We start from the raw sequence: 57,671 nt of genomic DNA, 5'->3' as shown, positions 1-57,671 counted from the left end.
CGTGCCGGGCTGCAGGTGCCTTCGGTGGCGGTGAACCTGTCGCCGACCGACTTCCACGACCTGGAACTGCCGCTGCGGATCGAGCAGGTGCTGCGGCGCGAAGCGCTGGCACCGGATGACCTGAAGGTGGAGATCACCGAGGACGTGCTGCTGGACAACGACCCCAGCACCCTGCGCACGCTGCATGCGGTGCACGCGCTGGGCGTGCGCCTGTCGATGGACGATTTCGGCACCGGCTACTCCAGCCTGAGCTACCTGCGCCTGCTGCCGATCAGCGAACTCAAGCTGGACCGCAGCTTCGTTCGCGGCATCGAGAACGACGAGGTGGCCAGCGCGCTGACCCGCGCCATCGCCCATATCGGCCAGAGCCTGCGGCTGACGGTGGTCGCCGAAGGCGTGGAAAGCGTCGAACAGCTGCGCCTGCTCGGCGAGCAGGGCTACGGCATCGCCCAGGGCTACCACTTCACCCCGGCACTGCCCGCATACGAGCTTGAAACGTGGATCCGCGAGCGCCTGGCGGACCCCGCGTTGGCGCACGCATAGGCCCGGCGGCGGGTCAGGCGGGTACCACCGCCAGGGTCAGGCGCGAAATGCACACCGGCTTGCCGGCCTCGTTCTCGATGCGGATTTCCCAGACCTGGGTGGTGCGCCCGACGTGCAGCGCGCGCGCGGTGCCGGTGACCACGCCGGTGCGGACCGCGCGCAGGTGGTTGGCATTGATCTCCAGCCCCACGCAGACCTGGCTGGCGGTATCCACGCACAGGTTGCCGGCGCTGCTGCCCAGGGTCTCGGCCAGCACCACCGAGGCACCGCCGTGGAGCAGGCCGTAGGGCTGGCGGGTGCGTTCGTCCACCGGCATGGTCGCCTGCAGCCAGTCCTCGCCGGCGCCGGTGAAGACGATGCCGAGGTGGTCGATCAGGGTGCCGCGGCTGAGGCGGTTGAGTTCATCCAGCGAAACGGGGGCGCGGAAAGCCATGGCGATGACCGGTGTGGGGTGCATGCCAGTCTACGGTGCCACGCCGGTGCCGGGCTCACCCGGACAGGTCGTCCTGCGCCGGCGGATGGCGCAGCCGGCCGTCGACCACGCGCGCGGTGGCGGTGAGCGCGTGCGCCGTTGCGTGGCCGGCATCGAGGATCTGCCGCACCCCGATGCCGCGCACGCCGGGCAGGTCCGCGATCAGCCGGCGGTGGCAGCGCCACCACGGTGCTTCGGCGCACGTCAGCGCGGTGCGGCGGCGCGCGGCAAGTTCCAGCAAACGCGCCCGTCCATCGGCGAACTCGGCGCTGTCCAGGCGATCGGCATGGCCCTGCAAGGCGGCATTGCGCCAGCGGCCGTTGGAAGAGCCGGGTTGCGCACGGCGCCGCCCGCCCAACTGCGGCAACCACAGGTACTCCCCGCCCGCCGCCGGCAGGGTGCGCGCCAGGGTCCGGCCGGCGAACCACGGATGGCGCCGCGAACCCGGGAAACGACGTACATCGGCCACGGCCTGGATACCGCAACCGGTCAGCAGCGCGAGGAAATCGTCCCCCGCAGCGGGTGGCGTGGCCGAGGGTCCAGAGCGTGACGGCGTCTTCCATGTCGGCCGGTCTTCTCCGGTGCCGTGCCGCGGTGCATGGCGACGTGGTCGCTGCGGTCACTGCGGTTCTCGCACTGCCGGTCGTCTTCGCTGCAACGGCGCACGTGGCCCCTGTACGCCGTGTCGCGGGCATGCGCCCGGATGACAGCGCCGGCGAGGTGGCCGGCTTCGGAAGCCCGGCACACGTGGTCGCCGAGCTTGAAGGCGTGGCCCATGGCCGTCCCCGGTGCAGGCACGGGGACGGCCATTGCGACCGAAGCCGCGTCCGTGCGCCGTGTGCGCGCTACAGGATCGGCACCAGCCCGGCGCCGAACGCGGTCAGCATCCGCACCAGCAGCCATTTGGGGCCGACGTCGACCTCGGGGAAGTCGCCCACCGGCACGTAGCAGCGGCGGAAATCCGGGGCGTGCCGGGACAGCGGCAGCGGGCATTCCGGTCCCGGCTGGAATGCGTAGTTGGTGGCATAGCGCCACGGCCAGACATCGAGGATCGGCAGCGCCTCGGAAGCCTTGCCCAGGCTGTAGTTCAGCCCCGACAGCACCGGCGCCTTCTCGCGCGGCGCCACGACCCAGGCATTGTCCGGGGAAATGTCGCGCAGGATGCTCTGCGCCAGTTTCTCGGCGAACACCGGGTCGTCGATGATCACTGCGCCCTCGGTGTTGTAGTTCTCGCTGCGCGGGTCGAAGTTGTGGGTGCCGACCACGCCGATGCGGCGGTCCACCACCAGCGACTTGGCATGCAGGCCCATGCGCGCGCCGCGGCGGGTGACCGGCAGCGGGCGGTTGGCCGCCTTGCTGCCGAGGAACGAGGGCCGGGTCTCGGTGCGCAGCACTTCGCGTTCGACTTCGCTGCCGTCGGCGCCGGCACGCCGCCCGGAGCCGCTGCCGCGCACATTGCTGCCGGCCGCGCTCGCCCCGATCAGGCGGCGCGGCGGTGGCGGCACCTGCGTGTCGTCCAGCGCCGCGGACAGCAGGTTGTCCGGGGACACCGGCGCATCCAGCGGGAATGGCTTGTACTCGTGGATGTCGAAGCCCAGCACGCGCAGGTTGCGGCGCTTGTACTTGTAGGCCATCGCATAGACGATCGGGTTGTCGGTCGCCGCCAGGCTGTTGGTGGATACCACCACGCGCGGCGGTTGCGGACGCGCGCGCAGGTCCTTGAACAGCTGCTGCGCCGGCTTGGACAGGACCAGGTACGGGGTCTGCAGCAGCACCTCGGACCGCGCGCCGGAGATCAGCGTGTCCAGCCGCGGTTCGCTGGCGTTGGGCAGCGGGTCGCTGCGGTGCTTGCGCGGCAGGTCGGCGACATAGGCCACCGCGCGCACCGGCAGCGCGGTATCGACGAACGCCTCGGCGACGAACGCCGGGTCGGCGGCCTCGGCCGCGGCGCGCGCCACCCGCTCCGGGCGCCGGAAATGCGCCGCGGGCATTGCCGGCACGCCGTTCCGCAGCAGGGTGCGGCCGACATCGTTGAGGCGCTCGGCCGGCACGCTGCGGTGCGCGTCCCAGAACGCCTGGAAGTTGCCGGCCATCTCGCGCGCCTCGGGCCCGGCCACCACCACGTCGCGGTCGCGGAAGTTGTACTCGCGGTCCCAGTCGTAATAGTCGTCCTGGTAGTTGCGGCCACCGACCACGCCGACCACCCCGTCCACCACCAGCAGCTTGTTGTGCATGCGCTGGTTGAAGCGACGGAAGCAGCACAGCACGCTGCCGGCGTAGTCGAAGTAATTGAGCTTGGCCTTGCCGAACGTGGGGTTGTAGATGCGCAGCTCGAAGTTGGCATGCGCGCCGGACAGCGCGGCGAGCATCTCCACGTCGGAGATCGCCGAGAGCTGGTCGATCAGCACCCGCACCCTGACCCCGCGGCGGGCGGCGTCCAGCAGCGCGTCGATGATCATGCGCGCGCTGTCGTCGGTATCGAAGATATAGGTCTGCAGGTCGATGCTGCGGCTGGCGCTGTGGATCAGGTTCAGCCGCGCCACCAGCGACAGCTCGCCCTCGTCGAGGATCGTGGCGTAGTGCCGCGGCGCGCCGGCGGCGGCGGAGTCGGCCATGGCCTGGGCGCCAAGCGCGCGCAGCGGCGACTGCAGCGCGCAGCGGTCGGCGCGGGCGCAGTCCAGGGCGGTGGGACGGGCAGACACGGCGATGCCCTGCGCGCGGTCACGCTGCTGCGCGGACAGCGACGCGCAGCCGCCGGCCAGCAGCGCAGCGCCGAGCAGCAGCAGGCGCAGCAGCAGGTTCACGGCTGGGGGGCGCCCACCAGGCGCGTACGCAATATGAAGGTCACACGATCACTCAGGGCGAACTGCCAGCTGTCCATGCCGTAACGACCGCGCTGGACGGTACCCCGGCTTACCAGGTCGCAATCATAGCCCGGCCTTGCGCATTCAGGTTCTTCCAGGCGCAGCACCTCGCGCCGGCTGATGCCGCGGATGGTCAGCCGCCCCTGCACATTGCCACCGCGCTCGACGATATCCGGTTCGTAGGGATCGGACTCGAACTCGACCAGCGGGTGCCGTTGCGCGTCGAAGAACTCCTCGCCGCGCATCCAGCCGGTGTATCGCGGTTTGTCGGGAATCTCGACGTACTGGGTGAACATGCGCAGGCGCACCTGGTGGCGGCCGTCGGGCAGCACCGTGATCCAGCCGTCGAAGCGCGGGAACTGGCCCTCGATCCGCTGCCCGAAGCGGGTGCGGATCTCGAAACCGAAGCGCGAATGGGCGGTATCGAACTGCAGCGGCTGCGCCGCGGCCGCCGTGCCCGTCGCCGCCAGCCAGCTCAGCAGCAGTCCGCAACGCACCCACCGCATGCGTTCAGTCCCTGTCCACGGCCCAGGGACGGCGCGCGGCCACGCAGGCGCGCCCGGCCGGCTCGCGGCTCATGCCGGCGGGCAGGCGCCGCGCCCGGGCAGGGGCGGCGCGCCGGCACTGGCGACGGAACCGGATCATCGGCTCAGGGCCACCAGAAGGCCGCCAGGCGGGCGATGCCCGGTTCGATGGCCGCGGCCATCGGCAACGACAGCACCGCGACCGAAGCGGTGGGCATGCCGCGGTAGTCGCCGGACTGGCCACTGTGCATCAGCGCCACCAGCCGTTCCATGCCCGGGTTGTGGCCGACCAGCAGCAGGCGCTCGACCTCCCGGTGCTCGTCCACCAGCGCGGCCAGGGTGCCGGGGGTGGCGTCGTAGATCCGTTCTTCCAGGCGCTGTTCGACATAGCCGGTCAGCGACAGTACCGCCTCCAGCGTCTCGCGGGCGCGCCGCGCCGGCGAGCACAGCACCCGGTCCGGCACCAGCCGCTGCTCCAGCAGCCAGCGACCGGCCGCCTCGGCCTCGGCCAGGCCATGCGGGGAAAGCGGACGGTCGATATCGGCCAGGCCATTGTCGGCCGGCTCGGCATGGGCATGTCGCAGCAGGATCAGTTCACGCATGAGGGTTCATTAGCTCCGGGTCAGACCTTGTTCAACCATTTCAGAAGCGGCTCCCAGTCCTGCTGGTGTTCGCGGACCTGGGCGGAGTGGTAGTCGAACAGGCTGCGGCCCAGGCCGACCATGACCACGTAGCTCTGGCTGTCGCGCAGCTGCGCGACCACCTCGTAGGGCCATTGCGCCAGCATCTGCCGCGCCTGCTGCGAGGTCTGCGTCCACGGCTTGGTGCGGTTGAGCACCAGGCCCACCGGCAGCGCGCGCGAGTGCACGCGCTTGACCCTGGCCAGACTGTTCAGGAAACCGACGATGGCCTCGATGTCCAGCGCCGACGGCAACACCGGCACCACCACCGCATCGGCCACGTCCAGGAAATGCTCGAGATCGTCCGCAAGCGCGCCGGCCGGGGCATCGATGATCACCTCTTCGGCGCCATCGGGGATGTGCTTCTCCCAGGACTTCCTGCGGTGGACATCCACCGGCAGCACGGCACTGTCCAGGCCGGCGCGGCGCTCCGCCCAGCGCGTGCTCGACCCCTGCGGGTCGGCATCGGCGATCACCGTCGCCCTGCCCTGCAGCGCCGCATGCGCGGCCAGGTGCGTGGCGATGGTGCTCTTGCCCACACCGCCCTTGGAACCGGCCACCAGGATCGTCTTCATGCACGCCTCGTTTTGCGCGGGACTGCCCGCAGCGTACACCGGTGCGCGACGGCCGCGGTAGTCGGCGCGTGAGGACACCCCTGCCGGGACGGGGTGCTTTGCTATCGTGGCGGCCCACACCGGAGCCACCATGAGCGAACTGCAGGACCTGACCGCGCTGATCCGCGCCAATACCCCGCTGATCGTCATCGAGACCGCCGACGAGGCCCGCGTGGTGGACCTGTTCCGGCAGGCGCTGATGCACGTGTGGCGTGCGCTGTACCGCTGGTCGATCACCGAAGGCCTGCGCCGCATCGACATGGATCGCGAAGACGACGCCGTCGGGCCGCCCGACGCCAGCTCGGCGCTGCGGATGATCCAGGAGGCGGAGCAGCGCGGCATCTACCTGCTGCTCGATTTCCACCCCTACCTGGGCTACGCCAGCCACCAGCGCCTGCTGCGCGACATCGTGCAGCGCCGGCACAGCCAGCCGCACGTACTGGTGCTGGTCGGCACCAAGGTCGAACTGCCGGCCGAACTGGAGGCGCTGGCCACCCGCTTCAATCCGCGCCTGCCCGACGCCAACGCGCTGCTGAAGATGCTGCGCGAGGAAGCGGCCGCCTACGCCGGCGACAACGGCGGCCGCCGCGTGGAGGTGGACCAGGACGCGGTGCGGCAGATCCTGCGCAACCTGCAGGGCCTGAGCCTGCCCGACGCGCGCCGCATCGCCCGCCAGCTGATCTATGCCGACGGCGCGCTGCGTGCCGACGACCTGCCGCAACTGGCCAGGCTGAAGTTCGAACTGCTCAACCGCAGCGGCCACCTGCACTACGAATACGACAGCGCGCGCTTCGGCGAGGTGGCCGGTGCCACGCGGCTCAAGCGCTGGATCGAACAGCGCAGGGCGGTGTTCGTCGCCGGCGATGCGCCGCCCGGGCTGGACCCGCCGCGCGGCATGCTGCTGCTCGGCGTGCAGGGCTGCGGCAAGTCGATGCTGGCCAAGGCCACCGCCGCGGGCTTCGGCGTGCCGCTGCTGCGGCTGGACTTCGCCACGCTGTACAACAAGTACCACGGCGAAACCGAGAAGAACCTGCGCGACGCGCTGGCCTCGGCCGAACAGCTGGCGCCGTGCGTGCTGTGGATCGACGAGGTCGAGAAGGGCCTGGCCAGCAGCGGCGAGGACGGCGGCGTCTCGCGCCGGGTGCTGGGCTACCTGCTGACCTGGATGGCCGAGCGCAAGGCGCCGGTGTTCATCGTCGCCACCGCCAACCAGGTGCACGAGCTGCCGGCCGAACTGCTGCGCAAGGGCCGCTTCGACGAGATCTTCTTCGTCGACCTGCCCACGCCCGACACCCGCGTGGAGCTGCTGCGCCTGCACCTGGACAAACGTGGACTGGACGCCGAGGGCTTCGCCCTGCCCGCCCTGGCCGCCGCCGCCGATGGCTTTTCCGGCGCCGAGATCGAACAGGCGGTGGTCGCCGGCCTGTACGCCGCGCATGCCGAGCGCAGGCCGCTGGACACCGACCTGCTGATGGCCGAGATCCGCAGCACGCGGCCGCTGTCGGTGCTGATGGCCGAGCAGGTGCAAGCACTGCGTGACTGGGCGCGCGGGCGCACGGTACCGGCCGGGTGAAGCGGGCCGCGCCCGGCGCGGCACCTGCAGCGCACAGGCGACGGAACCCCGGTTGATGCGGATCCGCCGGCGCGGCGGATCCGCGCTCCCGTCACGGGACCCGCGGGGGCTGCCAACCGGCCGGCGGCTGCACGGGAATGCCGTTCACGGCAAGCAACTGCCGCATCGCGCCCAGCTCGCCGGATTCCACCGTCCAGCGCAGGTAGGCATGCGTGTCCACTCCCGGCACGACGTCGGAATCGGCGCCCAGCAGCCCCGAAGCCTCCGTGGTGATCCATGCCAGTTCCCGCCTGCGCTCCTGCCAGCGCGCACGCTCGGCGGCATCCCTCGCAGCGGCCAGCAGCTTGCTGGTCGCAAAGCTGTTGGCGAGCAGCGAAGCGCTGTCAGCCATCACCGTCAGCAGGTGCCGGCAACCCTCGTCGAGCACGGCATCGGCGGCACCGGCCCGGCAGCGCCGGTGGAGATCGGCCAGCGCCGTCATCGACAACCCCGCCGACAGCCCGTACACCACCTCCAGGCGCCGCAGGTCCGGGTCTGCGGATGGGCCATCATCCGGCGCGGGCAGACGCACGCCGCGGGTCATGCGGTCGAACAGGGCAACGCCTTCGGCGTACTCGTCCACGAAGCGCGTGGCGTTGGCGACCCGCTCCCACGCAAGCGCCATGGTGGCGGGACTTCCGCGGACCATCTCCATGCGCCACAGCAGCAACTGCGAGACCGCGTCGTCCGCTTCGCGCGTACGCAGGGTCTGGATGGCAGCCGGGATATCGCAGCGGCCGGTGGCGATGCAGCGGCTCACCGCCGCCCGCGCGATCACCGGCTGGTCGCTGCCGGTGCGGATCGCACGCTCCAGCCACTCGTCGCTCGGCGCAGGCTCGCCGGCAGCGCGCGGCGGCGTCGATGGCTCCTGCGAAAACGCCAGGCGCGAGGCCACCAGCAGTTCCAGCGGCCGGCCGCTGGCCGCCAGTTCCTGCGCACGCCGCCACAGCGGCCCATGGAAATCCCCGGCCGGTACCGGCCCGGGGGCGGTCGATCCAGCGACCGTGGCGGACGCCAACAGGGCGGCCAATACGACAAATCCCCCGCAGACCTTCATCACCGGCTCCTTCCTGGTTTGAATACGGCGGCCGACAGCACCCGGGCCGACCCGGGGCAGGCGCGCGGCCGGACTTCACCGACCGGCATGCCGCGGATGCGACAGGCCGCCTGCTGCATCCATGGCAGCGGCATCGCCCCGGCCCCCCATCGGCCAGCGGCATGCGCCATGCACGCCGCAACGGCCGGCGGAACGCGCCCCGGCCGCCAGGGCAACAGTGAATTCAGGGCCAGGCCGGCGGATTGGCAGCCCAGGCCCGCTGCACTTCGGCCAGGCGCGCGCGCTCCTCGTCCGTCCATGCCGGCAGCAACTGGGCGAAGCGCGCCGGGTCGTTCCAGAGCTGCGGCTCGGTCCGCACCGCCGCCGCGTACCACTGCACGGCTTCGTCGCGGCGGCCCAGCGTCCACAGCGCCAGGGCCAGCGTTGGCGGCACCCATGCGACGTTGCCGCGGGTGGCCTGCGCAGCGGCGCTCCATTGCTGCAGCGCCGCTTCGGCATCGCCGTGCCGATACAGGCTCCAGCCCTGGTTCCAGCGGATGCCGCGGGCCTGCGACGAGCTCTCCGAAACGGCGGCCAATGCCTCCTGGTAGAGCTTCTCGCCGAGCTCCACCCGGTTCTCGGCATAGGCGACGCCGGCCAGCTGGATCGTGGCTTCCACGCCCTTGCGGCCGCGTTCGCGCAGCTTCATCAGCTGGTCGACCAGGCCCGGCTGCTCCGGTGGCAGCGCGTGCACCGGCCGGGCGGCGACGTCGTCATCGAAGTAGAACTCGGCGATCTTCGGCATTCCTTCTGCCCACGCCGTCGAACAGAACAGGCCGGCCAGCAGCATCAGGCCACCGGCCACGCCCCTTATCACCTGCATGTTGCAATCCCCATCATTCATGTTCCAGCAAGGTCCGATCCTAACCGCTCGGCGGACGCTCCGCGACCCCGGCCCCGGGATCCGGGGCGGCTGCGGGCGCCCCGGCGTGCCCGCGGCAGGTCTCCGGCAGGGCGGCAAAACCCGCGCTGGTACAATCGCCGGCCGCGTGCGCGCCGCCCTGGCGCGGCAGCCGACGCCAGCCGTTCCTGCAATGGGCCAGCCATGACCAGTACCGCCGAACTCACCTCCCCCGCCTCCGCCAACACGCCGCTGATCGGCGTGCGCGACCGCGATTACACGCTCGAGCACAAGTACACCCGCACCGACGGGCGCATCTACCTGAGCGGCGTGCAGGCACTGGTGCGGCTGCCGCTGATGCAGCAGCAGCGCGACACCGCGGCCGGGCTGAACACCGGCGGCTTCGTCAGCGGCTACCGTGGCTCGCCGCTGGGCGGCTTCGACCTGGAGCTGTGGCGCGCCCGCCGGCACCTGGAGGCGGCGAAGGTGAAGTTCGTGCCCGGGCTCAACGAGGATCTCGGCGCCACCATGGTCTGGGGCACCCAGCAGGCCAACCTGTTCCCCGGCGCCAACGTCGATGGCGTGTTCGGCATGTGGTACGGCAAGGGCCCGGGCGTGGACCGGTGCGGCGACGTGTTCAAGCACGCCAACGCCGCCGGCACGTCCCGGCACGGCGGCGTGCTGGCCCTGGCCGCCGACGACCATGCCTGCCGCAGCTCGACCCTGCCGCACGGCAGCGAGGACGAATTCGTCAGCGCGATGATGCCGGTGCTGAACCCGGCCGGCGTGCAGGACATCCTCGACCTGGGCCTGGTCGGCTGGGCGATGAGCCGCTACACCGGGCGCTGGATCGGCTTCAAGACCATCGCCGAGACGGTCGAATCCTCGGCCTCGGTGGACGTCAACCCGTTCGCCCGCCGGATCATCCTGCCGGAGGATTTCGAGATGCCGGCGGCCGGGCTCAACATCCGCTGGCCGGATCCGCCGCTGGAGCAGGAGATGCGCCTGCACCGCTACGCGGTGAAGGCCGCGCAGGCGTTTGCACGCGCCAACGGCATCGACAAGGTGGTGATGGATTCGCCGCGCGCGCGGCTGGGCATCGTCACCACCGGCAAGAGCTACCTGGACGTGCTGCAGGCGCTGGAATACCTGGGCCTGGACGAGCGCGCCTGCGCCGAGATCGGCATCCGCGTCTACAAGGTCGGCATGACCTGGCCGCTGGAGCCGCAGGGCATCGGCGCGTTCGCGCGCGGCCTGGAAGACATCGTCGTGGTGGAGGAAAAGAAGGCCTTCATCGAGCGGCAGATGAAGGAGTACTTCTACAACTGGCCGGCCGGCTGGGGCGCGCGCCCGTCCATCGTCGGCAAGTACGACGAGCAGGGCGAGTGGATCCTGCCGTCCACCGGCGAACTCACCCCGGCCACCATCGCCGGGGTCATCGGCCGCCGCATCCAGCGTTTCTTCAACACCGAGTCCATCGAACAGCGCCTGCGCTGGATGGACGAGAAGGAAGCGGAGATGGCGCTGCCGCGCGCGCAGTTCCCGCGCGTGCCGCACTACTGCTCGGGTTGCCCGCACAACACCTCCACCAACGTGCCGGAAGGGTCGCGGGCGATGGCCGGCATCGGCTGCCACTACATGGTGACGTGGATGGACCGCGACACCGACACCTTCACCCACATGGGCGGCGAAGGCGTCACCTGGGCCGGGCAGGCGGCGTTCACCGACACCGCGCACGTGTTCCAGAACCTCGGCGACGGCACCTATTTCCACAGCGGCTCGCTGGCGATCCGCCAGGCGATCGCCGCCGGCGTCAACATCACCTACAAGATCCTCTACAACGACGCGGTGGCGATGACCGGCGGACAGCCGGTGGACGGCACGCTCACCGTGCCGCAGATCGCCCAGCAGATGCGCGCCGAAGGCGTGCACACCATCGTGCTGCTGTCCGACGACATCACCAGGTGGAAGCTGCGCCGCCACGAGTTCCCGGCCGACGTGGAGTTCCACGACCGCGCCGAGCTGGACGCGGTGCAGAAGCACCTGCGTACGGTGAAGGGCACCAGCATCCTGATCTACGAACAGACCTGCGCCACCGAGAAGCGCCGCCGCCGCAAGCGCGGCAAGCTGGTCGATCCGCCCAAGCGCACGATGATCAACTCGCTGGTCTGCGAAGGCTGCGGCGACTGCGGGCAGAAGAGCTTCTGCGTGTCGGTGCTGCCGAAGGAGACCGAGTTCGGCCGCAAGCGCGACATCGACCAGTCCAACTGCAACAAGGACTTCTCCTGCACCACCGGCTTCTGCCCGAGCTTCGTCACCGTGCACGGCGGCCAGCTGCGCAAGGGCCGCAGGAGCGATGCCGCCAGCCTGCTCGACAACCTGCCAAGCCCGGCGTTCCGCAGCGACCTGTCCCAGCCCTGGAACATCCTGATCACCGGCGTCGGCGGCACCGGCGTGGTCACCATCGGCGCGCTGCTGGGCATGGCCGGGCACCTGGAAGGCAAGGGCGCGACCGTGCTCGACCAGACCGGGCTGGCGCAGAAGGGCGGCGCGGTGACCACCCACATCCGCATCGCGCGTGCGCCATCGGACATCCACGCCGTGCGCATCGCCGCCGGCGAAGCCGACCTGGTGCTGGGCTGCGACATGGTGGTGGTCAACGACTACTGGGCGCTGTCCAAGGTGCGCGGCGAACGTTCGCAGGTGGTGCTCAACACCTACGAGGCGATGCCCGGCACCTTCACCACGCACCCGGACATGCAGTTCCCGGCCGCCGACATCATCGCCGGGGTGAAGGTGGCCTTGGGCGGGCGCGACCCGATCCTGCTCGATGCCACCCAGCTGGCCACCGCACTGCTGGGCGATGCCATCGCCTCGAACCTGTTCATCCTCGGCTTCGCCTGGCAGCAGGGGCTGGTGCCGCTGTCGCTGGAAGCGCTGATGCGCGCCATCGAACTCAACGGCGCCGCCATCGAGATGAACCAGCGCGCCTTCGCCTGGGGCCGCCTGGCCGCGATCGACCCGCAGGCGGTGCAGCAGGCCGCCGGGCTGGTACGCAACGCGCCGACCGAAGCCGAGCGCACCCCGGGCACGCTGCGCGAGCTGCCGCCGGGCGAGTGGGAAGGCAGCGAAGCCGGCGCGCCGTCGGCGCCGCGCAACCCGGGCAACGAGCCGGAAGTCCGCGGCCTGCCCGCCAGCGACCCGCACCCCGGCGACACCCCCTTCGCGACCCTGGACGACACCCGCCTGTCGCGCTCGCTGGACGAACTGATCGCGCGCCGCGGCGGGTTCCTGGTCGACTACCAGGACGCCGCCTACGCCACCCGCTACCGCCAGCTGGTGGACGCGGTGCGCAAGGCCGAGCAGCGCGTGGCGCCGGGCAGCACCGCGCTGACCGAGGCGGTGGCGCGCTACTTCTTCAAGCTGATGGCCTACAAGGACGAGTACGAGGTCGCCCGCCTGTACACCAGCGGCGATTTCCTCAAGCGCGTGGCACAGCAGTTCGAGGGCGACTACCAGGTGCGTTTCCACCTGGCGCCGCCGCTGTTCGCCAAGCGCGACGAGCAGGGCCGCCTGCAGAAGAAGGAATACGGGCCGTGGATGTTCAAGGCCTTCGGCCTGCTGGCGCGGCTCAAGGGCCTGCGCGGCAGCCGTTTCGACATCTTCGGGCATACCGCCGAGCGCCGCGGCGAACGCCAGCTGATCGCCGACTACGAGCGGACCCTGCAGGAACTGCTGGGGTCGCTGGACGCCGGCCGGCTGGCGCTGGCGGTGGAGATCGCCAGCATTCCCGAGCACATCCGCGGCTACGGCCACGTCAAGGAAGCGCACCTGCACGACGCCAGGGCGCGCGAGGCGGCGCTGCTGGCCACGTGGCGCAACCCGAAGGCGCTGCATATCGTGCAGGCGGCTTGATGTAGGCGTTCGTTGACATTTTGATTGATGTCAACGAACGCATACTTTTGCTTTGATTCGACCCCCAGGTGTAAGCGAACGATTACATTTGCCCCAATGTAAGCATTCGCCTACATTGCGCCGTATGGCTGCCCTCAAGACTCCTGCCGACCTGGGCAATGTGATCCAGCAGCGCCGCAAGGCACTGGGCTGGGATCAGGCACGCCTGGCCCATGAGGCCGGCGTCAGCCGGCAATGGGTCATCGAAATCGAGAAGGGAAAGCCGCGCGCGGAACTGCAGCTGGTTCTCCGGACACTCAACGCGCTTGGCATCGAACTCGACGCCTCTACCCGGAACACGCCCTCGCCCCCCGGCATCGGCACCCCGACGCTCACGCTGCCCAATATTGATTGGATCGTGGAGAACAGCCGTTCCGCACTGCCTCATGCGGGCACTGCAGGCCAGCCGTCGTTGTCCAGGCTGACCCGGCCACAAAGCGCAGCATTGGACGCAGCCCGCGAGTCGCAGAGCGCTGTGCAAGCAGCCTACGAACAGCTGAGGAACCTGTCTCGGCCACAAAGTGCAGTCGAGAAAGCACGCGAACAGCTGATGACCCTCCCTTCGTCACGGAGCGCTGTGCAAGCAGCCTACGAACAGCTGAGGAACCTGTCTCGGCCGCAAAGTGCAGTCGAAAAAGCCCGCGAACAGCTGATGAACCCCACGTGGCCGCAAAGCGCTATGGCCGCTGCCCAGGAACTGAAAGGTGGCGGATCAGGAACGGCCAGGGAAAGAAAACAGAAACCCTCTGTCGCAAAGAAGCCGAAGGGAACTCCCACGGGGAGAAAGTAGTGGCGCTGAACATCCTGCTATCCGACCGCGTTGCAGGCCGGCTTGAAGTCGACGGCAATGGCGAGCCACGACTGACCTATGACGCGACATGGCTGGATACCACCGATGCCTACCCGATTTCCTTGAGTCTGCCGTTGACGCGACAGACGCATCCTGCGGCAATGGTTTCGGCAGTGCTGTGGGGCCTGCTGCCAGACAATGAGAATCTGCTGCAGCGATGGGGTTCGCGCTTCCATGCATCTCCACGCAATCCCGTAGCGCTGCTTGCGCACGTGGGCGAAGACTGCGCCGGCGCGGTGCAGTTCGTGAGCGATGAACGCCTACAGAGCGTTCTGCGTGGCGATGACGATCGAATGGAAGTCCTGGATGACGATGAACTGGCCGACCGCCTTCAGCGTCTGCGCCAGGACAACGGAATGGCGCGCAATGTGGACGATGTAGGCCAGTTCAGCCTGGCCGGTGCCCAATCAAAGATCGCGCTGTTGCGATTGGATGATGGCAGGTGGGCCATTCCCGCCGGGCGCATACCTACCACTCATATTCTCAAACCACCTGGCGGCGACTACGAAGGCTTCGTCGAGAACGAAATGTTCTGCCTGAAGCTGGCACGCGTACTGGGGCTGCCTTCCGCCGAAGTGGAGAAGATCAGCATCGGCAGCGAAACCGCCATCTGCGTGCACCGCTATGATCGCCTACGCATGGAGGACACGCTTGTGCGTGTCCATCAGGAAGACTTCTGTCAGGCATTGGGCCTGATGCCACAGATCAAGTACCAGAACCAGGGTGGCCCCGGTCCAGCGGATATCGCGGGCCTGTTGTGGCGCCATTCCTCGCGCCCGCGCACCGATGTGGAGACACTCTTCCAGGCGCTGGCCTTCAACTATCTGATAGGCGGTACCGACGCACACGCAAAGAACTACTCGCTGTTGTTCGGTGCCGGTGGCAGCATCCGTCTTGCCCCGCTGTACGACATTTCCAGCGCCCTGCCCTACCCCCAGCTGCAGAAGCGCAAGATCAAGATGGCGATGAAGATCGGCAACCACTACCGCTGGTGGGACATCCGCCTGGAGGACTGGCGCGCCGCCGCCGCCAGCATGCGGCTGGAACCGGCATGGGCGCTGGAAACGCTCGCTGCCATGTGCCTGCTGCTCCCCGAAATGGCGCAGGAGGTACGGCAGCAACTGCGGGACGAAGGAATCGTGCATCCGGTAATCGACCGGTTGCTGCACGAAATCCAGTTGTTCTGCAAACGCTGCCTGGCAAAATTCCAGGCCGGCTGACGGCGCATGAACACCCCCGCACCGCGGTGCGGGGTGTTTCCTGCCACAACGACATCAACGCCGCGGCGCGAGGATCCTGCCCAGCAGGTCGGCGCGGCCGGGGATGCGGCGCAGGTGCGGGTAGCGCAGGCCGTCGCGGTAGTCGATGCGCACGCTGCGGAAGCTGTCGGCCTGGCGCACGATCAGCTCGATCGGGGTGCCGTCCCCGGCATCGGCCACGGCCTGCTTCAGGCGCCCGCCGGTGTAGGCCAGGCCGTTGACCGCCAGCACGGTGACGTCCTTCGCCAGCCCGGCCTTGAACGCCGGGCTGTCCCAGCCCACCCATTGCAGCACGCCGTCGCTGCCGGCTTTCAGGCCCAGCGAATACTGCAGGTCGACCAGGCCACCGGCCTCGCCGTCGGCGATCACCGGGTTCGGCGTCTGGCTGTAGTAAAGCTCCCAGCCCGCCGCCTCCAGGCCATCCGGCACGCTGCCGTCGCGCGCCTCCAGGCGCTGGCCGATGAAGGCGTCCCAGGCGCCGGGCTGCACCGCTTCCAGCGCCTGCATCACGTCGCTGCGGTCGTACAGGCGGATCTCGCCCTGCGCACCGCCCTGGTGGAAGCGCCGGGCGAAGTCGTCCAGCGCCACCTTGCCCCTGGACAGCGTGCGCAGCCGCGCATCCACGCCCAGCCACAGCAGCGTGCTCTCGTTGTAGAACTCGAAGGCGCGCTGCCAGTCGGCCCAGGCCTGCGGCTTGGAATTGAAATCGAGGATGCCCTGGTGGACGGTGTCGTGCAGGTCGCGCCACTGCCGCCCCGGCTGGGTCGCATAGTTGGCCTGCAGCTGCGCCAGCATGGCCATGGCGTAGTCCGGCGCCCACAGGCCCGAACGCGCGGCCAGCACCACCGCCCAGTACTGGGTCTGGCCTTCGTACATCCACAACTCGTCGTTGTGCATCGGCGCGTTGTAGTGCGGCACCCAGGTCGGGCGCGGCCGCCACGCCTTGCCGATCCAGGCATGGGCGTATTCGTGCGGCAGCAGGTCGTTGTCGGTGTAGGGACGCTCGCCACGCAGGTAACCGTCGTGCATGCCGTTCTCGCTGGACTGCGCATGCTCCAGGCCGATGCCGCTGAACACGTCCGACACCGCCAGCAGGAAGTCGTAGCGCGTGTACGGGCGCGCGCCGAACACCTTGTCGGCTTCATGCACCAGTGCGCGGTGCGCATCGAGCACCTTCGGCTCGGCCTGCAGTCCCTGCGGGTTCTCGGCGACCACGTCCAGCCACACCGGCTGGGCGGACTTGTCGTCCAGCGCGAAGCGCCGGAACCAGCGCCCGGCGAATACCGGCGAATCGATCAGCGTCATCAGCGACACCGGCGCATAGTGCTCGACCGCGCCGTCGCGCCGGGCCACATCCAGCGCGGTACCGCTGCGCCAGCCCTCGGGCAGGCGCAGGGTCGGCTTGACCTGGATGCCGCGCGCATCGTACCCGGCCGGGTACAGCACCACGCGGTGCCACTGCAGGTCGAGCAGATTGGGCGTCATCGCCACCCGGCCCTGGTCGGCGGCGGTGGGCGACAGGTACTGGAACTCGACATCGAGCGCGTCCACGCCCGCGGGCACCTGCAGCCGGAAGGCGTACATGTCGCCGGGGTCGCGGCGCCACGGCAACGGCTGGCCGTTGCCGCGGATCACCAGCCCGGCCATCTGGTTGATCGGCCCGGTCGGTGCATGGTTGCCGGGTATCCACTGCGGGTACCACAGGGTCAACGGACCGGGCGACACCGGGATGCGCTGGCGCACGCGCTGGATGCGCCGTTGCAGGTCGCTGGCATCCACCTCCAGTTCGATCACGCCCGGGTAGCTTGCCTGCACCTGCATCGCCGCCTGCCGCGCATCGCCGCCGTGCGCGTGCGCGCACGCCAGCGGCGCCAGCCCCAGCACCATCGCCAACCACCACTTGTGCGCGTACATCCGTCCCCCTGCCCCGTGTTGAAGTTTCCGCATCCTAGCCGTTCGGCAGCGGTGCCCGCTGCCACACCAGGGTGCGGTTGTTGGCCGGCATCGCCGCGTCCTCGCGCAGCTCCAGCCCCTGCGCGCGTGCAAGCGCGTCGATCGCCTCGAAATCGCGGATGCCCGAACGCGGGTCGCGTGCCTTCAGCCAGCCATCGAAGACGCGGTTGCTGTCGCTGCTGAAGTCGCCGCCGTAGTTGAACGGTCCGTAGGCGATGAACCGCGCCCCCGGCGCCAACAGCGCCGGCAGCCCGGCGAACAGCGCCTGTACCTGGTCCCAGCCCATGATGTGCAGCGTATTGGCGGTGAACACGGCATCGAAGCCGGCCACGCCATCGGCCACCGGCAGCGGCGGCGCCGGCTGCAGCCCGGCGCCGGCCACCGCCTGCAGTTCCAGCGCGGCCGGGGTATTGGCCAGCGCGGCCGCCTCCAGCCATTGGCCGATGCCGGGCAGGTGGTCGCGGTGATCGCTGGCCTGCCAGCGCAGCCACGGCATCGCCGCGGCGAAGTACACCGCGTGCTGGCCGGTGCCGCTGCCGATCTCAAGCACGCTGCGGGCATCGCCCAGGTGGCGCCGCAGCACCGCGAGGATCGGCTCGCGGTTGCGGTCGCAGGACGCGGCGTGGGGCTTGGCGGTCATCGCGGCGGGCGTAATGGGTGGTCCGGGCGATTGTGCCGGAGCGCCGGCCCACGCCGCGCATGACCATGGTCACTTGTGCGCGCACCGCATGGCAGCCGAGATTCGGCTGTTATGCGCGGTGCGACCGCATCGCATCACCCAGGGAGTCCCGCATGCAACGCCGCCAGTTCCTCGCGTTTTCCGGCCTCGGCCTCGCCGGCATGATGCTGCCCAATGCGCGCCTGATCGCCGCCGAGGAACTGCTTGCCCCGGCCGACGTGGCGCGCAAGAAGGCACTGGCCGACACCGTGCTGGCACTGGCGCGCAGGGGCGGTGCGAGCTACTGCGACGTGCGCATCGGCCGTTACCTCAACCAGGCCATCATCACCCGCGAGGACAAGGTCCAGAACGTCACCAACAGCGAATCGGCGGGCGTGGGCATCCGCGTGATCGTCGACGGCGCCTGGGGCTTCGCCGCCAGCAACCAGTCCAGCGAACAGGGCGTGGCCGCGGCGGTGACGCAGGCGTTGGCCATCGCCCGCGCCAACGCGAAGATCCAGACCCGGCCGGTGCAGCTGGCGCCTACCCCCGGGGTGGGCGAGGTGCGCTGGCAGACGCCGATCCGCCGCAACGCCATGGCGGTGCCGGTCAAGGACAAGGTGGAACTGCTGCTGGCGGTGAACGCCGCCGCGCTCGACGCCGGTGCCAGCTTCATCAATTCGCAGCTGTTCCTGGTCAACGAGCAGAAGTACTTCGCCTCCAGCGACGGCTCGTGGATCGACCAGGACGTGCACCGCATCTGGCTGCCGTTCACCGCCACCGCCATCGACAAGGCCAGCGGCAGGTTCCGCACCCGCAACGGGCTGTCGGCGCCGGCCGGCATGGGCTGGGAATTCCTCGACGGCGACGCCGCGGGCAAGTACCCGCTGCCCGGCGGCGTGATCGGCTACGGCCACTCCTATGACCCGGTGGAGGATGCCATCGCCGCGGCGAGGCAGGCGCGGCAGAAGCTCACCGCGCCGTCGGTGAAGCCGGGCAAGTACGACCTGGTGCTGGACCCGTCCAACCTGTTCCTGACCATCCACGAGAACGTCGGCCACCCGCTGGAGCTGGACCGCGTGCTCGGCTACGAGGCCAACTACGCCGGCACCAGCTTCGCCACCCTAGACAAGCGCGAGGCCGGCTTCCGCTGGGGCAGCGACATCGTCAACTTCACCGCCGACAAGACCGAGCCCTACAGCCTGGGTGCGGTGGGCTACGACGACGAGGGCGTGAAATGCCGGCGCTGGGACCTGGTGAAGGACGGCATCCTGGTCAACTACCAGGCCACCCGCGACGAGGTGCACATCCTCGGCGAGAACGCCTCGCACGGCTGCAGCTATGCCGACTCGTGGAAGAGCGTGCAGTTCCAGCGCATGGCCAACGTGTCGCTGGCGCCCGGCAAGGCGCCGCTGACCCCGGCGCAGATGGTCAAGGACGTGGAGAACGGCATCTACATCCACGGCCGTGGCTCCTACTCCATCGACCAGCAGCGCTACAACGCGCAGTTCGGCGGCCAGCTCTGCTACCAGATCCGGAACGGCGAGATCACCGGCATGGTCGAGGATGCGGCCTACCAGATCCGCACGCCGGAGTTCTGGAATGCCTGCTCGGCGATCTGCGACGCGCGCGATTTCCGCCTGGGCGGCTCATTCTTCGACGGCAAGGGCCAGCCGGGCCAGGTCTCGGCGGTGTCGCACGGCGCGGCGACGACCCGCTTCGACGGCGTCAACATCATCAACACCGCGCGCAGCCTGGGCTGAGCCGCGCGCGGCATGCCGGCGGGTTGCCATCGGCCGGTCGCATGGGCGCCCGGCCGTCGCACCGGTGAAAGCGGTACCGGTTCCTATGTCTAAAGTCACTACCGCGGCCAACCGCGTCCCGCAAGAATCGAACGGTTCGCGGAGCACCGCGGAGCCACCGTCGTTCGTTGCCGTACCGCAACCGGAGAACTGCCTTGCAAAGACGTGACTTCCTCGCCCTGACCGGGCTCGCCGCCGGCGGCCTGATGGTGCCGTCGTTCTTCGGCAAGGCGATCGCCGCCGAACAACTGCTCACCGCGATCGACCCGGCATTGAAGAAGCGGCTGGCCGACGATGCGATGAACGCGGCGCGCGCCGCCGGCGCCAGCTACTGCGACGTGCGCATCGGCCGCTACCTGCGCCAGTTCGTGATCACCCGCGAGGACAAGGTGCAGAACGTGGTCAACACCGAATCCACCGGTGCCGGCATCCGCGTGATCGCCAACGGCGCCTGGGGCTTCGCCGCGACCAACGACCTGAGCCCGGCCGGCGTGGTCAAGGCAGCGCAGCAGGCCGCCGCCATCGCCAAGGCCAACGCCCGGGTGCAGACCGCGCCGGTGCAGTTCGCCAAGGCGCCGGGCTTCGGCGAAGTGAGCTGGCGCACGCCGATCCGCAAGAACGCGATGGAAGTGCCGATCAAGGACAAGGCCGACCTGCTGCTGGGGGTCAACGCCGCCGCGCTTGCCGCCGGCGCCAGCTTCGTCAACTCGATGCTGTTCCTGGTCAACGAGCAGAAGTACTTCGCCTCCACCGACGGCTCCTACATCGACCAGGACGTGCACCGCATCTGGGCGCCGATGTCGGTGACCGCCATCGACAAATCCACCGGCAAGTTCCGCACCCGCGCAGGGCTGTCCTCGCCGATGGGCATGGGCTTCGAATACCTGGACGGCGACGCCGGGCAGAAGTTCGTCTCGCCCAACGGCGTGGTCAACTACGGCCGCTCCTACGACATGCGCGAGGACGCCATCGCCGCGGCCCGGCAGGCGCAGGAGAAGCTCAAGGCGCCGTCGGTCAAGCCGGGCAAGTACGATCTGGTGCTGGACCCGTCGCACACCTGGCTGACCATCCACGAGTCGGTCGGCCATCCGCTGGAACTGGACCGCGTGCTCGGCTACGAGGCCAACTACGCCGGCACCAGCTTCGCCACCCTGGACAAGCGCGAGCAGCATTTCCAGTACGGCAGCGACAAGGTCAACATCTTCGCCGACAAGACCCAGCCCGGCAGCCTCGGCGCGGTGGGCTACGACGACGAAGGTGTGAAGTGCAAGCAGTGGGACCTGATCCGCGAAGGCAAGCTGGTCGACTACCAGACCATCCGCGACCAGGCGCACATCCTCGGCAAGACCGAGTCCGACGGCTGCTGCTACGCCGATTCGTGGTCGAGCGTGCAGTTCCAGCGCATGGCCAACGTGTCGATGGCGCCGGGCAAGACCCCGCTGAGCGTGGCCGACCTGATCAAGGACGTGGAAAACGGCATCTACATCATCGGCGACGGCTCGTTCTCGATCGACCAGCAGCGCTACAACGCGCAGTTCGGCGGCCAGCTGTTCTACGAGATCAAGAACGGCCAGATCACCCGCATGCTGGAGGATGTGGCCTACCAGATCCGCACGCCGGAGTTCTGGAACGCCTGCAGCGCGGTGGCCGACGAGCGCGACTACCGCCTGGGCGGCTCGTTCTTCGACGGCAAGGGCCAGCCCGGCCAGGTCTCGGCGGTGTCGCACGGCTCGTCCACCGCCCGTTTCGACGGCATCAACGTCATCAATACCGCGCGCAGCCTCGGCTGACCGTCCAAGGAGTTCCTGAGCAATGAGCATCTTCACCGAACAGCAGGCCAAGGCCATCCTGGACAAGGTCATCGCGCTGTCCAAGGCCGACGAATGCACCGCGACCCTGGCCGGCTCCATCGACGGCAACATCCGCTTCGCGCTGAACAACGTCTCCACCAGCGGCATGGTCACCAACGCCGAACTGGCCGTGCAGGTGGCCTTCGGCAAGCGCGTGGGCACCGCCTCGATCAATGAATTCGACGACGCCTCGCTGGAGCGCGTGGTGCGCCGCGCCGAGGACCTGGCGCGGCTGGCGCCGGAGAACCCGGAGTTCATGCCCATCATCGGCAAGCAGGATTACACGCCGAGCCCGACCTTCAGCGAATCCACCGCCGCCATCGACCCGGAGTTCCGCGCCAGGGTCGCCGCCGACTCCATCGCACCGTGCCGCGGCCACGGCCTGGTCGCCGCGGGCTTCCTCGAGGACAGCCGCGGCTTCATCGCCATCGCCAACAGCAAGGGCAACTTCGGCTACCAGCGCACCACCTCGTTCGACTACACCTGCACGGTGCGTACCGAGGACGGCCGCGGCTCGGGCTGGGTCGGGCGCAACCTGAAGGACGCGGCCGATTTCCGCGCCGAGCAGGAGATCGAGATCGCCAAGCGCAAGGCGATCGAATCGGCCGAGGCCAAGGCGCTGGAGCCGGGCAAGTACACGGTGATCCTGGAGCCGGCCGCCGCCGCCGGCCTGATCAGCTTCATGATGAATTTCTTCGACGCGCGCTCGGCCGACGAGGGCCGCAGCTTCCTGTCCAGGAAGGGCGGCGGCAACAAGCTCGGCGAGCAGGTCTACGACCCGCAGGTGAACATGTTCGCCGACCCGTGGCATCCGGACGCGCCGGTGCTGCCGTGGGACGGCGAAGGCATGCCGCGCGAGCGCATGGCCATCATCGAGAACGGCAAGGTGATGAACCTGAACTACTCGCGCTACTGGGCACAGAAGCAGGGCAAGACCGCCAGCGCGCGACCGGGCAACCTGCTGATGAGCGGCGGCAGCAAGTCCATCGCCGACCTGGTCAAGGGCACGCAGAAGGGCATCCTGCTCACCCGCACCTGGTACATCCGCATGGTCGACCCGCAGACCGTACTGCTGACCGGCCTGACCCGCGACGGTACCTTCTACATCGAGAACGGCCAGATCAAGCACCCGGTGAAGAATTTCCGCTTCAACGAATCGCCGGTGATCATGCTCAACAACATCGACGAACTGGGCAAGCCGGTGCGCGTGGCCGGCGACGAATCCAGCTTCGTGATGATGATCCCGCCGATGCGGCTGCGCGACTTCACCTTCACCTCGCTGTCCGACGCGGTCTAGGCAAGCCCGCCCCTGGTTGCGCCGGCGCGAAACCAGGGGTTCCGTGTTCCGGCCCTGCCGATTCCCCCGCGGCCGTCGCCGCGCCCCCCTTCGCCAAAGGGGGGCTCCGTTCCCGAGATGTTCCCGCCTTTGTCACCGTCCCGGCTAACGCGTGCGCAATTCCTCCAGCTGCTGCTCGGCGGCGCGGCGGCGGCCGCGTTTCCCCGGCGTGCGCGCGCGCAGGCCAGCCGCTACGACTTCTGGTTCACCCGCCTGCGCTACGACTCCGGCGACTGGGACGTGGATGCGCGCATGCCGTCCAACCTGATCACGTCGCTGATCGACTACACCACGCTGCGCGTGGACCCGAACGAACACGTCGTCGCCCTGTCCGACCCGAAGATGCTGCGCGCGCCGTTCTGCTACCTGGCCGGGCACAAGCTGGTGGAGTTCAACCCCGACGAGCGCCGCAATTTCGAGCGCTACGTGCGCAATGGCGGCTTCGTGCTGGTGGACGACTGCAACCACGACATCGACGGCCTGTTCGCCACCTCGTTCGAAGCGCAGATGCGTGCCATCTTCGGCGCCGGCGCGCTGAACAAGCTGCCCAACACGCATCCGCTCTACAGCAGCTTCTTCAGGTTTCCTGAAGGCCCGCCGGCGACCGGCTTCGAGCTGAACGGCTGGGGCGACGACCTGGTGCACGACTACCTGAAGGGCATCGAGATCGACGGCCGCCTGGGCGTGCTCTACAGCAACAAGGACTACGGCTGCGAATGGGACTACGACTGGCGCAACAAGCGCTTCCTGGCCGAGGACAACACGAAGTTCGGCGTGAACATCGTGATGTACGCACTGACGCATTGACTCCACTGGTGACCGCATGAACACCCCCGCCCCCGATCTGGATTCCCTGCTGCCCCGCCTGGGCGACCTGCGCGCCGCGCTGGCGCAGGCCGTGGTCGGCCAGCAGGAAGTCGTCGAACAACTGCTGATCGGCCTGCTTGCCGGCGGCCACTGCCTGCTCGAAGGTGCGCCCGGGCTGGGCAAGACGCTGCTGGTGCGTTCGCTCGGCCAGGCCCTGGAACTGCAGTTCCGGCGCGTGCAGTTCACCCCCGACCTGATGCCCAGCGACATCCTCGGCACCGAGCTGCTGGAGGAGGACCACGGCACCGGCAAGCGCGTGTTCCGCTTCCAGCGCGGGCCGGTGTTCACCAACCTGCTGCTGGCCGACGAGCTCAACCGCACCCCGCCCAAGACCCAGGCCGCGCTGCTGGAGGCGATGCAGGAGCACACCGTCAGCTATGCCGGCACCACCTATGCCCTGCCCGCGCCGTTCTTCGTGCTGGCCACGCAGAACCCGATCGAGCAGGCCGGCACCTACCCGTTGCCGGAGGCGCAGCTGGACCGTTTCCTGCTGCACGTGCGCGTGGACTACCCCAGCGAGGCCGAGGAGCGCGACATCCTCGCGCAGACCACCGGCCGGGGTGGTGGCGCGGTGCCCAAGGTGATGGATGCCGATGCGGTGCTGGCGCTGCAGGCGGCGGTGCGCGACGTCCACGTCGGCGCCGACCTGCTGACCTGGATCACCCGGCTGGTGCGCGCCAGCCGCCCCGGCGACGGCGCGCCGGCCGAGGTGGACAACTGGATCAAATGGGGCGCCGGCCCGCGCGCCGGGCAATCGCTGGTGCTGGCGTCCAAGGCGCGTGCGCTGCTGCACGGCCGCTTCGCCGCCACCCGCGAGGACGTGCAGGCGCTGGCCGCACCGGTGATGCGCCATCGCCTGCTGCTGTCCTTCGCCGCCGAGGCCGAGCAGAAGAACGCCGACGACGTGGTCGCCGCGCTGCTGCGCGCGGTGCCGTACCCGGCCTGAGCCAGCCCCGCGTTCGCCTTGGCCGCCGCCCCGCCCCCGCTGATTCCCGCCGACGTGCGCAGCCGCCTGCGCGGCCTGCGGCTGTTGCCGCAACGGGCCAGCGGCCGCCGCGGCATCGGCATGCACGCCAGCCGCAGCCGTGGCGCCGGGCTGGAGTTCGCGCAGTACCGCGCCTATGAGCCCGGCGACGAGCCGCGGCAGATCGACTGGAAGCTGTACGCGCGCTCGGACCGCTTTTTCGTGCGCGAATCCGAGCGCGAAAGTCCGCTCACGGTGTGGCTGCTGCTCGACACCACCGCCTCGATGGCCCAGGCCGACCGGGCACGCAACGACTGGACCCGCCTGCACGGGGCCTGCGCGCTGGCCGCATGCGTGGCCGAACTGGCGCTGCAGCAGGGCGACGGCTTCGGCCTGATCGCGATCGGCGGTGACGGCGTGCGGCTGCTGCCGGCCGGGCATGGCCTGCGCCAGCGCGACCGCCTGCACCTGCAGTTGCATGCGCTGCGTGCGCACGGCCGGTGGCCGCCGCGCGAACGGCTGGCACCGGTGTGGGAGCGCATCGCCGGCAACGACCTGGTGGTGATGATCGGCGACGGCTTCGACGACGACGCCATCGCCCTGGCCGAACGCCTGGCCAGGGCCGGCCGCGACGTCGTGCACCTGCAGCTGTTGACCGCCGAGGAACGCGACTTCCCGTTCCGCGACGGCCACCGGTTCCGCGACCCGGAAACCGGCGACGAGCTGCTCGGCGACGGCGCCGCGGTACGCGCCGGCTACCTGGCCCGCTTCGCCGAGGCGCGGCGCACGCTCGACGCGCGGCTGCAGGCCGCCGGCATCCGCCATGACACCGGCTTCCTCGACGAGGCCATCGATGCGCCGCTGCAGCGGCTGGCCGGTCGCCGTGGGGGTCACCGCGGATGAGCCTGGCATGGCTGTTCCCGGCGGGGCTGGCGGCACTGGCGAGTCTGTTGCTGCCGTTGCTGATCCACCTGGCGCGGCGCGACGAGCAGCGGCTGCTCGACTTCGCCGCGCTGCGCTGGCTGGCGGCCCGGCCGCGCCCGCGCCGGCGCATCCGCTTCGACGACTGGCCGCTGCTGCTGGTACGGCTGCTGCTGCTGGCGCTGCTGGCACTGCTGCTGGCACGGCCGGCGCTGCAGGGCGTCGCGGATGCCGCGCCGCGCGTCGCCGTGGCACCCGGCGTGGACATCGCCAGCGCACGCCGTGCCGTTCCCGGCGAGCAGGCGCAATGGCTGTGGCTGGCACCGGGCTTTCCCGCGCTGCAGGCGCCGGCGGTGCCGGCATCGCCGCAGCCGCTGGCCAGCCTGCTGCGCGAACTCGATGCGACGCTGCCACCCGCCGTGCCGCTCACGGTGGTGGTGCCGTCGCTGCTGGACGGACTGGATGGGCAACGGCCGCGGTTGTCGCGCAGCGTGCGCTGGCAGGTGATCGAGGCCGCGCCGGCGGCTGCCGAGCGCAGCGAACAGGCGCCACCGCGCCTGCACATCCGCCATGACCCGGCCGGTGCCGCCGCGCTGCCATGGCTGCGTGCCGTTGCCCAGGCATGGAACGGCGCCACGCCGCTCGACATCGCCAGCGACGCGCAACCGTTCGCCGACGCCGATGGCATCCGCGTGTGGCTGTCGGCCAGGCCGGTTCCGGCGGCAGTGCAGGCATGGGCCGGCGCTGGCGGTCGGCTGCTGGTCGACGCGCGCACGCCGTTGCCGGCTGCCACGCAGCACCTGCCGCTGTGGCGCGACGATGGCGGCGCGGCGGTGATCGAGCAGGTCACTGGCGACGCCGGGCAATGGCTGCGCTGGGCCGCCCCCCTGCAGCCCGCGGCAATGCCGGCGCTGCTGGATGCCGGCTTTCCGCAGCACCTGCGCGGGCTGCTGCAGGCGCCGCCCGTACCGACCCGGGCATGGGCCGCGGCAATGCAGCCGGACACGGGGGCCGCCGCGTGGCCGCAGCCGGCCTACGAACCCGTGCCCTGGCTGATCGCCGCCATCGCCCTGCTGTTCCTGCTGGAACGCTGGCTGGCCAGCGCGCGCCGGCGCCGGGGGCAGGCATGAGCCCGCTGGCACTGCTGCGCGGCGCGCGGCGCCGGCTGCTGCTGATCACGCTGGCCGGTGGCGTGCCGCTGGCACTGGCGCTGGGCGTGCTGGCGCTGCGCGTAGCCGGGTTCGACGCCGGCAGCGTGGTGCTCACCCTCGCCCTGCTCGCGGTTGCCGCCTTCGCCACCTGGCGCGCACGCCGGCTGGATACACGCTGGCTGGTCGCGCGCCTGGACCAGCAACCGCGCTTGGAGGACAGCGCCGACCTGCTGTTCGCCGCGCCGCAGGCACTGAACCCGCTGCAGCAGCGCCAGCGCGCGCGCATCGAACAACGCCTGCGCACGGCGCCACCCGACCTGCGCCCACGCTGGCCGTGGCCGCGCCTGCTCGCCTGCATCGGCATCGCGCTGCTGGTCGCCAGCGGCGCGGTACTGTGGCCGCGCGCCACCGGCGTCGCGCCGCCCGGCCGCCACGACGAGCGCCCGGCAGCAGCCACGGCAGCCAGCCCGCCCGCACTGCGCGGTACCCGGCTGGAAGTGACCCCGCCGGCCTATACCGGCCAGCCCGCCCGCGCCGGCGAGATCCTCGACGCGCGCGCCCTGCAGGGCAGCCACCTGCGCTGGCAGCTGCGCCTGTCGCCGCAACCGCAGCGGGTGTGGCTGCAGTTCCACGACGGCCGCCGGCTGCCGCTGCAGCGCGAGGGCGACCACTGGCAGGCGAGCCAGACGCTGCAGCGTTCCGGCCTGTACCGGATCGTCGCCGAACCCGCGCTGGCCGATGCCGGACGCGCCTGGCGGCTGCAGGTGGTGGCCGACCGGCCGCCACAGGTGAAGGTGATCGAACCGGCGCAGACGCTGACCCGGGCCGCGCCGCAGCAGCGCCGCTGGGCGCTGCGGTTCGAGGCCAGCGACGACTTCGGCGTCGCCGCCGACGCGGTGCTGGAGCTCACCAGCGCCAAGGGCAGCGGCGAGAACATCGACTTCCAGCAGCGCCGCATCACGCTGGCCGGCAGCGGTACCGCCAGCGCCCGCCGCTTCGCCTACGACGTCGACCTGGACGCGCTGGGCGTCGGCGCCGGCGATGAAGTGGTCGCGCGCCTGGGCGTGCGCGACAACCGCGCGCCGCAGCCGCAGGAAGCACGCAGCCCCAGCCTGATCCTGCGCCTGCCCAGCGCGCAGGAAGTGCAGACCAGCGACCTGGAAGGCGCGATCAAGAAGGTGATGCCGGCCTATTTCCGCAGCCAGCGCCAGATCATCATCGACGCCGAGGCATTGCTGAAGCAGCGCGGCGCGCTCGACGCCGACACGTTCACCCGGCGGGCGGATGCCATCGGCGTGGACCAGCGCATCCTGCGCCTGCGCTACGGCCAGTTCCTCGGCGAGGAGGCCGAGGGCGGCGCCAAGCCGCCGCCCACCGCCGACGCCCCGGCCGGCGCGCACGCCGACGACGATGGTCACGATCACGACCATGGCGCTGCCGGCAACGAAGGCGACGCCGCGGCCTTCGGCAGCGCCACCGACGTGCTCGCCGAGTACGGCCACACCCACGACCACGCCGAGGCCGCGACCCTGCTCGATCCGCAGACCCGCGCCATCCTCAAGGCGGCGCTCGACCAGATGTGGCAGTCCGAGGGCGCGCTGCGCCAGGGCCATCCCGACAAGGCATTGCCCTACGCCTACAAGGCGCTGGGCTTCATCAAGCAGGTGCAGCAGGCCGAGCGCGTCTACCTGGCGCGGGTCGGTCCCGAGCTGCCGCCGATCGACATGGCGCGGCGCATGGGCGGCAAGCGCGACGGCCTGGGCAACCGCGACCTGCGGCTGCCGCGGCGGGCAGCGGGCGACACCCCCCCGGTCGAGGCCTGGCGGGCACTGGCGACGGCCGGGGCCGCGGTCGACCTGGACGCAGTGTCGCGCTGGCTGGAGGCGCATCCGCAGGCCGTGCCCGACCCGCTCGACATCGCCGCCGCCATCGACGCGCTGCGCCAGCAACCCGATTGCCGCGCCTGCCGGCAGCGCCTGCGCGACCAGCTGTGGCCGGCGCTGCCGCGCGCACCGGGCCCGCCGGCACGGCGCGAGGCCGCCGACGCCATGGGCCGGCGTTATCTGGATGCGCTGGCCGCACCACAGGAAACCGCTCGATGACCGCGTGGCTGCCGCTCGTCCTCATCGCCCTGGCCGTGCTGCTCGCCAGCCTGCGCCTGTGCCTGCCGCCACGCCCGCCGCGCGCGCGCCTGTCGCTGCTGCTGGCGCTGCAGCTGGCCGCGGCGCTGCTGCTCGGGCTGACCCTGTTCCCGCCACGCCAGCCGGTGCCCGCCGATACGCTGCTGATCGCCAGCGCCGGCACCACCGCAGCGGCGCTGGCGAGCACCCCCGCCGGCATGCGGCTGCGCCTGCCCGAAGCGCCGGCACTGGCGGACGTGGGCCGGGTACCGGATCTGGCCACCGCGCTGCGCCGGCATCCGGGTACCCGCGAACTGGTGGTCGTCGGCCAGGGCCTGCCGGCGCGCGACCGCGATGCCGCACTGCCGCCGCTGCGCTTCCTGCCCGCCCCCGCGCCGCGGGGACTGGTGGAACTGCAGGCGCCGGCGCCGCTCGCCGCCGGCGCACGCTTCGAGGTCGGCACGCGCGTACAGGGCCTGGCACGGGCGCGGGTGGAGCTGCTCGACCCGGCCGGGCATCGTGTCGCCATCGGCGTGCCCGGTGGCGACGGCCGCGTCCGCCTGGAGGCCAGCGCGCGCGACGCCGGCGACGTCGAGTTCACCCTGCGCGCGCTCGACCGCGACGGCAAGGTGCTCGACCAGTTGCCGGTGCCGGTGCGCGTGCGCCCGCTGCCGGCGCCCGCGCTGCGCCTGCTCGCCGGCGCGCCCGGGCCGGAACTGAAGTACCTGCAGCGCTGGGCCACCGATGCCGGCGCGGGCGTGCAGACCGGCATCGATGTCGGGGGCGGCGTGCAGCTGGGCGATGCACCGCCGGCGATCGACCCGGCCGGCCTCGCCCGGCTCGACCTGCTGCTGCTCGACGAGCGCCGCCTGGCCGCCTTGTCGGTGGCGCAGCGCGCGGCCATCACCGCGGCGATGCGCGACGGCCTCGGCGTGCTGGTGCGCATGGGCGGCGCGCTGGACGGCAATGCCCGCCGCACCCTGCGCGACTGGGGGCTGGACCTGCGTGGCGGCGAACGGACCACCACGGTGAAACTGCGCGACGCCGATGCCGACACGGGCGCGGGTACGGATGCAGGTACTGCCGGTGAGCGCGCGCCCACGGCGCCGGCCATCGAGCGCTTCGACCTGGCATTCGCCGATCCCGGCGTGGTGCCGCTGCTGCGCGCCGCCGACGACAGCGCGATCGGCGGCTGGCGCGCCTTCGGGCGGGGACGCATCGGCCTGCTGCCGATCGCCGACAGCTACACCCTGGTGCTCGCCGGTCATGCCGACATCCACGCCGAGCTGTGGAACCAGGTGCTGGCGGTGCTGGCGCGGCCGCTGCCGGCCTCGCCGCTGGCACGGCTGCCCGCCTGGGCCTGGGCCGGCGAACGCGTCGCGCTGTGCGGGCTGCCGGACGGCGCACGGGTGCAGGCGCCCGATGGCGGCACCACCGCGCTGCTGGCCGATCCACGCGCCGGCAACTGCAGCGGCTGGTGGCCGCGGCAGGCCGGTTGGCATCGCGTCGTCGCCGGCGACGCCAGCGCCGGGGTGCGGGTCATCGACCCGGCCGCCGCACGCGCCCTGCATGCCCAGGCCACGCGCGAGGCCACCGCGGCCCTGCGCAGCGGCAGCGGCCCGGCCGGTACCCGCGCGCTGCCGGTACCCGGCCCGCGCTGGCCCTGGCTGCTGGGCTTCATCGGGGTGGCCGGCCTGTTGTGGTGGCTGGAACGCCGCAGCCGCCCCGCCACGTAGCGGCACGCGCGTACGCGATGGAGCAGCCCGCAGGCGCTTCGCGCGCCCGCGGCGGCCGGCGCTACCGGCGATCACCCGTTGCCGAGGCAGGCGCGCGACCGCCGGCGGCGGCCGTCACTTCCTGGCGCTGAAGATCGGCGTCAGGTAGTCGGGGGTGCCTTCGATGCGCTGCAGCGACGGGTAACGCAGGCCGCCGCGGTAGTCGATGGCAAGCGTGCGGTACACGTCCATGTCCTTGACCAGCAGGCGGATCGGCTGCTTGCCGTCCTTCGCCGCACGCACCGCCTCTTCCAGCTCGTCGGCGCTGTACTGCAGGTCGTTGACCGCCAGCACCTGCATGCCGCTGCCGAGGCCGGCGTTGAAGGCCGGGCTGTCCCAGCGCACTTCGCCGATGCGGCCAGCGGCATCCAGCGACAGGCCCAGCGAATAGATGAAGCTGGCGCCGCGGCCCTTCATCGTCGCCTTGTAGTAGGCGCTGGGCGTGTCGCCGTAGACCAGCTTCCAGCCGGCCGCCTCGATGCCGCCGGTCAGGCCCACCCGGCGCTCGAGGCGGTCGCGCAGGAATTGCGCCCAGTCGCCGGTGGGCTGCACCTGTTCCAGGGTCGCGGTGACGTCCTTGAAGGTATAGGTGTCGGGCCGTTCCCACTGGCCGTCGTTCTTTCCGAAGAACGCGCGGGCGAAATCGTCCAGGCTGCGCTTGCCGCTGCTCAGCCGGCGGATGCGCACGTCCGCTTCCAGCCACAGCATCTGCCCGCCCTGGTAGTAGTCCTCGCTCATCTGGTAGCCGCGGTAGGGCTTGGGCTTGCGTCGCGCGATCACCGGGTCGTTGGTGGTGTCGCCCAGCGAGCGCCACTGCAGCCCGGGGCGGTTGTCGGCATAGGTGGCCGCGACCAGCGCCAGCGCATCGCGCGAGGCATCCATCGGGCGGATCCCGGAGCGCGCGGTCAGCACGTTGCCCCAGTACTGGGTCTGGCCCTCGTAGACCCACAACAGGCTGCCCTACATCGGCACGTTGTAGTTCAGCGTGGCCAGGTCGGCCGGGCGCCGGTACTTGCCGTCCCACGAATGCGTGTACTCGTGGCCTAGCAGGTCGCTGCTGCCGACCTTGGCGTTCCAGCCGCTGAAATAGTCGCGGTCCTCGCTGTTCTCGCTGGAGCGCTGGTGCTCCAGGCCGATGCCGCCGAGCTGGCTGGTCACCGCGAACAGGAAATCGTAGTGGTTGTAGTGCTCGGCGCCGAACAGCCGGCGCGCCTGGGTCACCAGCGCGCGGTGCTGCTCGATGTGCTCGGGCCTGGCCTCCAGGTCCTTGGCGCGGTCGGCGAACACGTTCAGGCGCACCGGGCGGGTGCCGGCCGGGGCCAGGTCGATGCGGCGGTGGTAACGGCCGGCGAACACCGGCGAATCGACCAGGATTTCCAGGGTGGTCGGCGCGTAATGCACGGTGTCGCCGTCGCGGCGCTCGACCTCCAGCGCGCTGGCCGCTTCCCAGCCCTGCGGGTAGCGGGCGCTGGCGCGGTAGCTGATGGCGTGCGCGGCGTGGCCGGCCGGGTACAGCACCATCGCGATCCACTGCAGGTTGAGCATGTTCGGGGTCATCACCGTGCGCCCCTGCGCGGCATCGGTGGGGCTGAGGAACTGGTAATCCATGCGCAGCTCGGCCACGCCTTCGGGCACCTGCACGTTGAAGGTGAAGACGTCGAGCGGGTCGCGGGTCCATTCCAGGCGCTGGCCGTTGCCGGTGACGACCAGCCCGGCCAGCTTCTCGATCGCGCCACTGGCGGCATGGTTGCCCGGCAGCCAGGCCGGGTAGTGGAAACGCTGCAGCCCGGGCCGCACCGGCACGGTCTGGCGCACCTTGAACACCCGCTGGCCGAGGTCGGTGGCATCCACGTCGAGCAGGATCGTGCCCGGATAGGCCGCCTCGCTGATGGCGACGCCGCGGGCGTCGGTGGTGGGCACGGCGGGGGCGGCATGCGCCAGGCCCATGGCGGCCAACAGTGCCAGTCCCAGCAGGGCGGGGCGGATCGGGTGCATCGGCGGGTCTCTCGTCGGTTCGGGTCGACAGATGATCGCCCGGGCATGCGCTCCGCCACACGGGCCGTTAGCCATGCCCCGGCCCGGGTCGTCAGGTGCGCACGAAGATCTCGACCCGGCGGTTGAGCTGGCGGCCGCCGGGGTTGTCCCTGCCATCGACCTCGTTGGGCGCCACCGGCTGCGTCTCGCCGTAGCCGCGCGCGCTGGCGTCCTGCGCCACGCCACGCTGGCGCAGCGCCGCCACCACCGCCTGCGCGCGGCGTTCGGACAGCTCCTGGTTGTAGGCGTCGCTGCCCTTGGCGTCGGTATGCCCGCGGACCTCGATGGCACGGGCGGAAACCTTGGCCAGCGCGCCGGACAGCCCGTCCAGCACCTCGCCCGCATCGGCGCGCACCTGCGCCTTGTCGAAGTCGAACAGCACCTTGTCGCTGAGGGTCACCACGAAGCCGCATGGCGCGCCCGAGGGCCGGAATCTGTCCAGCAGCGGGAAGCGCCCGGCCGGCGGCAGCGGCGGCAACGGCGCCATGCGCACCTCGCGCGCGACCGCACCCACGGTGCCGGTGCCGTCGCCGCGGTTCTCGGCGATGCCTTCGGGCCCGCCGATCCAGCGCCCGGAACCATCGGCACGCACCTCGATGCTGCCTTCCTCACCCACCCAGAGTCCCGAGCCATCACCGTGGTTCTCGATGTTGCCGACGTCGCCCACCCAGGTACCGCCGCCCTTGCCGTCCAGCGCGATATGGCCGAACTCGCCGACATAGGTGCCGGAGCCATCGGCCTTCACCTCGAAGGTGCCGGCGCTGTTGACGATGCTGCCGCTGCCGTCCGGATTGACCCGCACCACGTCCTCGCCGGTCACCGCCAGGCCGCTGCCGTCGGCGGCCACCTCGAACACGCCCTCGTCGGCGACGCGCTGCAGGGTGCCGGCTGCGTCGACGTTGGTGAAGCCGCTCTCGTTGACCAGGGCACCGTCGGTGGTGCAGTTCGCCGGGCGCACGCTGATCCCCGCCAGCGGGTCGATCAGGGCCTGCATCGACGATTCCAGCTGCCGCTGCGCCGGGCCGCTGCCGACGATGCTGGGCACCATGATCGGCGGGATCGCCGGGAACTCGAAACCGGCATCGGCCGACGCCGCATCCTCGTGCTCCTCCGTCGCCGCGGCGACCGCCTCCGCTTGCGTGGCGGGCGGCGGTGATGGCGGGCTGCATGCCGACAGCAGCACGCTCAGGCAGGCCAGCGACAGGGGGGCGATGCGCATGCAGCAGCTCCTGGGAGGGGGAGCCGCACTTTCGACGAAGCCGCGTTCAGGCACCGTGACCGGACCACCGCAGGCTGCGTCCGGCGTCGCCAGGCACTCCCCACGGGACCGGCCGCGGGCGCGAAACGCAGCGGGCCGGACAGCGCGCGCACGGCGGTGCCCGCCGTCGCTCCAGCGACGGCGTGGCACGCCCCACTGGCCCCGTGCCGTGGAGGTCACGTCCGGTGCCGGCTCAGCCGTAACGCACCTTCAAGCCTTCCAGCTTCACCACGCCGGCCTGTTCCAGTCCGGCGATGATCGCCCCCACGTCCTCGGCCCCGATCTGGTTCTGGAAGTGCGCGGCGACATGTTTCTTCAATGCGGCGAGCGTTCCGGGGCGTCCGGTCTTGGTCTTCGACAGCAGGGTCTTCATCCGCGTCAGCCGTTGCGTCGCCGTCACCGACGCTGCCGATTCGCCGCCCTGCGGTGGTGGCGCTGGGTCCTTCTCCACCACCACCGTCACCGCCTTCGCCTTCGGTTTCGGTTTCGGTTTCGGTTTCGGCTTCGGCTTCGTCGCGGGCACGGCGACCGCGTCTGTCGCCACCGCCTGTCTGAACAGCGGCATCCCGGCGATCGAAGCCGAACGGCAGGCACGTATCTTCCTTGCCTTCAGGTGTTCCACCAACGGGTCGAAGCCGGTGTCCCTGGAAATGATGTGGAAGAACCCATCCGGGTCGTTGCCGGACAACTGGCCGATATAGAACGCGATATGGAAGTCCTGCGCGTTGGGTCCATTACCGCAGATGCGCACGTAGTCCGCGCGCTCGCGCATGGCCTGCATCTGGATCGCCAGCTCGGACGACAACTTGGCCTGGCCCGCGCCCACGAACACCCACAAGCGGATATCCGCCCGATCCAGAAGCCCCAGATCGGTAGGCTGCACGTTCTCGTGGTCGATCAACACGTAATTGATGCGGCCACTCTGGATGGGTGGCAACGCGACTGCCCCTGCCAGCATGTGCTTCACGCTCCCTGTTCCCCGGGGGCATCATGGCCCGGCGGCGGCCGATGTTCCAACGGTGCCCGTTCCTACCCCGCCAGCCACCGCGTCCTGCGCGCGGCAGGGTGGAAGGTCCAGGCGACGAAACGGCTCTGCTTGCTGCCCTGCGCCATCGTCACTTCACGCACGTCGAGCGCGCCGGAGCGGGCCAGTTGCCGATGGATGTCGGCCAGGTGCTCGCGCTTGGCGACCAGCGCGCTGAACCACAGCACCTGCGCCTGTACGGCCACGCTTTCGCGGATCATCCGCCGCAGGAACGAGGCCTCGCCACCGGTACACCACAGTTCGTTGGCCTGGCCGCCGAAGTTCAACAGCGGCGGCTTGCCGCGCGGCGCGGTCTTGTCGCCGCCAAGATTGCGCAGCTTGCGCTGGCTGCCCTGCGCGGCCTCCCTGGCCGAGGCATGGAACGGCGGGTTGCACAGAGTCAGGTGGAAGCGGTCCTGTGCCTGCACCACGCCGGCGAACAGGCTGCCACGCGCGTGCTGCCGGCGCAGTTCGATCACCCCCTCGAGGCCGTTGCCGCGCACATTGGCGGCGGCCGATTGCAGGGCGGCGCCGTCGATGTCGCTGGCGACGAACGACCAGCCGTACTCGGCCTGCCCGAGCAGCGGGTAGATGCAGTTGGCGCCCACGCCGATATCGAGCACGCGCACCCCGGGGCCGCGCGGGATCGCGCCACCGGCATCGGCGGCCAGCAGGTCGGCCAGGCCATGCAGGTAATCCACCCGGCCCGGCACCGGCGGGCACAGGTAGCCGGTGGGAATGTCCCAGTGGACGATGCCGTAATCGCTGGCCAGCAGCGCGCGGTTGAGTTCGCGCACCGCCAGCGGATCGCTGAAATCGATGCTCTGCCCACCATCCGGGGCGCGCCGCAGGTGCGTACGCAGCGCCGGGTTGGCCGCCACCAGCCGGGCCATGTCATAACGGCCCTGGTGGCGGTTGCGCGGATGCAGGCGCGCGGCCACCGGCGCGGGGCGCCGCGTTGCCGGGTGCGGAGGCGTCGGCATGGCGGTCGCGGGCGGTCAGCGGCCGGCGGCCGGCGCGGGGCCCTGCCCGTGGAAGCGTCGCAGCGGTCCGCCCTGCCCATCCGCGCGCCGCGCCAGTGCGGTGGCGATGGCCGCACGCGCGTCGCCCATCACCTCGGCCTCGCTGCGGCTGGCGTCGATCACCTGCTTCCCGGGGAGCTCCAGCTGCTGGAAGATCGCCCGGCAGCGCTCCAGGTTCTGTGCCGTCTCGAAATGGTTGGGCACGTCGCCGCGGGCGCGGATCCGCGCCAGCCCGGTGGCCGGCGGCAGGTCCAGCAGCAGCAGCAGGTGCGGCCGCGGCGCGAAGGCGTTGAGCTGCAGCAGTTCGTCCACCGGCAGCCCGGCGGCGCCCTGGTAGGCCACCATCGACGGGAAGTAACGGTCGAGGATGACCACCGCACCGCGCGCCAGCGCCGGCACCACCAGTTCCTCGACGTGCTGGCGGCGGTCGCGCAGCAGCAGCTCCACCTCTTCCTGCGGACTCAGCCGGCCGGTCGCCGCCGAGGCCCGCAGCTGCGTACCCCACGGCCCGTTGGTCGGCTCCTTGCTCAGCACCACCTCGGCGCCGGCCTGCTCCAGCGCATCGGCCAGCCCCCGCGCCAGCGTGGACTTGCCGGCACCGTCGATGCCCTCGATGGCGATCAACAGGCCGCCGGGAATGTGCTCTTTCGTCATCGCGCTACTGTAGCCCAAGCGGTCCGGCGGACCCACCCTTGGCGTGCCGCCGCGGCCGGCCACCCGGCCGCGGGCCAGTGACCATCGGCCCATGGCGCGCGCGGTGACGGCCGGCACACTGCCGCTACCCTGGAAGGAGCCGGCCATGCCGTCAGCCGCGATGCGCTTTTTGCTACTGGGAATGCTGTGGGTCGCCGGCAGCGCCGGCGCGACGCCACCGGACGCGGCCACCCTGCAGGCCATCGAGGCCACCGCCTACGACTACATGGACGGACAGCTGGAGGGCGACCCGGCGCGGGTGGCGCGTGCGCTGCACCCGGACCTGGCCAAGCGCAGCGTCGTGGACAGGCCCGACGAGACCCTCGGGCTGGGCCGGATGAGCGCGGACGAACTGGTCCGCCTTACCCGCGAAGGCGCGTTGAAGACCCCGCGCGAACAGTGGCAGCGCACGGTGACCGTGCTGCAGGTGGACCAGGACATCGCCACGGTGCGGCTGGAGAGCCCGTGGTTCATCGACCACCTGCAGATGGGCCGCTTCGACGGCCGCTGGGTCATCGTCAACGCGCTCTGGCACCGCAAGCCGCGTCCGCGCAGCTGACCGCGCCGCCAATGCCCGCTATCGTGTCGCGTCCCGCCTTCCGCCCGCGCTCCCGATGAACCCGACCCCAGACGACACCGCCGTTGCCGAGGTTCCCGCCGTCGTCGTCGAGGCGGCGCACGGGCATGGGGCCTGCGACAACTGCCAGGCGGCGCTGCAGGGCCATTACTGCCACCACTGCGGGCAGTCGGCGCACAACCCGCTCAAGCACGTGGGCCATGCGATCGAGGAAGTGTTCGAGTCGTTCTGGCACCTGGACGGGCGCATCTTCCGCACCCTGCGCGACCTGCTGGTACCCGGCCGGGTGGCGGTCAACTTCCTCAAGGGCCAGCGCGTGGGCTACGTGCAGCCGCTGCGGCTGTTCGTGATCCTCACCCTGTTCACCTTCTTCGTCGGAAAGCTGACCGTGCATGCCGATGACATGCGCATGAGCGGCGGCGACAACGCGCTGTTCGCCAGCGCCAAGACCGTGCAGGAAGTGGAGACGATGCGCGCCGCGCAGGTGGCCGAGATCGAAGCACAGCAAAGTGGCTCGCCGACCGCCGCCGCGGCCTTCGCGATGGCGATGGCCGCAGTCAACACCGCCGCCGCGCAGCGCGCGGCCGAACTGGAGCAGCAGGCGCAGGGCACCACCGGTACCACCGGCACCGCCATGAACCGCGCCGCGCAGGCAGCGGGCCGTGCCAGCGGGGACGGGTATGGCACCTTCTTCGCCCACGACATCAACGGCAAACCCTGGGACCCGGACACCAACCCGGTGGTGTTCTCCAGCATGCCGCGGTTCTTCAACGACTGGCTCAACCGGCGCCTGGCCAACGGCCAGGCCAATGTCCAGCGCATGGGCCGCAAGACCGACCTGTACGTGCAGGCCATCCTCACCGCGCTGCCCGGCGCGCTGTTCTTCCTGATGCCGGTGTTCGCGCTGGTGCTGCGCGTGGCCTATGCGGGCCGCCGCATCGGCTACCTGGAGCACCTGGTGGTGGCGCTGTACAGCCATGCCTGGCTGATGCTGGTGCTGCTGGCGACGTTCCTGACGATCGGCGCCACCGGCGCCATCGGCAACACCGCCGTGAACGCCATCGGCGACTGCATCCTCGTGGCGCTGTGGCTGGCGGTCCCCGTCTACCTGCTGTGGATGCAGCAGCGCGTGTACGGCGGCCGCGGCTGGGCGACGCTGGCACGCTACGTGTTCATCGGCGGCATCTACTTCTGGCTGGTGCTCGGGGGGGTGATGTACGCGGCGCTGGCCGGGGTGTCGTCCTGAGCGGCCGGGCGCGGCCTCACACCCAGCCCTGGTCCACCAGCTCGCGCTTGACGTAGGCGTAGAACACCGGCGCCGCGACCAGGCCGGACAGGCCGAACGCCGCCTCCATCACCAGCATCGCCAGCAGCAGTTCCCAGGCATGGGCGCGGATCTCGCCGCCGACGATGCGGGCGTTGAGGAAGTACTCCAGCTTGTGGATCACCACCAGGAACAGCAGCGCGGCCACGGCGACGTAGAACGAGACCGACAGCGCGACGATGGTGATCACGGTGTTGGAGATCACGTTGCCCACCACCGGCAGCAACCCGGCGAGGAAGGTGATCAGCACCAGGGTCTTGGCCAGCGGCAGGTGCACGTCCAGCAGCGGCAGCACGCCGAGCAGGAAGATCGCCGTGAACAGGGTGTTGAGCAGCGAAATCTTGACCTGGGCGAACACCACCTGGCGGAACGCGGTGGCCAGGTGGCTGGTACGGCCGACCAGTTCCCGCGCCAGCGGTCCCATGCGTGGCAGCGGCAGTTCGTCGTACAGCGCGATCATCGCGCCGAGCACCATGCCGATCAGCATCCGTACGCCGATCTGCACCGCCGAGGTACCGGCGACACCGAGCTGGCGGCGGTGCTCGGCGACCCATTCGTTCACCCCGGCGCGCAGCGCCTGCATGTCCTCGGGGATATAGGGCTGCAGCAGCGCCGGCACCTGGTGGCGCGAGGTGTTGAGGATCTCCATCAGCTGCGCCAGCAGCGCATCCGGGCCGCCGGTCTCGTTGCGGAAGAAGGACGCCACGGCGATGATCGCCAGGCTCAGCAGGCCGACCACCGCCACCGAAAGCACCCCCACCGCAATCGCCCGCGCCCGGCCCGGCGGCAGCCGGCCTTCGACGGTCGAGGCCAGCACGTGGCTGAGGTGGAACACCAGCAGGCCGGACAGCAGGGTCACCACCAGGCCCAGTTCCAGCGCCGCCCACATGCCCAGCAGCATCAATACCCAGGCGGCGATGCGCGCCGGCGGCGTCGCTGGCTTCAGGGGGAGGAGGTCGGTCACTGCGGCAGGCCCGTCGAAGATGCGCCATGGTAGGCGATCAGGCGGCCGCGGCAGCCACGGTCAGTCGCCGGGCGGGACCTGGCAGCCTTCCTGCTGCGCGCAGAAGCGCAGCGCGCGGCGGCGCTGGTCCTCGCTCAGCTCCGGCGGTGGGCGGGCGATGGCCGACTGGATCTGGTCGCGGCCGCCGGTCAGCTTGTGCAGGCCCTTGGCGGCGGCCATCAGGCCGTAGCTGATGCCCATCAGCACGTAACCGCCGCTGTGGCTGACCTGCTCGGGCGTGGGCGGTTCGCTCCATGAACGGCTGAAGCGGTTGGACTCGACCTTCACCGGGTTGCGGAACCCGTACAGGTCCAGCGGCGTGTCTTCCTCGGGCTTGAGCGCGCGCACTTCCTCCAGCGTCCTCACCGCGTCCGTGGACGCCGCCGTGGAGTCGGCCGCGGGGTCGGCCGCAGGTACCGGATCCACGGCCGGTGGCGACGCCTGCTGCGCCTGCGCCGCGCCCACCAGCACCATCCCCGCCAACACCATTGCATACCATCGAGGCCTTGCCACCGTTCCTGTCCCTGCCGGTTGCCGAAGGGCGCAGCATACGGTTGCCACCTTCAGATTGCGTTCGCGGGTGCGGGCGGCGTTCAGCTTGCATGGGTCTCACAGGCTGAGACGGCGCTGTGCTTCCATGCCGGTCTTTCGATCGGCACTACCGGCATGGCGTTCTCCCTCGCTCCCCGCACCGAAGCCAGCGAACGGGCGCTGGCGACCACCGACGGCCTGCCCTCGCGCGACGGTGCGCTGCTCGGCCAGCGGCTGGCACGGCGCTATGGCGACCGGGTCACCGGCAGCTTCACCATCCCCGGCCGCGAGGGCCGCCATGCGCCTATCCCCGACGACGTACCCGCGCCGCTGAAGGCCGCGCTCGAGGCGCGCGGCATCGAACAGCTGTACTCGCACCAGGCCCAGGCCTGGGCCGCCACCCAGCGCGGCGAGCACGTGGCCATCGTCACGCCCACCGCTTCGGGCAAGTCGCTGTGCTACACGCTGCCGGTGGTGAGCGCGGCCATGCAGGGCAACGCCAAGGCGCTGTACCTGTTCCCGACCAAGGCGCTGGCGCAGGACCAGGTGGCCGAACTGCTGGAACTCAACCGCGCCGGCGACCTGGGCGTGAAGGCCTTCACCTTCGACGGCGATACGCCCGGCGACGCGCGCCAGGCGATCCGCCTGCACGGCGACATCGTGGTCAGCAACCCGGACATGCTGCACCAGGCGATCCTGCCGCACCACACCAAGTGGGCGCAGTTCTTCGAGAACCTGCGCTACGTGGTGATCGATGAGATCCATACCTACCGCGGCGTGTTCGGCAGCCACGTCACCAACGTGATCCGCCGGCTCAAGCGCATCTGCGCGTTCTACGGCGTGCGCCCGCAGTTCATCCTGTGCTCGGCCACCATCGGCAACCCGCATGCGCATGCCGAAGCGCTGGTGGAAGAACAGGTGCATGCGATCACCGAGAGCGGCGCACCCAGCGGCCCCAAGCACGTGCTGCTGTGGAACCCGCCGGTGATCAATCCGGACCTGGGCCTGCGCGCCTCGGCGCGCTCGCAGGCCAACCGCATCGCCCGCATCGCCATCAAGAGCGGGCTGAAGACGCTGGTGTTCGCGCAGACCCGGCTGATGGTGGAAGTGCTGACCAAGTACCTGAAGGACATCTTCGACAACGACCCGCGCAAGCCGGCCCGGATCCGCGCCTACCGCGGCGGCTACCTGCCCACCGAACGCCGCGAGGTGGAACGCGCCATGCGCGCCGGCGACATCGACGGCATCGTCAGCACCTCGGCGCTGGAGCTGGGCGTGGACATCGGCGCGCTCGACGTGGTGGTGCTCAACGGCTACCCCGGCAGCGTGGCGGCGACGTGGCAGCGCTTCGGCCGCGCCGGTCGCCGCCAGCAGGCCGCGCTCGGGGTGATGGTGGCCAGCAGCCAGCCGCTGGACCAGTACGTGGTGCGGCACCCGGATTTCTTCGCCAACGCCACCCCCGAGCACGCGCGCATCGCCCCGGACCAGCCGCTGATCCTGTTCGACCACATCCGCTGCGCGGCGTTCGAGTTGCCGTTCCTGAGCGGGGAGCCGTTCGGGCCGATCGACCCGCTGGTGTTCCTGCAGGCGCTGGCCGAGACCGGGGTGGTGCACCAGGAAGGCGACCGCTGGGAATGGATCGCCGACAGCTACCCGGCCAACGCGGTGAGCCTGCGCGCGGTGGCCGATGGCAACTTCGTGGTGGTGGACCGCAGCGACGGCAAGCAGCAGATCATCGCCGAGGTGGACTATTCCGCCGCCGCGCTCACCCTGTACGAAGGCGCCATCCACATGGTGCAGAGCACGCCCTACCAGGTCGAGCGGCTGGACTGGGACGGGCGCAAGGCCTACGTCACCCGCACCCACGTGGACTACTACACCGACAGCATCGACTTCACCAAGCTCAAGGTGCTGGACCGCTTCGACGGCAATGCCGCCGGACGCGGCGATTCGCACCACGGCGAGGTGCACGTGGTGCGGCGCGTGGCCGGCTACAAGAAGATCCGCTACTACACGCACGAGAACATCGGTTACGGCCCGGTCAACCTGCCCGACCAGGAGCTGCACACCACCGCGGTGTGGTGGCAGCTGCCGCAGGCCACGCTATTGCGCAGCTTCGCGCAGAAGCAGGATGCGCTCGACGGCTTCCTCGGCGCGGCGTACGCGCTGCACATCGTCGCCACCGTGGCGGTGATGGCCGACGCACGCGACCTGCAGAAGGCGGTTGGCAACGGCGATGGCGCGTGGTTCGCGGTGGCCGACCAGAGCGGCCGCGGCCAGCTGCGCGGCAACGAGGGCGGCGAAGGCGCGGTGGAACTGATGCAGAGCTTCGTGCCGACCGTGTACCTGTACGACAACTTCCCCGGTGGCGTGGGCCTGAGCGAGCCGCTGTGGCAGCGCCAGGGCGAACTGGTGCAGCGCGCGCTCGAACTGGTGGAACGCTGCGACTGCAGCGCCGGCTGCCCGGCGTGCGTCGGCCCGGTGCTGGCCGCGCAGGAGGAAGCCCGGGGCGAGACGCCGCGTTCGCTGGCGTTGAAGGTGCTGTCGCTGCTGTCGGCCGAACGCTGCGAGCAGGTGCCGGCGGTCACGGCCGATGCGGTGGACGAGGCGCTCGACCTGCTGCCATGAGCATCAGCCTGGACAAGCTGAAGGCGCTGCGCAGGCAGGCCGGGCATTCCGCTGGCGCCGTTGCCGGGCCGACGGCAGCGGCGAGGCCCGGTGGCGCCGCGCCCCCGGCCGCCGAGCCGGCCCGGTCGCCGCCCCCGGCAGTGCCAGCGCCTGAGGCTGCAGCGGGCGCTTCACCGGCGTCGGAAACTCCATCGGCGTCGCCGCGGGTGCCGCCGTCACTCCGTCACGACGATGCGCCGGGGCCGGCACCGTCGCCACGCGGGGACTCGGTGTTCGGCTGGGTCGAGCAGATCCGGCACAAGCCCGCGGCCGCGCCACCGCGCACGCCGGACGGCGATGGCCTGCGCCGCCTGCTGGCCACGCGCGGGCGCGCGGTGGCCGCGGCGCCGCGCCTGCCGCGCAACGGCCCGGTCGATCGCGGGCTTCCGGGCACCGAGATCGCGCCCGGCCTGCATCTGATCGAGGCCTTCCTGCCGCAGCCGATTCCCGCGCAGCCACTGTCGCTGGCTTTCAGCAGACGCCCGGACGACAGCGTGCGGCCGCAGGACCTGCTGTTCTTCGATACCGAGACCACCGGCCTGGCCGGTGGCACCGGCACCCGCGCCTTCATGATCGGCGCCGCCGACTGGCATCGCGATGCGGCGCGCGGCGAAGGGCTGCGCGTGCGCCAGCTGCTGATGTCCACGATGGGCGCCGAGAGCGCGATGCTGGACGCGTTCTCCGCATGGCTGGCGCCGACCACGGTGCTGTCCAGCTACAACGGCCGCTGCTACGACGCGCCGCTGCTGAAGACGCGCTACCGGCTGGCGCGGCGCGGCGACCCGCTTTCCGCGCTGGATCACGTCGACCTGCTGTTCCCGACCCGGCGCCGTTACCGCGGCACCTGGGAGAATTGCCGGCTGGCCACCATCGAACGCCAGTTGCTGCGCATCCAGCGCGAGGACGACCTGCCCGGCTCCGAAGCACCGGGCGCCTGGCTGGACTACCTGCGCGGCGGCAGCGCGCGCAACCTGCGCCGCGTCGGCGAGCACAACCACCAGGACGTGGTGACGCTGGCGCAGTTGTTCCTGCGTCTGGTGCAGGCCGAGGCCGACGAGCGGCTGGCGCCACCGGCGCCGTGAGCGCAGACCCCGGTCCGCGGGCGTCTCGGCAACGCCACGCCCGCGAGGCCGGCCTGCGGCTGGCGAAGGCCGCTCAACCGCGGACCGGCTGCGCCAGGCCCTCGCGGATGGCCTGCTGGATCAGGCGTTCGGCCTCGCGCTGGGCACGGACGCTGGCGTCGGCCTGCTGGCGGCCCAGCTCAGCCTGCTGCCTGCCCAGTTCCGCCTGCCGGCGCCCCAGCTCCCGCATTTCCTCGCGCATGGCCGGCGTGTCCATCTGCGCGCGCAGCTTTTCCGCCTCGCGACGTGCGGATTCGGCCTGCTCGCGGGTCAGCGCGCCCCCCTTGGCGTGCGCGGCCAGCGCCAGTTCGGCCTGGCGGGCGGCCAGTTCGCCGATACGGGCGCCGATTTCACCCATGCGCTCGCCGATCTCGCCCTGGCGTTCGCCCAGCTTGCCCTGCCGCTCACCGAGGCGGCCCTGCTGCTCGCCCAGGCGCGTGGTCTCGGCGAACGCCTGCTCGAACCGCGACAGCACGCCGGCATCGCGCACCACATAGGCGCGGCCGTCGCGACGCAGCAGCAGCACGCCCTTGCCGTCGTCCAACCGGCGCGCCTGCTCCAGATCGGCGACCGAGCCATTCATCACGTTGTGGTCGTCTTTCAACAGCACGTAGCCGTTGCTGCTCGGGCTCTGCGAAAGATGGATCACGCCATGGGTCGAGACTGGCGGTGCCGGAGGTGCCGGCGGGGCCTTGGGTGCCGCGGGGGCGGCCGGTGGCGGCGGCGGCGGCGGCGGCGGAGCGGGCAGCACCGGTGCGGTGCCCTTGGCCTTTATCACGGTGTGCACCACCGAGTGGTCAGCCTTCGGCGCGGCAGGCGGCGCCGGCACGGCGGGTACCGCGGGGGCCGCGGGCACCGGCGGTGGCGCGGGCGGCGCCGGCGGGCCCGGCATGGCGACCAGGCGCATCGGCAGCACGCCGACCAGGGCCACCGCGGCGACGATCAGGCCCGCACCCAGGCGCGGGAAGGAAGAGGTGTTCTGCAGCATGAGCAGTCTCCGCTTGAGGCTCAGGTAGGTGGGCGAGGCGCTGGCGAGACCGGCGCCGGGCCGGGGGCTGACGCCCAGCTGCAGCAGCAGGCGTCCGTAGTGCTGGCGGCAATGGCGGTTGCCGGCGACCACCGCGGCATCGACCGCGGCTTCGCGGGCAATGGCGTACTCGCGGGCCGCCAGGTGCACCAGCGGGTGGAAGAAGAACAGGTGCTGGGCCAGGGCCGGCACCAGGCCCAGCCACAGGTCGTGGCGCTGCAGGTGCACCAGCTCGTGGGTCAGGGCCATGTCCAGGTCGTCATCGCCCATGCGCGGCAGGCCACGCGCCGGCAGCAGCAGCACCGGCCGCCAGGGGCCGACCAGCTGCGGCGAGTCGATGGCCGCGCTGAGCATCAGCCGCGGCGCACGGCGCAGGCCATGCGCTTCGGCGGCCAGCTGCAGCGCTGCATCCAGGCGCCGGTCGTCGCAGGGCCGTGCCGTGCGCAGCAGCGCGCGGCTGCTGCGCCAGGCCGATGCGGTGCGCAGCGCCATCACCAGTACCCCGGCCAGCCACAGCGCCATCGCCACGTGCAGCCACGACCAGCCGCTTTCCAGCGGCAGTGGCTGCATCACGATCAACGGGGCGATGGTGGCCTGCGGCTGCGCGGCAGCGGCCTGTTGCACCACGTCGACGGTAGTGTCCATCGCCGGCAGTACCGGCAGCCGCAGCGGCGCGCTCCAGACCAGGCCGACCACCGCCTGCAGCGCCACCAGCCACCACAGCCCGCACTGGGTGGCCGCCGGCAGCCGCCGCACGAAGCGGCACAACGCCCAGACCAGCGCGGTGAGCACGACGGTCTGCACGCTGGTGGCGAGCAGGCGGTTGCCCAGCAGTTCGAACAGGCTGTCCATGATCAATCCTCCCGGCGCTGCGATTGCAGCCTGCTGACCAGCGCTTCGAGTTCGGCCAGTTCGTTGTCGCTGACCTCGGCCTTTTCCGACATCCACGCCACGAACGGCGAGATCGATCCCTGCAGGGTCTTTTCGACAAAGCTGCCGACCGCCCTGCTCACCACCTCCTGCTGCTGCGCGGTGGACCGGTAGCGGTATACGCCCTGGTGCTGGGCGCGCTGCAGGTAGCCCTTGCCGCGCAGGCGCTCCATCATGGTCAGCACGGTGGAGCGGGCAAGGCCGCGCGCTTCGCCGAAGCCGGCGGCCACTTCGCCGACACTGGCCGGCTCGTTCTCCCCGATGTACTGCAGCAGGGCCAGCTCCTGGTCCCCGATGGTCTTGCGGCGCATGGTCGACTCCGTGACTACATTTGTCGCCACGGTAGCCATGACTACAAATGTAGTCAATAGCCCGATGGGCATACCGCCCTTTGCCGGGCTGAATGCTTCAGGTTGCGGTGCCGGCTCAGGACACCTGGCTGTCGATCTGCCAGCGCGCGAATTCGGCCTCGAATTCCGGCAGGTCCAACAGGCCCAGGCACGCATGCGCGCCGACCGGCAGCGGTTCGCCACGCGCCAGGCGCCGCGCCAGCAGTACCGCGGCGAACGTGGGGATCTCCGGCCCGTGCAGCATCGGCGCGGTCAGGTCCCAGTGCACCCGGTGGGCGACCCCCTCGCGCTGGCCGCGCAGGGTCACGCGCATGCCGCCCAGGTCGGTACCGAAGCGATCGAAGCAACGCCCGGCGCGGGCGAACGCACCCGCCAGCGCCGCCATCGGCAGTGGCAGCCCGCGGCGGCGCAGCCAGGCCAGGGCGGCCAGGCAGCGCGACAGCAGCGGCAGTTCCAGCGCGGCACGGAAACGCACCGTCGAGACGCCCGGATGGCGCTGCACCAGCAGGTCGTGGTCGGGCACGTCGCAGGGCGAGGCCAGCCGCGGCGCGATGCGCGCGAACGTGACCGGCTGCGGGTCGGCCCAGCCGACGACGGGCTGCCAGCGCCCGTCGATCCAGCAGCCGAACGGCTGCCCGCAGTACGACAGCACCGCGCGCACCGTGGCCATGCCCAGTGGCGTGGCCTGCGCCGGCGCGATCACGATGTCGATGGACTGCAGTACGTCGAAACGGTCGCGCAGCGCATCGACCACCGCGCCGGAAAGGGCCGGCAGGGTGCTGGCGCCACTGATCGCGCTGCGTCCGTACCGGCGCGCCATGGCATCGAGCTGCGCGGGGAAATCACGCACGAAATCGCGGCCATCGGCCAGGTCGATGTAATGCATGCCCGCCTCCAGGCACGCACGCGCGACGCCGTAGTCCTGCCCCTGGAACGGGCCGGCGGTATGGATGACCAGATCGGCACCGGTGGCGCGCAGGTCGGCGGCGAATGTCGCGGCGGCCGTATCCAGCCGCCGGCATTGCACCCGCGCCATCTCCACGCCGGGCAGGTTCGCCGCCGCGCGCTGCGGGTGGCGCCCGGCGGCGATGACGGTGATGCCCGGGGTCGCCGCCAGCGCACGCACGATGCGTGCGCCGAAATGTCCGTACCCGCCCAGCACCACGACCCGGCAGCCTTCCTGTTGCGACATCGATCCACTCCGCGCACGGTGAGGCACGCATTATCGGCGGGCAACGGTGCGGCCGTCGCGGCCGGCTTTCATCGTCCGCACACGGCAGTGGCGGCAGGCTCGGCATATCGCCTCGACGCGGAGTCCGCCATGTACCGCAGCCTGATCCTTGCCGGCGCCGTCGTGCTGGCCGCCACCGCCTGCAGCAGCGCGCCGGTCGCGGGCGTCCAGCCCATCGACAGGGTCATCTCCGGCCAATGCCACACCGACATGGTGCTCGGCGCGGCCGGGCTGGCCGCCTCGCCGGCCACGGTGGAACGCGCGCGCGTGGACAGCGACAGCCTGCACGTGCAGACGGTCCGCGGCGGCGCGCGGCAGGCGGCCACGCCGGCCGGCGTCACGTCCGGTGGCGACCGCCTCACCATCGAGGTCGGCCGCAACAACGCCATCACCGCGCTGCGCTGCGGCTGAAAGCCGCGCCGGCGCATGCGCCCGGGATGACGCGCTGCGACGGTACACGCCCGGACCCAGGCGATATGCTTCGGTGTCTTTCACCAGCACTGGAGTTCCGATGCGAATCCCGACGATGCCGCGCGCCGTGCGCCGCCCCACCGCCCTGATCGCCGCCCTTTCGCTCGTGCTCGCACTGGGCGCCTGCACGGGCCCGGCCCCGGAAGAACAGGAGCAGGCGCTGGACCAGGCCAAGCAGGCCGCCGATGCCGCCGCCACGCCGGACCAGGGCGTCGCCACCACCCCGCCGCCGGTGGGCACCTGCGACGCCAGCCAGGTCGAAGGACTGGTCGGCCAGGCGTACACCGAGGCATTGGCCGAACAGGCACGGCAGGACGCCGGCGCGGCCAAGGTGCGCGTGCTCAAGCCCAACCAACCCGTCACCATGGAGTTCCTGGGCGAGCGCCTGAACATCGAAGTGGACGACAGGAACCTCGTCAGCGGCGTGCGCTGCGGCTGACCGAAATCCGCCAGAAGCCTTGCCGCGCAAGGCTTTGGTTGCTGCCGCAACCATGCATTGCGGCACCGCAACATCTGTGATCTAGTCGGGCACATCCGGTGGCCTCGACGCTGCACTCCAGTGACAGGCATGCCGTGCACGGGCCGGGAACACGGCCATGCATGGCCTGCCGCGGTGGAGAAGGGAGAGGTGTCGCCGCTCACCCGACATCGCCACGAGGCACAGATGACCCTCCGCAACCGCCAGGGGCTCTACGACCCGCAGGACGAACGCGACGCCTGCGGTTTCGGCATGGTCGCGCAACTGGACGACCAGCCCTCCCGGCTGCTGGTGGACACCGCGATCGCCGCGCTCTCGCGCATGACCCACCGCGGCGGCGTCGCCGCCGACGGCCTCACCGGTGATGGCTGTGGCCTGCTGCTGCGCAAGCCCACCGTGTTCCTGCGACGGCTGGCGGAGGAGGCGGGCATCGCGCCCGGGCCCAACTTCGCCGCCGGCGTGGTGTTCCTGCCCCATGACGCGCAGGCCGCGCAGCGTTGCCGCGACGAACTCGACGCACGCCTGCGCGAAGCCGGCTGCGCGCCGCGCGGCTGGCGCGTGGTGCCCACTGACGCGGACGTCTGCGGCGAGCTGGCGCGCGCCACGCTGCCGCGCATCGAGCAGGTGTTCGTCGATGCCGGTCCCGCGCAGAGCGCCGAACAGTTCGCTTTGGCGCTGTTCCTGGCGCGCCGCCGCAGCGAGCAGGCGCTGCGCGATGTGGCCGACTACTACGTCACCACGCTCAGCGCCGAGGCCATCAGCTACAAGGGCATGGTGCTGCCGGACAAGCTGAGCACGTTCTACCCGGACCTGCAGCGCCACGAGCTGGCTTCCAGCGTGGTGGTGTTCCACCAGCGCTTTTCCACCAACACCCTGCCGCGCTGGCCGCTGGCGCACCCGTTCCGGATGCTCGCCCACAACGGCGAGATCAACACCATCGAAGGCAACCGCCACTGGGCGCAGGCGCGCAGCAGGGTGTGGAAAACGCCGAAGTTCGACATCGCCGAGTTCGACCCGGTGATCTCGATGCACGGCTCGGATTCGCAGAGCATGGACAACATGCTCGAGCTGATGGTGGCCGGCGGCATGGAGCTGATCCAGGCGCTGCGCATCCTGGTACCGCCGGCGACGCAGTCGCTGGAATTCAAGGATGCCGACCTGGCGGCGTTCTACGAGTTCTACGGTCTCAACAGCGAGCCGTGGGACGGCCCGGCCGGCATCGTCGCCTGCGACGGCCGCTATGCCGCGTGCACGCTGGACCGCAACGGCCTGCGCCCGGCGCGCTGGATGCTGACCTCGGACCGCCATTTCCTGGTCGCCTCCGAGGCCGGCGTCTGGGAAGTGCCGACCGAACGCGTGGTGCAGAAGGGCAAGCTCGGGCCGGGGCAGATGATGGCCATCGACCTCAAGCGCGGCGACCTGCTCGATTCCGACGCCATCGACCGCATCAACCGCGCGCGCGCGCCGTACAAGCAATGGCTGCACCAGGGCGTGACCTACCTGCAGACCGAGCTGATCGACCCCTCGCTGGCCGAGGAGCCTTTCGACGAGGCCACGCTGCTCAGCTACCACAAGCTGTTCCAGCTCACCTCCGAGGAGGTCGAGCAGGTGCTGCGGCCGCTGGCCGAGACCGGCCAGGAAGCCACCGGCTCGATGGGCGACGACACCCCCATCGCCGTGCTCAGCCGCCACACCCGGCCGCTGTACGACTACTTCCGGCAGGCGTTCGCGCAGGTCACCAACCCGCCGATCGACCCATTGCGCGAAGACTGCGCGATGTCCCTGAGCACCCAACTGGGCAGGGAGACCAACATCTTCCACGCCGGCCCGGAGACGGTGAATCACGTCATCCTCAATTCGCCGGTGCTCAGCCAGCGCAAGCTGCGCCAGCTGCTGAAGATGGAGCAGTACGTCGAGCGCAACCGCCTCATCGACCTGTCCTACGACATCGAGGAAGGGCTGGCCGCCGGCATCGAGCGCATCTGCGCGCAATGCGAGCAGGCCGCGCGCGAGGGCGCGGTGATGCTGCTGCTGTCCGACCGCTACCCGGTTCCCGAGCGCCCGATGGTGCATGCGCTGCTGGCCACCAGCGCGGTGCACCACCACCTGTCGAAGCGCGGCCTGCGCTGCGACGTCAACCTGATCATCGAGACCGGCACCGCGCGCGACGCGCACCACATGGCCTGCCTGCTCGGCTTCGGCGCCACCGCGGTGTACCCGTACCTGGCGTACCAGACGCTGTTCGACATGGGCCGGCGCGGCATCCTGCTGCTGAAGAAGGGCGGCGAGGTCTCGCAGATCGGCCGCAGTTACCGCAAGGGCATCTACAAGGGCCTGAGCAAGATCATTTCCAAGATGGGCATCTGCACCGTGGCCAGTTACCGCGGCGCGCAGTTGTTCGAGATCGTCGGCCTGGACCCGGACGTGGTGCGGCTGTGCTTCCCCGATGCCACCGCGCGCATCGGCGGCGTCGGCCTGGCGCGGCTGGATACCGAAGCCCGCGAGCTCGCCGCCCGCGCCTGGAACCCGCTGGCGCCCACCGAGATCGGCGGCCTGCTCAAGTACGTGCACGACGGCGAGTACCACATGTACAACCCGGACGTGGTGCTGACCCTGCAGCGCGCCGCGCGCACCGGCAAGGCCGAGGACTGGCTGCGGTACACCGATGCGGTGCATGCGCGGCCGGCCTCGGCGCTGCGCGACCTGCTGCGGCTCAAGCCGGCGGCCACGCCGGTGCCGCTGGCCGACGTGGAACCGGCCGAGGCGCTGTTCCGGCGCTTCGACACCGCCGCCATCTCGCTCGGCGCGCTTTCGCCGGAAGCGCATGAAGCGCTGGCCATCGCCATGAACCGCCTCGGCGGCCGCTCCAATTCCGGCGAAGGCGGCGAAGACCCGGTGCGTTACGGCACCGAGAAGCGCTCCAAGATCAAGCAGGTCGCATCCGGCCGCTTCGGCGTCACCGCCGAGTACCTGGTCAATGCCGAGGTGCTGCAGATCAAGGTCGCGCAGGGCGCCAAGCCCGGCGAAGGCGGCCAGCTGCCCGGCCACAAGGTCAACGAGCTGATCGCGCGGCTGCGCTACGCCAGGCCGGGCATCGGCCTGATCTCGCCGCCGCCGCACCACGACATCTATTCGATCGAGGACCTGGCGCAGCTCATCTACGACCTCAAGCAGGTCAACCCCGAAGCGCTGGTGTCGGTGAAGCTGGTGTCGCATGCCGGGGTCGGCACCATCGCCGCCGGCGTGGTCAAGGCCGGCGCCGACCTGATCACCGTATCCGGCCATGACGGCGGTACCGGCGCCTCGCCGATCAGCTCGATCCGCTACGCCGGCGTGCCGTGGGAGCTGGGCGTTGCCGAATCGCACCAGGCGCTGGTCGGCAACGACCTGCGTGGCCGTACCCTGCTGCAGACCGACGGTGGCCTGAAGACCGGGCTGGACGTGGTCAAGGCCGCGCTGCTGGGCGCGGACAGCTTCGGCTTCGGCACCGGCCCGATGATCGTGCTGGGCTGCAAGTACCTGCGCATCTGCCACCTCAACAACTGCGCCACCGGCGTGGCCACCCAGGACGAGCGCCTGCGCGAAGGCCATTTCACCGGCATGCCGGAACGGGTGGAGAACTTCTTCCGGCTGCTGGCCGAGGAAGTGCGGCAGTGGCTGTCGTACCTGGGCGCGCGCTCGCTGGACGAGATCGTCGGCCGTACCGATCTGCTCGAGCAGCTGGACGTGGCGCCACGCGAAGGGGTCAAGGTCGACCTGTCGCGGCTGCTCGCGCCGGCCCGTTACGAAGGCGCGCACTGCGCGGCGCAGCGCCTGTACCAGTCGCCGGACAGCCTGGCCACGCAGCTGGACGGGCTGCTGGCCGGGGCCATCGCCCAGAAGCGCGGCGGCGAGCACCGCTTTCTGATCCACAACACCGACCGTTCGGTGGGCACCCGCCTTGCCGGCGCCATCGCCCGCGCGCACGGCAACCATGGCATGGACGATGCGCCGCTGAACCTGCGTTTCCGCGGCACCGCCGGGCAGAGCTTCGGCGCGTTCAACGTCGGCGGCCTGAACCTGGAGGTGGAAGGCGAGGCCAACGACTACGTCGGCAAGGGCATGGCCGGCGGCCGGCTGGTGGTGCGTCCGCCGCGTGGTGCGCGCTTCGAGGCGCGCAACACCGCCATCGTCGGCAACACCTGCCTGTACGGCGCCACCGGTGGCGAACTGTTCGCCGCCGGGCGGGCCGGCGAACGCTTCGGCGTGCGCAATTCCGGCGCGCTGGCGGTGATCGAGGGTGCCGGCGACCACTGCTGCGAATACATGACCGACGGCATCGTCGTCGTGCTCGGCAAGGTCGGCCTCAACTTCGGTGCCGGGTTCACCGGCGGACTGGCCTACGTGCTCGACGTGGACCGCGATTTCGTGGACCGCTACAACCACGAGCTGATCGACATCCACCGCATCTCCGCCGAGGGCTTCGAGAACTACCGCCAGCACCTGCACGCCCTGATCGGCCGCCACCGCGAGCTGACCGGCAGCATCTGGGCGCAGCAGATCCTGGACGAGTTCCGCGACTACGTCGGCAAGTTCTGGCTGGTCAAACCCAAGGCCGCGAGCATCGAATCGCTGGCGGCCGCGCTACGCAACGCCGCATGACGCCAGGAGTCCCCTTCCCGCACGCGGAAGGGGATGGAGACGGGAAGGCCCTGGCCGCGTTCCCGCTCCGCTCCCTCCCCCTCTCCACGAGTCGCCCATGAGCCGCAAGCAAGCCTTCCAGTTCCTCGACATTCCCCGCACCATGCCGCGGCGCATTCCGGTGGAACTGCGCACGTCCGGCGACTGGGGCGAGCTCTACGGCAGGTTCGACAAGGCCGATGCGCAGTACCAGGCCGGCCGTTGCCTGGACTGCGGCAACCCGTACTGCAGCTGGAAGTGCCCGGTGCACAACGCCATCCCGCAGTGGTTGCAGCTGGTGCAGGAGGACCGCATCCACGAGGCCGCGACGCTGTGCCATTCGACCAACCCGCTGCCGGAAGTCTGCGGCCGCGTGTGTCCGCAGGACCGCTTGTGCGAGGGCAGCTGCACGCTGGAGGAGTTCGGCGCGGTGACCATCGGCGCGGTCGAGAAGTACATCGTCGATACCGCGCTGGCCAGCGGCTGGAAACCGGACCTGCAGGCGGTGCAGCCCACCGGCAGGCGCGTGGCCATCGTCGGCGCCGGCCCGGCCGGGCTGGCCTGCGCCGACCGGCTGGCGCGCGCCGGCATCCAGGCCGTGGTGTTCGACCGCTACGAGCAGATCGGCGGCCTGCTGCAGTTCGGCATCCCCAGCTTCAAGCTGGAGAAGAGCGTGATCAGGCGCCGTCGCGAAGTCCTCGAAGGCATGGGCGTGCAGTTCCGGCTGGGGGTGGAGATCGGCCGCGACACCACCATCGAGCAACTGCAGGCCGACTACGACGCGGTGTTCCTCGGCACCGGCGCCTACCGCTACACCGATGGCGGGCTGGTCGGCCAGGACCTGAAGAACGTGCTGCCGGCACTGCCGTTCCTGGTGCAGAACGGGCGCATCGTCGGGGGCGGCGATCCGCAGGGCCGGCCGATCGCCGGCTGGGAGGACCAGATCGCACTGCCGGACCTCAACGGCAAGCGGGTGGTGGTGCTCGGCGGTGGCGACACCGGCATGGACTGCGTGCGCAGCGCGATCCGCCTGGGCGCGGCGCGGGTGACGTGCGCCTATCGCCGCGACGAGGCCAGCATGCCCGGCTCCGCGCGCGAGGTGGCCAACGCCCGCGAAGAGGGCGTGCGCTTCCTGTTCAACCGCCAGCCGCTGGCCATCGAAGCCGGCGCCGACGACGAGGTGATCGGCGTGACCGTGGTGGAGACCCGCCTGGGCGAACCGGACGCCAACGGCCGCCGCAACGCGGAGCCGGTCGAGGGCAGCGAATCGCTGCTGGAAGCCGACGTGGTGATCATCGCCTTCGGCTTCTCGGCCACCCTGCCCGACTGGCTGGCGGCGCAGGGCGTGGAGGCGACCGGCACGGGACGCATCGTCGCCGGCGGCGCCGGCCGACTGCCCTACCAGACCCACAACCCGCGTCTGTTCGCCGGTGGCGACGCCGTGCGCGGTGCCGACCTGGTGGTCACGGCGGTTGCCGAAGGCCGCGACGCCGCGGCCAGCATCATCACCCTGCTGCTGCACTGAGCCGCGCCTCCCGCCGGCGCGCACGGCCGGCAACCGGGAGCATCGGCCGCGCGCAGGATGGCGCGTCCATCCGCCCGGCTGGCCGTTCGCGGTACCGGTGGAATCGCGTACACGGCCAGCGCTTAAACTCGTCGTTCCCCCCTCCAGCGAGATCCCCATGCGCATCGGCCTGGCTGCCAACCGCCTGCATCACGAGCGCGCCGACGCCGCGCTGTTCCGCTGGTTGCGCGCCAGCGCCACCGGCCTGCGCGAGCTTGGGGTCGAGCTGCATGCCGTCGGCCGTACCCACGACGCGATCGTCGCCGCCCTGCCCGCTGGCAGCCTGCCCGGGCTGACCCGCTACCCGAATGGCCGCGAAGGCGGATTGATGAAACTGGTCGCCGAGGTCGTCGGCATGGGCATGCCCGAACGCACCCTGGATGGGGCGATCTACCTGATCGACCCGGTGGACCCGTCTTCGGTGTTCCCCGAAGCCGTCGCCCTCAAGCGCCAGTGCGTGATCCACGGCAAGCCGTTCATCTCCACCGTCGCCAGCGCCCGCGACTGGGTCGAGATGGAGCGCATCCACGCAGGCCTGCCCGCCGACCCCGGCGCCGACGATCTCCACGACTTCGGCCGCCAGACCCTGGCGCTGATCGCCCACGACGCGCGCAAGCCGCAGATGCTGGCGTTCGTCGCCGAGCATTTCGACGTGCTGTCGCAATTCCGCGAGCGGATCGGCACCGGCACCACGGGGCAACAGCTGAACGCATTGGCCTGGAGCCGCGGCTGGCCGCGTGACCAGGCGTGGATCCAGCGTTTCCAGAGCGGTCCGCTGGGAGGCGACGCGCAGATCGCCGACCGGGTGCTGGAAGGCCACTGCCAGCGGGCGATATTTTTCGAGGACCCGCACGTGGCGCGCCAGCACGAAGCGGACATCCAGCTGTTGGAGCGCGCGGTAACCACGGTGACCGATACCGCGGTCTGCATCACCGCCCCCAACATCGCCGCCCGCTGGGCCCTGGCCGCCCGACAACGCAATGCAGCCCCCGTGCGGACGCCCGGTCATGGCCCAGCGACCGGTACGCCATTGCAGCGGGCCTGATCCGGATACCCGCGGCCGGGTACAAGGCAGCGTCCACGAGGCGATCTTCTGCCTGCTGATGATGCGAGACGGTTTCATGGCCGGTTCTGCGAACATCGAGACGCTGGATCCGCGCGCGGAGGGCTTCCCGATTCTTCGCCAGACGCAGGAAGGGCGTCTTGAGACGGTGATGTCGAACAGTTTTGGTTTTGGGGGTACGAACGCGACGCTGGTATTCGGCCGGGTGTAAGGCCGGGACATCGAGTAGGTTCAAGCAACGGCGCCTGAGGGCGCCGTTGTCGTATGCGCGGTGGGCGCGGATCTACGTGAGGCAGCCCGTGCTGCACGCGTTCGCGTGCGAGGCTCCGTTCCGGCGCAGGCGCCCGGCCCGCGAGGGCCCTGGCCTTTGTCTCTGTCGCGCGCCTGCAGGGCAGGCCGTCGCCGTGCACCACCCGCAGTAACGCAGAATTGAGTGCCTGTAACCCGCCAACGGCGCCTTTTGGCGCTGTTTTGGCTTATGCGGCCGCCGGGTTTTGGATGCCGTAAAAAAGCAAACCCCCGCTGCCTTGGCAGCGGGGGTTTGGGGATAAAGCCCCTGGCGATGACCTACTCTCGCATGGCTTGAGCCACACTACCATCGGCGCAGCTGCGTTTCACTTCCGAGTTCGGGATGGGATCGGGTGGTTCCACAGCGCTAATTTCACCAGGGAGAGGGTTGGAGGGTCGCTATCCATTGGAGCAGGATAAAGCGCCAGCCTCTCGTAGGTCTTGTGACGTAGCGTGCACTTGGGTCCATCGACATGTCATGTCGGCCAAGGCAACTTGAGGTTATATGGTCAAGCCACACGGATCATTAGTATCAGTTAGCTCAACGCGTTGCCGCGCTTACACACCTGACCTATCAACCACGTAGTCTACATGGTTCCTTCAGGGGGCTTGTGCCCCGGGAAGTCTCATCTTGAGGCGCGCTTCCCGCTTAGATGCTTTCAGCGGTTATCGCTTCCGAACATAGCTACCCGGCAATGCCACTGGCGTGACAACCGGAACACCAGAGGTTCGTCCACTCCGGTCCTCTCGTACTAGGAGCAGCCCCTCTCAAACTTCCAACGCCCATGGCAGATAGGGACCGAACTGTCTCACGACGTTCTGAACCCAGCTCGCGTACCACTTTAAATGGCGAACAGCCATACCCTTGGGACCGACTACAGCCCCAGGATGTGATGAGCCGACATCGAGGTGCCAAACACCGCCGTCGATATGAACTCTTGGGCGGTATCAGCCTGTTATCCCCGGAGTACCTTTTATCCGTTGAGCGATGGCCCTTCCATACAGAACCACCGGATCACTAAGTCCTACTTTCGTACCTGCTTGATCCGTCGATCTTGCAGTCAAGCACGCTTATGCCTTTGCACACAGTGCGCGATGTCCGACCGCGCTGAGCGTACCTTCGAGCTCCTCCGTTACTCTTTAGGAGGAGACCGCCCCAGTCAAACTACCCACCATACACGGTCCCCGACCCGGATAACGGGCCTAGGTTAGAACGTCAAGCACGACAGGGTGGTATTTCAAGGATGGCTCCACTGCAGCTGGCGCCACAGTTTCATAGCCTCCCACCTATCCTACACAGACGAACTCAACGTTCAGTGTAAAGCTATAGTAAAGGTTCACGGGGTCTTTCCGTCTTGCCACGGGAACGCTGCATCTTCACAGCGATTTCAATTTCACTGAGTCTCGGGTGGAGACAGCGCCGCTGTCGTTACGCCATTCGTGCAGGTCGGAACTTACCCGACAAGGAATTTCGCTACCTTAGGACCGTTATAGTTACGGCCGCCGTTTACTGGGGCTTCGATCAAGAGCTTCGCCTTGCGGCTGACCCCATCAATTAACCTTCCAGCACCGGGCAGGCGTCACACCCTATACGTCCACTTTCGTGTTTGCAGAGTGCTGTGTTTTTGATAAACAGTCGCAGCGGCCTGG

Annotated in this window: 42 protein-coding genes, 2 rRNA genes and 2 pseudogenes (2 of these 46 running past the window's edge); 24 read left to right on the top strand and 22 right to left on the bottom strand. The window is 70.3% G+C overall.

Features of this window, described 5'->3' with window-relative positions:
- Window positions 1-543, top strand: partial view of an EAL domain-containing protein gene (locus tag F0P95_RS04195; protein WP_198422021.1) — the 3' end only. 2,034 nt of this gene lie to the left of the window's left edge; 543 of the gene's 2,577 nt are visible here — the last part of the coding sequence; its start codon lies beyond the left edge, outside the window; it ends in the stop codon at window positions 541-543.
- A 13-nt stretch (window positions 544-556) separates the two neighbouring features.
- Here F0P95_RS04195 and F0P95_RS04190 read toward each other — a convergent pair whose 3' ends face one another.
- The 6 genes from F0P95_RS04190 to F0P95_RS04165 all read right to left on the bottom strand — a co-directional run bounded on the left by F0P95_RS04190 (window position 557) and on the right by F0P95_RS04165 (window position 5,658).
- Entirely contained in the window at window positions 557-976 is a 420-nt protein-coding gene (locus tag F0P95_RS04190) for a hotdog fold thioesterase (protein WP_182336761.1), read from the bottom strand.
- Window positions 977-1,031: 55 nt separating this feature from the next.
- Window positions 1,032-1,484, bottom strand: a complete 453-nt coding sequence (locus F0P95_RS04185) for a DUF488 domain-containing protein (RefSeq protein WP_331252902.1) — start codon at window positions 1,482-1,484, stop codon at window positions 1,032-1,034.
- Window positions 1,485-1,860: 376 nt separating this feature from the next.
- Window positions 1,861-3,819: a phospholipase D family protein gene (locus F0P95_RS04180; RefSeq protein ID WP_182335797.1), complete on the bottom strand. Its 1,959-nt coding sequence runs from the start codon at window positions 3,817-3,819 to the stop codon at window positions 1,861-1,863.
- Window positions 3,816-4,385 carry a YceI family protein gene (locus F0P95_RS04175; RefSeq protein ID WP_182335796.1) on the bottom strand — a complete coding sequence of 190 codons (570 nt, stop codon included), beginning with the start codon at window positions 4,383-4,385 and terminating at the stop codon, window positions 3,816-3,818. The genes F0P95_RS04180 and F0P95_RS04175 overlap by 4 nt, the downstream gene beginning before the upstream one ends.
- A 143-nt stretch (window positions 4,386-4,528) precedes the next feature.
- On the bottom strand, window positions 4,529-5,005 hold the full coding sequence (locus F0P95_RS04170; protein ID WP_054662172.1) for a SixA phosphatase family protein: 477 nt from the start codon (window positions 5,003-5,005) through the stop codon (window positions 4,529-4,531).
- A gap of 20 nt (window positions 5,006-5,025) precedes the next feature.
- Window positions 5,026-5,658, bottom strand: coding sequence for a ParA family protein (locus F0P95_RS04165; protein ID WP_054668550.1), 633 nt, complete (start codon window positions 5,656-5,658; stop codon window positions 5,026-5,028).
- 130 nt (window positions 5,659-5,788) lie between these two features.
- Between F0P95_RS04165 and F0P95_RS04160 the strand changes: the two genes are divergently transcribed.
- Window positions 5,789-7,270, top strand: coding sequence for an AAA family ATPase (locus F0P95_RS04160; protein ID WP_182335795.1), 1,482 nt, complete (start codon window positions 5,789-5,791; stop codon window positions 7,268-7,270).
- Window positions 7,271-7,361: 91 nt separating this feature from the next.
- Here F0P95_RS04160 and F0P95_RS04155 read toward each other — a convergent pair whose 3' ends face one another.
- Window positions 7,362-8,339 carry a hypothetical protein gene (locus F0P95_RS04155; protein ID WP_182335794.1) on the bottom strand — a complete coding sequence of 326 codons (978 nt, stop codon included), beginning with the start codon at window positions 8,337-8,339 and terminating at the stop codon, window positions 7,362-7,364.
- A 250-nt stretch (window positions 8,340-8,589) separates the two neighbouring features.
- On the bottom strand, window positions 8,590-9,228 hold the full coding sequence (locus F0P95_RS04150; RefSeq protein WP_182335793.1) for a tetratricopeptide repeat protein: 639 nt from the start codon (window positions 9,226-9,228) through the stop codon (window positions 8,590-8,592).
- Window positions 9,229-9,450: 222 nt separating this feature from the next.
- Here F0P95_RS04150 and F0P95_RS04145 point away from each other — a divergent pair, with 222 nt between their 5' ends.
- The 3 genes from F0P95_RS04145 (at window position 9,451) to F0P95_RS04135 (ending at window position 15,270) form a co-directional block, all read left to right on the top strand.
- Window positions 9,451-13,161 (top strand): indolepyruvate ferredoxin oxidoreductase family protein, encoded by a 3,711-nt coding sequence (locus F0P95_RS04145; protein WP_182335792.1) that lies wholly within the window; start codon window positions 9,451-9,453, stop codon window positions 13,159-13,161.
- 124 nt (window positions 13,162-13,285) lie between these two features.
- Window positions 13,286-13,990, top strand: a complete 705-nt coding sequence (locus tag F0P95_RS04140; protein WP_182335791.1) for a helix-turn-helix transcriptional regulator — start codon at window positions 13,286-13,288, stop codon at window positions 13,988-13,990.
- On the top strand, window positions 13,990-15,270 hold the full coding sequence (locus tag F0P95_RS04135) for a type II toxin-antitoxin system HipA family toxin (RefSeq protein ID WP_182335790.1): 1,281 nt from the start codon (window positions 13,990-13,992) through the stop codon (window positions 15,268-15,270). Before F0P95_RS04140 ends, F0P95_RS04135 begins: the two co-directional genes overlap by 1 nt.
- A 54-nt stretch (window positions 15,271-15,324) precedes the next feature.
- Here the strand turns inward: F0P95_RS04135 and F0P95_RS04130 are convergent, their stop codons facing one another.
- Together F0P95_RS04130 and F0P95_RS04125 are read right to left on the bottom strand one after the other, a co-directional pair.
- Window positions 15,325-17,223 (bottom strand): M61 family metallopeptidase, encoded by a 1,899-nt coding sequence (locus F0P95_RS04130; protein WP_232528758.1) that lies wholly within the window; start codon window positions 17,221-17,223, stop codon window positions 15,325-15,327.
- A gap of 34 nt (window positions 17,224-17,257) precedes the next feature.
- Entirely contained in the window at window positions 17,258-17,902 is a 645-nt protein-coding gene (locus tag F0P95_RS04125) for a DUF938 domain-containing protein (protein ID WP_182335789.1), read from the bottom strand.
- A gap of 152 nt (window positions 17,903-18,054) precedes the next feature.
- Between F0P95_RS04125 and F0P95_RS04120 the strand changes: the two genes are divergently transcribed.
- The 9 genes from F0P95_RS04120 (at window position 18,055) to F0P95_RS04080 (ending at window position 30,667) form a co-directional block, all read left to right on the top strand.
- Window positions 18,055-19,683, top strand: a complete 1,629-nt coding sequence (locus F0P95_RS04120) for a TldD/PmbA family protein (protein WP_182335788.1) — start codon at window positions 18,055-18,057, stop codon at window positions 19,681-19,683.
- Window positions 19,684-19,877: 194 nt separating this feature from the next.
- Window positions 19,878-21,512, top strand: coding sequence for a TldD/PmbA family protein (locus tag F0P95_RS04115; RefSeq protein ID WP_182335787.1), 1,635 nt, complete (start codon window positions 19,878-19,880; stop codon window positions 21,510-21,512).
- A gap of 22 nt (window positions 21,513-21,534) precedes the next feature.
- Window positions 21,535-22,869: a TldD/PmbA family protein gene (locus F0P95_RS04110; protein ID WP_182335786.1), complete on the top strand. Its 1,335-nt coding sequence runs from the start codon at window positions 21,535-21,537 to the stop codon at window positions 22,867-22,869.
- Window positions 22,870-22,986: 117 nt separating this feature from the next.
- On the top strand, window positions 22,987-23,715 hold the full coding sequence (locus F0P95_RS04105; protein WP_182335785.1) for a DUF4159 domain-containing protein: 729 nt from the start codon (window positions 22,987-22,989) through the stop codon (window positions 23,713-23,715).
- Between the two features lie 16 nt (window positions 23,716-23,731).
- Complete coding sequence (locus F0P95_RS04100) at window positions 23,732-24,721, top strand: AAA family ATPase (protein ID WP_182335784.1); 990 nt, start codon at window positions 23,732-23,734, stop codon at window positions 24,719-24,721.
- Between the two features lie 18 nt (window positions 24,722-24,739).
- Window positions 24,740-25,642, top strand: a complete 903-nt coding sequence (locus tag F0P95_RS04095; RefSeq protein ID WP_232528757.1) for a DUF58 domain-containing protein — start codon at window positions 24,740-24,742, stop codon at window positions 25,640-25,642.
- Window positions 25,639-26,790, top strand: a complete 1,152-nt coding sequence (locus F0P95_RS04090) for a BatA domain-containing protein (protein ID WP_182335783.1) — start codon at window positions 25,639-25,641, stop codon at window positions 26,788-26,790. The genes F0P95_RS04095 and F0P95_RS04090 overlap by 4 nt, the downstream gene beginning before the upstream one ends.
- Complete coding sequence (locus F0P95_RS04085) at window positions 26,787-28,913, top strand: hypothetical protein (RefSeq protein WP_182335782.1); 2,127 nt, start codon at window positions 26,787-26,789, stop codon at window positions 28,911-28,913. The genes F0P95_RS04090 and F0P95_RS04085 overlap by 4 nt, the downstream gene beginning before the upstream one ends.
- Entirely contained in the window at window positions 28,910-30,667 is a 1,758-nt protein-coding gene (locus F0P95_RS04080; RefSeq protein WP_182335781.1) for a carboxypeptidase regulatory-like domain-containing protein, read from the top strand. The genes F0P95_RS04085 and F0P95_RS04080 overlap by 4 nt, the downstream gene beginning before the upstream one ends.
- Before the next feature lie 114 nt (window positions 30,668-30,781).
- Here F0P95_RS04080 and F0P95_RS04075 read toward each other — a convergent pair.
- From F0P95_RS04075 to tmk, 5 genes and pseudogenes are all read right to left on the bottom strand, one after another.
- Window positions 30,782-32,701 (bottom strand): annotated as a pseudogene (locus tag F0P95_RS04075) (M61 family metallopeptidase).
- Window positions 32,702-32,792: 91 nt separating this feature from the next.
- Window positions 32,793-33,959, bottom strand: coding sequence for an OmpA family protein (locus F0P95_RS04070; protein WP_182335780.1), 1,167 nt, complete (start codon window positions 33,957-33,959; stop codon window positions 32,793-32,795).
- Window positions 33,960-34,191: 232 nt separating this feature from the next.
- Complete coding sequence (locus tag F0P95_RS04065) at window positions 34,192-34,956, bottom strand: PIN domain-containing protein (protein ID WP_182336755.1); 765 nt, start codon at window positions 34,954-34,956, stop codon at window positions 34,192-34,194.
- A 71-nt stretch (window positions 34,957-35,027) separates the two neighbouring features.
- Window positions 35,028-36,005, bottom strand: a complete 978-nt coding sequence (gene rlmF, locus F0P95_RS04060) for a 23S rRNA (adenine(1618)-N(6))-methyltransferase RlmF (RefSeq protein ID WP_182335779.1) — start codon at window positions 36,003-36,005, stop codon at window positions 35,028-35,030.
- Window positions 36,006-36,020: 15 nt separating this feature from the next.
- Entirely contained in the window at window positions 36,021-36,698 is a 678-nt protein-coding gene (gene tmk, locus F0P95_RS04055; protein WP_182335778.1) for a dTMP kinase, read from the bottom strand.
- A 160-nt stretch (window positions 36,699-36,858) separates the two neighbouring features.
- Here tmk and F0P95_RS04050 point away from each other — a divergent pair, with 160 nt between their 5' ends.
- Together F0P95_RS04050 and F0P95_RS04045 are read left to right on the top strand one after the other, a co-directional pair.
- Window positions 36,859-37,296: a nuclear transport factor 2 family protein gene (locus tag F0P95_RS04050; protein ID WP_182336753.1), complete on the top strand. Its 438-nt coding sequence runs from the start codon at window positions 36,859-36,861 to the stop codon at window positions 37,294-37,296.
- Window positions 37,297-37,351: 55 nt separating this feature from the next.
- Window positions 37,352-38,560: a DUF3667 domain-containing protein gene (locus F0P95_RS04045; protein WP_182335777.1), complete on the top strand. Its 1,209-nt coding sequence runs from the start codon at window positions 37,352-37,354 to the stop codon at window positions 38,558-38,560.
- A gap of 16 nt (window positions 38,561-38,576) precedes the next feature.
- On the opposite strand, the gene F0P95_RS04040 is transcribed toward F0P95_RS04045, so the two are convergent.
- Entirely contained in the window at window positions 38,577-39,602 is a 1,026-nt protein-coding gene (locus F0P95_RS04040) for an AI-2E family transporter (protein WP_182335776.1), read from the bottom strand.
- 60 nt (window positions 39,603-39,662) lie between these two features.
- A complete protein-coding gene (locus tag F0P95_RS04035) occupies window positions 39,663-40,130 on the bottom strand; it encodes a hypothetical protein (protein ID WP_232528754.1) in 468 nt (155 codons plus the stop codon).
- A 177-nt stretch (window positions 40,131-40,307) separates the two neighbouring features.
- On the opposite strand from F0P95_RS04035, the gene F0P95_RS04030 reads away from it, so the two are divergent.
- Window positions 40,308-42,800, top strand: a complete 2,493-nt coding sequence (locus tag F0P95_RS04030; protein WP_182335775.1) for a DEAD/DEAH box helicase — start codon at window positions 40,308-40,310, stop codon at window positions 42,798-42,800.
- A gap of 206 nt (window positions 42,801-43,006) precedes the next feature.
- On the top strand, window positions 43,007-43,921 hold the full coding sequence (locus F0P95_RS04025) for a ribonuclease H-like domain-containing protein (RefSeq protein ID WP_425515908.1): 915 nt from the start codon (window positions 43,007-43,009) through the stop codon (window positions 43,919-43,921).
- A 73-nt stretch (window positions 43,922-43,994) separates the two neighbouring features.
- On the opposite strand, the gene F0P95_RS04020 is transcribed toward F0P95_RS04025, so the two are convergent.
- The 3 genes from F0P95_RS04020 to F0P95_RS04010 form a co-directional block, all read right to left on the bottom strand.
- Window positions 43,995-45,839, bottom strand: coding sequence for a M56 family metallopeptidase (locus F0P95_RS04020; protein ID WP_182335773.1), 1,845 nt, complete (start codon window positions 45,837-45,839; stop codon window positions 43,995-43,997).
- A 2-nt stretch (window positions 45,840-45,841) separates the two neighbouring features.
- Window positions 45,842-46,228, bottom strand: coding sequence for a BlaI/MecI/CopY family transcriptional regulator (locus F0P95_RS04015; protein WP_182335772.1), 387 nt, complete (start codon window positions 46,226-46,228; stop codon window positions 45,842-45,844).
- 115 nt (window positions 46,229-46,343) lie between these two features.
- A complete protein-coding gene (locus F0P95_RS04010; protein WP_182335771.1) occupies window positions 46,344-47,459 on the bottom strand; it encodes a saccharopine dehydrogenase family protein in 1,116 nt (371 codons plus the stop codon).
- 129 nt (window positions 47,460-47,588) lie between these two features.
- Here F0P95_RS04010 and F0P95_RS04005 point away from each other — a divergent pair, with 129 nt between their 5' ends.
- The 6 genes and pseudogenes from F0P95_RS04005 to F0P95_RS03980 form a co-directional block, all read left to right on the top strand.
- The gene (locus F0P95_RS04005; RefSeq protein WP_182335770.1) at window positions 47,589-47,909 is read left to right on the top strand and encodes a hypothetical protein; all 321 of its coding nucleotides are present in this window, start codon (window positions 47,589-47,591) and stop codon (window positions 47,907-47,909) included.
- A 100-nt stretch (window positions 47,910-48,009) separates the two neighbouring features.
- Window positions 48,010-48,408: an I78 family peptidase inhibitor gene (locus F0P95_RS04000; RefSeq protein ID WP_425515907.1), complete on the top strand. Its 399-nt coding sequence runs from the start codon at window positions 48,010-48,012 to the stop codon at window positions 48,406-48,408.
- Between the two features lie 225 nt (window positions 48,409-48,633).
- Window positions 48,634-53,088 carry a glutamate synthase large subunit gene (gene gltB / locus F0P95_RS03995; RefSeq protein ID WP_182335769.1) on the top strand — a complete coding sequence of 1,485 codons (4,455 nt, stop codon included), beginning with the start codon at window positions 48,634-48,636 and terminating at the stop codon, window positions 53,086-53,088.
- A gap of 97 nt (window positions 53,089-53,185) precedes the next feature.
- Window positions 53,186-54,631, top strand: a complete 1,446-nt coding sequence (locus F0P95_RS03990) for an FAD-dependent oxidoreductase (RefSeq protein WP_182335768.1) — start codon at window positions 53,186-53,188, stop codon at window positions 54,629-54,631.
- A gap of 157 nt (window positions 54,632-54,788) precedes the next feature.
- Window positions 54,789-55,715 (top strand): methylglyoxal synthase, encoded by a 927-nt coding sequence (locus tag F0P95_RS03985; RefSeq protein WP_182335767.1) that lies wholly within the window; start codon window positions 54,789-54,791, stop codon window positions 55,713-55,715.
- 28 nt (window positions 55,716-55,743) lie between these two features.
- Window positions 55,744-55,944 (top strand): annotated as a pseudogene (locus F0P95_RS03980) (beta-ketoacyl-ACP synthase I); the annotation flags it as partial.
- Between the two features lie 343 nt (window positions 55,945-56,287).
- Here the strand turns inward: F0P95_RS03980 and rrf are convergent.
- A 5S ribosomal RNA gene (rrf, locus tag F0P95_RS03975) occupies window positions 56,288-56,402 on the bottom strand.
- A 124-nt stretch (window positions 56,403-56,526) separates the two neighbouring features.
- Window positions 56,527-57,671, bottom strand: a 23S ribosomal RNA gene (locus tag F0P95_RS03970); it runs 1,733 nt beyond the window's last position.

The organism is Stenotrophomonas acidaminiphila (assembly GCF_014109845.1).
GTDB classification, from domain to species: Bacteria; Pseudomonadota; Gammaproteobacteria; order Xanthomonadales; family Xanthomonadaceae; genus Stenotrophomonas; species Stenotrophomonas acidaminiphila.
Note: the sequence above shows the minus strand (reverse complement) of the source record. Positions and strands in the feature narration are given on the sequence as shown.

What these genes read in the sequence shown, in the direction of transcription:
- F0P95_RS04140 (WP_182335791.1), top strand. Translation starts at nt 13,286, where the DNA reads ATGGCTGCCCTCAAGACTCCTGCCGACCTGGGCAATGTGATCCAGCAG.
- F0P95_RS04020 (WP_182335773.1), bottom strand. Translation starts at nt 45,839, where the DNA reads ATGGACAGCCTGTTCGAACTGCTGGGCAACCGCCTGCTCGCCACCAGC.
- F0P95_RS04000 (WP_425515907.1), top strand. Translation starts at nt 48,010, where the DNA reads ATGCGAATCCCGACGATGCCGCGCGCCGTGCGCCGCCCCACCGCCCTG.
- F0P95_RS04010 (WP_182335771.1), bottom strand. Translation starts at nt 47,459, where the DNA reads ATGTCGCAACAGGAAGGCTGCCGGGTCGTGGTGCTGGGCGGGTACGGA.
- tmk (WP_182335778.1), bottom strand. Translation starts at nt 36,698, where the DNA reads ATGACGAAAGAGCACATTCCCGGCGGCCTGTTGATCGCCATCGAGGGC.
- F0P95_RS04160 (WP_182335795.1), top strand. Translation starts at nt 5,789, where the DNA reads ATGAGCGAACTGCAGGACCTGACCGCGCTGATCCGCGCCAATACCCCG.
- F0P95_RS04085 (WP_182335782.1), top strand. Translation starts at nt 26,787, where the DNA reads ATGAGCCCGCTGGCACTGCTGCGCGGCGCGCGGCGCCGGCTGCTGCTG.
- F0P95_RS04150 (WP_182335793.1), bottom strand. Translation starts at nt 9,228, where the DNA reads ATGCAGGTGATAAGGGGCGTGGCCGGTGGCCTGATGCTGCTGGCCGGC.
- F0P95_RS04120 (WP_182335788.1), top strand. Translation starts at nt 18,055, where the DNA reads ATGCAACGCCGCCAGTTCCTCGCGTTTTCCGGCCTCGGCCTCGCCGGC.
- gltB (WP_182335769.1), top strand. Translation starts at nt 48,634, where the DNA reads ATGACCCTCCGCAACCGCCAGGGGCTCTACGACCCGCAGGACGAACGC.
- F0P95_RS04105 (WP_182335785.1), top strand. Translation starts at nt 22,987, where the DNA reads ATGTTCCCGCCTTTGTCACCGTCCCGGCTAACGCGTGCGCAATTCCTC.
- F0P95_RS04030 (WP_182335775.1), top strand. Translation starts at nt 40,308, where the DNA reads ATGGCGTTCTCCCTCGCTCCCCGCACCGAAGCCAGCGAACGGGCGCTG.
- F0P95_RS04130 (WP_232528758.1), bottom strand. Translation starts at nt 17,223, where the DNA reads ATGTACGCGCACAAGTGGTGGTTGGCGATGGTGCTGGGGCTGGCGCCG.
- F0P95_RS04145 (WP_182335792.1), top strand. Translation starts at nt 9,451, where the DNA reads ATGACCAGTACCGCCGAACTCACCTCCCCCGCCTCCGCCAACACGCCG.
- rlmF (WP_182335779.1), bottom strand. Translation starts at nt 36,005, where the DNA reads ATGCCGACGCCTCCGCACCCGGCAACGCGGCGCCCCGCGCCGGTGGCC.
- F0P95_RS04015 (WP_182335772.1), bottom strand. Translation starts at nt 46,228, where the DNA reads ATGCGCCGCAAGACCATCGGGGACCAGGAGCTGGCCCTGCTGCAGTAC.
- F0P95_RS04050 (WP_182336753.1), top strand. Translation starts at nt 36,859, where the DNA reads ATGCGCTTTTTGCTACTGGGAATGCTGTGGGTCGCCGGCAGCGCCGGC.
- F0P95_RS04170 (WP_054662172.1), bottom strand. Translation starts at nt 5,005, where the DNA reads ATGCGTGAACTGATCCTGCTGCGACATGCCCATGCCGAGCCGGCCGAC.
- F0P95_RS04035 (WP_232528754.1), bottom strand. Translation starts at nt 40,130, where the DNA reads ATGGTGTTGGCGGGGATGGTGCTGGTGGGCGCGGCGCAGGCGCAGCAG.
- F0P95_RS04090 (WP_182335783.1), top strand. Translation starts at nt 25,639, where the DNA reads ATGAGCCTGGCATGGCTGTTCCCGGCGGGGCTGGCGGCACTGGCGAGT.
- F0P95_RS04125 (WP_182335789.1), bottom strand. Translation starts at nt 17,902, where the DNA reads ATGACCGCCAAGCCCCACGCCGCGTCCTGCGACCGCAACCGCGAGCCG.
- F0P95_RS04110 (WP_182335786.1), top strand. Translation starts at nt 21,535, where the DNA reads ATGAGCATCTTCACCGAACAGCAGGCCAAGGCCATCCTGGACAAGGTC.
- F0P95_RS03990 (WP_182335768.1), top strand. Translation starts at nt 53,186, where the DNA reads ATGAGCCGCAAGCAAGCCTTCCAGTTCCTCGACATTCCCCGCACCATG.
- F0P95_RS04045 (WP_182335777.1), top strand. Translation starts at nt 37,352, where the DNA reads ATGAACCCGACCCCAGACGACACCGCCGTTGCCGAGGTTCCCGCCGTC.
- F0P95_RS04005 (WP_182335770.1), top strand. Translation starts at nt 47,589, where the DNA reads ATGTACCGCAGCCTGATCCTTGCCGGCGCCGTCGTGCTGGCCGCCACC.
- F0P95_RS04175 (WP_182335796.1), bottom strand. Translation starts at nt 4,385, where the DNA reads ATGCGGTGGGTGCGTTGCGGACTGCTGCTGAGCTGGCTGGCGGCGACG.
- F0P95_RS04065 (WP_182336755.1), bottom strand. Translation starts at nt 34,956, where the DNA reads ATGCTGGCAGGGGCAGTCGCGTTGCCACCCATCCAGAGTGGCCGCATC.
- F0P95_RS04070 (WP_182335780.1), bottom strand. Translation starts at nt 33,959, where the DNA reads ATGCGCATCGCCCCCCTGTCGCTGGCCTGCCTGAGCGTGCTGCTGTCG.
- F0P95_RS04190 (WP_182336761.1), bottom strand. Translation starts at nt 976, where the DNA reads ATGGCTTTCCGCGCCCCCGTTTCGCTGGATGAACTCAACCGCCTCAGC.
- F0P95_RS04080 (WP_182335781.1), top strand. Translation starts at nt 28,910, where the DNA reads ATGACCGCGTGGCTGCCGCTCGTCCTCATCGCCCTGGCCGTGCTGCTC.
- F0P95_RS04100 (WP_182335784.1), top strand. Translation starts at nt 23,732, where the DNA reads ATGAACACCCCCGCCCCCGATCTGGATTCCCTGCTGCCCCGCCTGGGC.
- F0P95_RS04165 (WP_054668550.1), bottom strand. Translation starts at nt 5,658, where the DNA reads ATGAAGACGATCCTGGTGGCCGGTTCCAAGGGCGGTGTGGGCAAGAGC.
- F0P95_RS03985 (WP_182335767.1), top strand. Translation starts at nt 54,789, where the DNA reads ATGCGCATCGGCCTGGCTGCCAACCGCCTGCATCACGAGCGCGCCGAC.